Origin of the sequence: Haloarcula rara, assembly GCF_029338235.1 — an archaeon.
GTDB classification, from domain to species: Archaea; Halobacteriota; Halobacteria; order Halobacteriales; family Haloarculaceae; genus Haloarcula; species Haloarcula rara.
Window position 1 is genome coordinate 501,720 of the sequence record NZ_CP119785.1, and the last position, 54,481, is coordinate 556,200.

A 54,481-nucleotide genomic window follows, 5' to 3' on the forward strand; every position below is an offset into this window, starting at 1 on the left:
CCTGGGACACCTGCCGCGGATGCTCCGGTGGAAACTCCGAGAGCTGTAAGCCGCGCCGCTCAGTCGTCGACGAACTCGACACCGGTAATCTCGAAACGGGCGCCCCCATCAGCACTCGTCGCCGCCCGAATCGACCAGCCGTGTGCCTCGGCCACCTGCTTGACGATGTTCAGTCCGAAGCCGGTGCCCTCGCCGCTCGTCGAGTAACCGACCCGGAAGACGCGGTCGCGTTCGGTCACGGGAATGCCCGACCCGTCGTCGGCCACGTAGAAGCCGTCGTCGAGGCGCCCGACGGTTATCGAGACGTCCTGCCCGCCGTGGTTTATCGCGTTTGCAAAGAGGTTCTCAAACAGGTGCCTGAGCCGCGATTCCTCGGCGACGATGGTGGCGTCCGTCCGCACGGAGAGTGCGTCCGACGACACGCCGGTCGTCCTGGCACACGCCCTCGCGAGGGCCGGAAGCCGGACCGGCGCTGGGTCGGATTCCGTCTCGCCGTGTCGCGCGAGGGTCACCAGATTGTCGATGAGACGCTCCATCCGAGCCACAGTGTCGTGACAGCGTTCGAGTGACTCCTCGTCGTCGGTCTCGATCAGGTCCAGTGACGCCGAAAGCGTCCGGAGCGGGTTCCGGAGGTCGTGGCTCACCACCGTCACGAACTCGTCGAGGCGGTCGTTCTGGCGCCTGAGTTCGCGTTCGCGCTCCTTCCGGGTCGAGATATCGCGGAAGTACCCCTGGTTGTAGTACTCCCCGTCGATTTCGACAGTCTGGGCGCTTATCTCTACGGGTATCTGTTCGCCGTCCGCGTCGACGACGGCGAGCTCGACCTGCTCCCCGAGCGTCTCGTCACGGCCCCCGCCGGAACCGACGTGTTCACTGAACAGCTCGGCGTACTCCTTGGCCTTCTCTGGGGGATGGAGCGCCGTCTGGTCGAGCCCGACTATCTCCTCGCGGGACCGGCCGAGCAGCCGTGTCGCCGCCTGGTTGGTCTCGCGGATTTCGCCGGACTCGGCGTCGGCGACGAAGACTGCGTCCGGGGCACCGTCGAGCAGCGTCTGATACCACTCTTTGGTCTGGGCGATATTCTGTTCCCGTTCCTTGCGCTCGGTGATGTCCCGTATCGTCCCACGGACACGCTGGCAGGCACCGTCCTCGAACTGCGGGTCGGCCCGCGTGCGCACCCACTTCTCGGTGCCGTCGGCGGCGGTGATTCGAACCTCGATATCGTACGGCTCGCCGTCCGCTAACGCCCCCGACACGGCGTCACGAACCCTATCTCGGTCGTCCGGGTGATAGAACCGCTCGATATCCCGCTCTGGCCCCGGCTCGTAGTCTGCATCGACGCCGTAGATGTCGTACACCTGGTCGGTGAAGTAGGCCGCTTCTTCCCGTGGATTGTACTCCCAGGCCCCCACGTCGGCGAGGTCCTGGGTCTTCTCTAGTAGCTCGTTTTTCCGTTCCAGTTCCCGCTCCGCGCGAAACTGCGCCACCGCCCGACTGACCCTGTTCGCGAGGAGTTCGTACTGGTCCGTCCCGGTCGCTTTCTGGAGATAATCCGTCGCTCCGAGGGTGAGCGCCTCGCTCGCGACTTCCTCGCTCCCCTTGCCGGTGAAGAGAATAAACGGGAGGTCGGGGTGGTCCTCGCGGACGGCTTCGAGGAACTCGAGGCCGTTCATCTCGGGCATCTCGTAATCGGAGACGATACAGTCGACCGCCGGCGTGAGTCGGTCCAGTCCATCGGCCCCGCTCAGGGCGGTCTCGATGGTGAGGCGGTCGTCGTCGCGCTGGAGAAATTCGGCTGTCAGGTCGGCGAAATCAGGGTCGTCGTCGACATGGAGAATACGAATCGCGTCACCCATACTCTCCATATACACGCACGTTGTATGTCATAGTTCCTCGGGTTCCTGGAGTTCGCTGGCGACCCGCTGTCCGCTGGCTCGGGCCCGACACCGTCACGAGTCGGACAACCCTAGCCTGATTCCCCAGCCCCCCGTTGCCGTCAGTATGCCGACCGTCTACATCACGGCACCACGGGACGTGGCCCCGGAGATTGCCCGCACACTTGTCGAGGAACGACTGGCGGCGTGCGTGAACCGCTTTGGCTGTGACTCCGTCTATCGCTGGGACGACGAGATTCAGACCGACGAAGAGGCGGTCCTCCTGGCGAAGACGACCGACGAGCGATACGCCGCCCTCCGTGACCGGGTCGTCGACCTCCACCCCTACGAGGTCCCGTGTATCGAACGGTTCGACGAGAGCGATATCCTCGAGGCGTTCGGGGACTGGCGCGACGAGAGCGTCGGGGAGAGGTAAGACATCTCGCGCCGAGGGGCGAGCAAGCGGTGGCGGTGCTTACTCCGTGACCTCGTCCGCGAGGGCGTCGCGGTTCACCGTCGACGGGGGCACGCCGCCGTCGTGGACGGTCCTGACGTTCGCGGCGGCCCGCTGGCTCATTCGGGCCAGCGCTTCCTCGGTGACGCCGCCGACGTGGGGGGTCAACACCACGTCGTCGCGGTCGAACAGCGGGTGGTCCTCCGCCGGTGGCTCCTCGGCGAACGTATCCAGCCCCGCGGCGCCCAGGGTGTCGGTCTCAAGCGCCTCCAAGAGCGCATCTTCGTCGACAATCGGCCCCCGGGCGGTGTTGATGAGGACGCCGCGCTCGCCCAGCGCCGCCAGTTCATCGGTCGAGATAGCGTGTCGGGTCTCCTGGGTCAGCGGCGCGTGGACGCTCACCGCGTCCGACCGGGCGAACAGCGCACCGAAATCGGTGACCCGCTCGACCCGTGCCGGGACGTCGTCGTCGGGAACGTACGGGTCGTACATGAGCACCTCCTGACCGATGCCGTGAGCCAGGTCCGAGGTCTCTCTGGCGATGGCACCGAAGCCGAACAGGCCCAGCGTGTTGCCGGTCAGTTCCCGGCCGGTGTAGGCCCCGCGGTCCCAGCCGCCGCCCCGGACGTGCCGGTCGGCGCTCCGGTGATTGCGCCGCAGCGCGAACAGGAGCGAGAGCGCGTGTTCCGCGACCGAGCGTGAGTTCGCACCGGGCGTGTTACAGACGACGATACCCCGCTCCGAGGCCGCCTCGATGTCGACGTTGTCCAGTCCCGCCCCGTGTTTGGCGATACCCTGTAATCGGTCCGCCCTGTCGATGACGGCGGCGTCGAGCTCGGCGACCCTGACGATGACGGCGTCGTAGCTGCCGATATCGTCCAGTGCGGCGTCGACGCTGTCGTACTCGTCCATCCCGGTACAGTCGGCGAAGTCGGCTATCGACTCCGGTCCGGACGGGTCTATCTGCTCCGGAACCAGCACGTCCCAAGTTTCAGCCATATAACAACTCCACACGGGGGAGAAGTAAAAGTACGTGTGCCGCTCCGGCTCCGGGGGACGTGTGCCGCCGTCGCCTCAGAGCGCGGCCTCGATTTCGTCGGCGAGGTAGACGGCGATAGGGACCCGCTCTTCCTCGACGAAGCGGACTATCTCTTCACCGTCGCGTTCGACTACGACTGTCGGGATGTACTCGATGTCGTACTCCTCGACGCCGGGACCGGTCTTCGAGCCGTCCTCGACCTTTTCGGTCGGGTAGTGGTGGATACACGACTCGGGGACCTCCGCTGCCTCCAGCGCGGCGCCGAAGTCGGGTAACTGGGCCCGACAGTCCTTGCACCAGTCGCCGCCCCAGATGTGGTAGTCCAGGTCGTGCCGGTACCGGGAGAGGACATCGACCGTGTCGGCGTAGGCGTCCTGTACCCAGACCGGGTTCGGTTCCATCGTTTCGAGGTGGCCGGTTTCGCTCATGGCCCACTGTTGGCCGGCGACTGGCTTGAACCTCCCGACTGTCAGGCCACCTCAAGCCGGGCCCGGAGCCGGTCCTGGAGGAGTGTCCGGTGACAGCGTTTGCGGTCGCCCTCGAAGCAGACGAGCACGACGTGTTCGCCATCGGCGACACGGGCTGCCAATTCTTCGAGTGCCCGCTGGGCGTCCTCGTCGTCGTCCAGATACGCCAGATACCGGGACTCGAAGTTCGTCTCGTCCCAGGCGGCGTTGTGGGCGCCCTCCTCACAGAGGCCCTGCATCTGGAGGTCCTCGGCGCGCTGTTTCGTCGCCTCGAGCAGGTCTGCCGGCGGGCCCAGCTCGGGGACGTTCTCGTCGACCGCCGCGTGAAACCATCCCGTCGACTCGCGGACCACACCCACGAGCGTCTCCGCGCCGTCGAGGTCGGCAAGGTCGTGCTGTATCGCCGCGACGTACGTCTCGGAGACGGCACCGCGCATAGGTGGCCCTTCGCCTCGCTGCCGGAAAGTACCGCCGGCATTCCTGACTCCCCCTCGGCCTTGCGGTTCCACAGGGGGTTTTAACCGGCGACGGCGTAGGCGGCGCCAATGCACGAGTCACTCAGCGACTCCATCGTCGAGACCATCGGCTCGCCGCTGGTGTCGGTTCGGGCCCCGGAGGGGGCGACAGTGGCCGCGAAGGTCGAGTCGTTCAACCCCGGCGGCTCCGCGAAGGACCGCCCGGCGCGGTTCATGATAGCACGCGCCGAGCGCGAGGGAGTCATCAGTCCCGGCGACACGCTGGTCGAACCGACCAGCGGCAACACCGGCATCGGGATGGCGATGGTCGGCGCCGCGAAGGGGTACGACGTGGTGCTGGTGATGCCGGCCTCGAAGTCGCCCGAACGCCGCCAGATTATGGAAGCCTACGGCGCCGACATCGAACTGGTCGAGGGCGACATCACGGTCGCCAAAGAGCGCGCCGACGAGCTAACCGACCGCGACGGCCACGTCCAGTTGCGCCAGTTCGAGAACCCGGCGAACCCGCAGGCCCACTACGAGACCACGGGCGAGGAGGTCATCGAGCAGGTCGGCGACCGGACCGTCGACGCGCTCGTCGCGGGCGTCGGTACCGGCGGCACGATTACCGGCACCGGCCGCCGGCTACGCGAGGCGTTCCCGGAGCTTGATATCGTCGCGGTCGAGCCGGCCGGCAACGCCGTCCTCTCTGGGATGGAGCCGGGCACCGGCGAGGACAGCTTCCAGGGGATGGGGCCGGGATTCGTCAGCGACAACCTCGACGTGGACCTGCTCGACGACGTCAAAACTGTCGAACTGGACGACGCGGAGGCCGAGTGTCGCCGTCTCGCCCGCGAGGAGGGTATCCTCGTGGGCCAGTCCTCCGGCGCGTCGAACCTCGCGGCCCGCGAAGTGGCCGCGGAGCTACTGGACGACGGCGTCGCTGACCCGCTCGTCGTCACCGTCTACTGGGACAGCGGCGAGCGGTACATGTCGACCGGGATGTTCGACTAGTACACCTGTTCGGCGTCGGCCCGGTACCGCTCGTATTCTGTCCGTGCCCACTCGTTCATCGCCTCGGTGTCGTTGTTGATGAGGCCGACGAGCCCGGTGTCGTCGTGGACGATGAGCCCGCTTATCGTCCCATCGGGGACCTCTGCGGTCCAGACGATGTAGGGTATCGGCCGGTCGGTGACGAACCCGTGTACGTCGGCTGCCGCTTCGACCCGCTTCAGCGCCGACTCGTAGGTCGTCGAGAGCGCCTCGAACGCCGCCTCGGTGTACACGAGTTCGATGTCCGTCCCGCTCTCGATGAGGTTGTCGACCGCTTCGAGATAGCGCGGCGCGACGACGGGCGAGGTCGTCCGTAACGTCTCGGCGCGCTGGACCGGGTCGACGTTGACTTCGATGGGCCCCTCCGGGGCGGCCGGCGTCGACTGGACCACCTGTGCGCCCTCGAGCGCTGCCGGGTCGACGTCGACGTCCGGCGGCAACGCCGACAGCACCGGCTGGGCCTCGGCCAGCGCGTCGAGTCGGTCGAGATACCCCTCGTAGGCTGCGAGCGACTCACGCCCAGCGTAGGTGGTCACGTAGTGGCTCCCGTCGCGTTCGACGAGGCTGGCCTCCTGGAGTTCGTCGATAGCTCTGTCGACAGTCGACCTGGACAGCGAGAGGTGGTCGACGAGCTCCGGTTTCCGCATCCCGGTCTCGAGCGCCGCGAGGACGTCCTGTCGTTTCGCGACGACACCCGCGTGGTTCTTCGCCGGCGGCATATATAACGAATAATTACCAGTGTGGAATGCATGTTCCGGTTCGGTCGCCAGGTTGTGGCCGACTGTTCAGCGGGTGGGAATTCTCCCGGCCAATCGGTATTTCACTCCAGCAATCCACAGCTGAAACGGGTGGCGACGCCGCAACGCTCGCATACACCTGTCCAGTCGTCACGGCAATGCCTCTGACACACTCGTCGTGACGAAGGGGGGCAGCGTGGCACCCGTCTTTCAGGCACCGAACTCCGACTCAGTGACGCGTACGACGAGCGTCTCGTCTACCTCGCGGAGGTCGTACTCGGGAATCGTCTCGCCGGTGCGGGTCAACAGCATGGGCTCGACGAGCGCCGGCGGGCGGTCCTGTGACGCCGCCTCGCTGTCGTCTGAACCGTCGCTATCGGCGTCCGCGACCACGCCGTAGACCATCAGGAACCGCCCGGTCTCGTCGGGTTTGACCTCGTCGTCGCGTATCGCCGTCGCGAGCTCCCGCGAGAGCCACTCGTTCTCGCTGATGGAGGGGACCTTCACGAAGGCGGCGTCGGTAAACCGGACGAGATACCAGTTCAGGTCGTTGAGCAAGGCGACCGCCGCCCCCAGACTCACCGTCTCCACTTGGAGCGTGTTCTCGAAGGGCTCGCGCAGGTCGTAGGTGACCAGTGCGTTCCGTGCGGTCTCCCGGGAGAGCAACTCGTACCGGAGGTTCACGTCGTCGCTCCCGACGAGACACACCTGAGCCATACCACGACTCACTAGCGCCCCGGAGATTTACCTTTCGATGGGGACGACCTCGCGGGCCCCGGCACAGGCCCGTGCTCGCTCGAAGAGGTCGTTCGGCTCGGCGGCCCGGAGCCGTTCGAGGTCGGCGTTCGTCTCGGGCAGCTCCGGGGCGACCCGGTTGCAGCCGGTGTCGACCGTGGCGTCCTCGAAGGTGCCGATGCGTCGGGCGAGGTTCGTGATGTCGGCCTTGTCCATCGCCAGCAGCGGCCGGTGGACCGGCAGCGAGGCCGCGGCGTCCGTCACCGCGACGTTCGCGCTGGTCTGGCTCGACTTCTGGCCGATCGCCTCGCCGGTCACGACACCGACGGCCTGCTCGGACTCGGCGACGGCTTCGGCCGCCACGAGCATGTATCGTCGCAGCGCGAGCATCCGCAGGTCGCCCATCTCGGCTTCCAGGTCGGCCACGACGTCGCCGGCGTCGACGACGTGCATCGCCATCGATTCGCCCGGCGCGTAGCTCGCCAGGGTCTCGACGGTCGCTCGCGCTCGCGCCCGGTGGTCCGGCCCGCCGTAGTCCCCCAGGTCGACATAGAGTGGAATCACGGGACAGCCGCGAGCCATCAGTTTCCAGGCGGCGACCGGCGAGTCGATACCGCCGCTGACAAGCGCGACCACCGGCCGCTGGGTGCCAAGCGGGAGCCCGCCCGGTCCCGCGCGCTTCTCCAGGAAGACGTAGGCTCGGTCTGGCCGACACTCGACGTAGAGGGTGAAATCGGGGTCGTCGAGGTCGACCTCGGGGTCGCCACTCAGCGACTCGATTGTGCCCCAGACGGCCGCGCCGCCCTCGGACTCGATGTCGGTGCTGGCGAAGGGGTGAGCGTCGCTGGGACCGGCGCGGGCGGCGTCGACGGCGAAGCTGCCGCCGTCGTAGTTCGCTTCGGTCGCTGCGACGAGGGCCGTTTCGATGGCGTCGAGCGTCGGTTCGACGGTGCGGGCCGGCGACGCCGAGACCACGCCGAACGTGTCCGCGGCGGCGTCCGCGACGGCGCCTGGCTCGTCGGTGTGGACGAACAGGCGGTTGCGCCGGCGCTCGATGTCGCCCGAGAGCCCGCGAGCGTCGAACATCGCCCGCAGGTTCTCGGCGAGCCGGTCTTCCATCTTCCGGCGGACCTGCTCGCTCTTGACGCCCAGCTCGCCGTGGCGCACGAGCACGACGTCGGCCTCGGGCGGGTGCATACCCGCAGTTGCCCGAAGGGAGATAAAGGGGTGTCGCTCGCGGTTCAGAACGTCGAGAGCTCGCCAGCGATGACCTTGCGGGTGACCTCGGTCACGTCGGCCAGTTCCGCGTCGATCGCGGCCCGTACCTCGTCCTCGATGTCCCCGACGGCGACGCCCTCGTCGGTGACGACCATCGCGTCGGCGACGTGGGGCTGGTCGATGGGCGAGCCGATCTGGGAGAGCAGGCGAATCTGAATCTGGCGGATGCCGTCGACCTCCGCGGCGACCGACTGGGCGATCTCCGTCGAGAGGAGGTTGTATATCTTCCCGATGTGGTTGACGGGGTTCTTCCCGGAGGTAGCTTCCATGCTCATCGGTCGGTTCGGCGTGATGAGTCCGTTGGCGCGGTTACCCCGACCGACGGAGCCGTCGTCGCCCTGTTCGGCGCTGGTCCCGGTCACGGTGAGATAGATGGACTCCTCCTCGTAGTCGTCGGCGGTGTTGACGTGGACGCTCACGTCGCGGTCGGTGTACTCCGTTGCCAGGTCGGCGACGTAGTGCCGGACGTCCTCGACGGCCTGCTTGTACGCCTCCAGGTCGGCGACGTGCTCGTCGACCATCGCGACGGCGACGGTCACGTCGATGTGGTCGCCCTCGCGCTTGCCCATCACCTTCACGTCCTGGCCGACGACGGGGTTCTCGGCGGCGTACTCGCCGGTGAGCTTGCGTTCAGTGTTGGCGACGATCTGCTCGGTCTCCGAGAAGGGCGCGTGGCCGACCCCGTAGCTGGTGTCGTTGGCGTTCGGGACGACCTCCTCCTCGCCGAAGACGGTCTGGAGGTCGCCGGAGCCCTCGCCGAACTCCACGTCGACGACGATGTCGGTTCCCAGGTCGAGATGCGGGAAGTTCTCGCCCAGATACTCGCGGGCGGCACGCAGCGCGATGGTCTCGGCGGGAATGCGCTCGCCGTCGTAGGTCTTGGTCGCGCGACCGACCACGAGCAGGTAGATGGGTTCGAGCACCTCGCCGCCCCCGTAGGCCGGCGCGGCGGTTCCGGCGACGAGCTGGGTCTCGTCCGTGTTGTAGTGCAGCACCTTCCCGAAGCGGTCGATATAGGTCTGTGCGAGCGCCCGCGAGACGCTCTCGGCGACCCCGTCACAGATGGAGTCGGGGTGGCCGATACCCTTTCGCTCGACGATTTCGACGTTCTGTTCCTCGACGGCCAGCCCGCTCTCGGGGGCGACGTGGATGTTCCGCTCGGTCATTGCTCGCCCCTAAACTGTGCCCGCTTCTATAACTTACGGGAACCGCTCGGCACGCAAAGATTACTACGAGGAATCTTCGAGCAACAGCCCGAGATACGACGTCCGTGTCTGCTCGTCGGGGTCCAGTCCCAGTTGGCGCAATACTTCGTAGGCGCCTTCCCGGGCTCGCTCGACGCCGTCCTCGTCGGTTTCGGTCTCGACCTCGACGAACTCGCCGACGCCCTCGACGGCGTCCAGCGTCACCGTGTAACCGTCGTAGCGGTAGAAGCGTCGGTCCTTCTCGACAGTGGCGGCCGGTGAAAAGCCCAGGTTCTCGAAGATGGCGTCGGCGGTCTCGCCGTCGTCGACGGCCGTCTCGTGTTCCTCGCGAGTCTTCGACTCGGCCTCGACCAGCGGGCCCTTGTAGGTGATTCGGGCCTCGGTGTCGCCGGCTTCGGTCTCGCGGCGCACGCGCAACGCCTCGTCCGTCTCGGCGAACTCCCGGTGGGGCGCGTCGTAGTACGTATCGACCTGTACGACGTCACCCGTCTGTGTGGCGCCCAGGTCGTCGAGGCGCTCGGCGACGGCGGCCAGGTCGGCGGCGACTTTCACTTCGACTTCGTACATGACTGCGCTGTCGGGTCGGGCGACAAAAACGGTGGCGTCCCTTGGCGAGACACGACCGGATGGAGACCACGAGTTTTACTGTCTGTGCTCCCGGGGTAGGGGTATGGACGGTCGCTACGAACCGGTCGAGTCACCCGACGACACGACCGTCTTCCCGTATCACGACCTGACGCCGCCGACGACGGCCGACGTGGCTCGGGCGCGGAAGGTCGTCTCGCGGTATCTCCCCGAGACGCCGCTGGTCCGCAGCGAGCACCTCTCGGCTGAACTCGACGCCGACGTCTACCTCAAGCGCGAGGACACGCTGCCGACGGGCGCGTTCAAGGTCCGCGGCGGCGTCAACCTGCTCGCGACACTCGACGACGAGTTCCGCGAGCGGGGCGTTATCGCCGCCAGCTCCGGGAACCACGGCCTCTCTATCGCGTGGGCGGGCCGCGAGTTCGACGTGCCCGTCACCATCGGCGTGCCCGAGGACGCAAACGGGGGGAAGGTCGCGGCCATGGAACAGCTGGGCGCCGAGGTCATCCGGCACGGGCCGGACTACGACGCGGCCCGCGAACACGTGGAGGAGCTGGCCGTCGAGACCGGCAAGCGCTACGTCCACTCGGGCAACGAGCCCAAGCTGCTCGCCGGCGTCGGCACCGCCGGGCTCGAGGTCGTCGAGGAACTGCCGGACGTAGACCGGCTCTACACTCCTATCGGCGGGGGCACGTCCGCCGTCGGCTACTCGCTCACCGTCGGCGCACTGACTGACGCCGACGTCGTGGGCGTCCAGTCCGCCGCGGCCCCGGCGATGCATCGGGCCTACCACGAGGACACGCTGGAGCCACACGACCGGATGGAGACCAGCGCCGAGGGCGTCGCCACCCGCGTCCCCTTCGCGCTCACGATGGATATCCTCCGTGACGGACTCGCGGATTTCACGCTCGTCTCGGAAGCGGCCATCGGCGACGCCGTCGCCCGGCTGTTCACCGAGGAACGAATCGTCATGGAGGGGGCCTGCGGAACGGCCGTCGCCGCCGCGCTCGACGCGGACGATATCGCGGGCGAGACCGTCGTCGTCCCGGTTTCGGGCCGGAATATCGACGCCGCGAAGCTCGACGCAATCCTCGCCGAGTATGGCGACGCCGCGTGAGTGCCAGGCCGAAACGTTGTTCTTAAGAGTGCCACGGCAGTCCTTCGGGGTATGAGCAACGACTCCGAGGCCGAGGAGACAGAGCCAGAAGCGGAAGACGCGGCCGACGAAGAGCCCGAGAGCGGATTCCAGTCCGGCGACGTCGTCAAACTCGCCTACACCGCCCGAACCGTGGACGAAGGCCAGCTCGTCGACACGACCGACGAAGAGGTCGCCGCGGACGAGGGTATCGACACCGACCAGCAAGAGTGGGGCCCGCGCACCATCGTGCTGGGGGAAGGCCACATCTTCCCGGACGTCGAGCAGGACATCTTCGGGAAGGAGGTCGGCGACGCGGGGACCGTCACCGTCGCCGCCGAAGACGCCTTCGGCGAGTACGACGAAGAACAGGTCCGCACCGTCACGAAGGACAAGATCGCCGAGGACGACCGCTACCCCGGTGCCCAGGTTCAGATCGACGGCGAGCAGGGCCGTCTCGAGACCATCATCGGCGGCCGCGCGCGCGTCGACTTCAACCACCCGCTCGCCGGTGAGGCCGTCGAGTACGAGTACGAGGTCGTCGCCGAGGTCACCGACCGCGAGGAGAAGGCCCAGGGCATCCTCTCGCTGATGCTCGACGTTGAGCTCGACGTCTGGTTCGAACAGGAGACCGTCGAGGAAGAGCAGCTCGTCGAGAGCGACGACGACGAAGACGACGAGGAAGGAGAGCCCGAGTACGAGACCGTCGAGGTCGAGAAGGACACGCTCTACATCGAGGCGACGCCGCAGCTTTCGATGAACCAGCAGTGGATGATGGGCAAACAGCAGATCGCCCAGCAGCTGACCCAGCTGCTCGGCGTCGACCGCATCATCGTCCAGGAGGAGATCGGCGGTGGCGGCATGGGTATGCCAGGCATGATGGGTGGCGGTCTGGGCGGCCTCGAAGAGCAGCTCGAGGACGCCGACGTCGACGCAGAGGAGATCGCAGAAGAACTCGAGAACGCCGGCGAATAACGCCCGACACCCAGTTTTCGGCGGTTCAGAACTCCTCGAGAAGGATCTCGTCGACACGCCGAACCTTCTGTGGGTCGTAGGTCCATGTGCCGACCCACTCGTTTGGCCCGGTCTCCAGTGAGAGAAGGGCCGCGTGTCGCGGCTCCGCAGAGGCGGGTCGGAACAGCACACACCACGACTCCCGATAGCCGCGGTGGTCGCCGGTGTGTAGAACGGTGTCGAGATTCGCCGGGAGCTCCCAGTCGTTCACGCCGTAGACGTGGACCGACAGGTCGGTGTCGGCCAGGCGGCGGTACACCTCCCGGGTGTCGTTCTCGGTCCCGAGCCGTGAGAGCTCCTGGAAGGTCGCTCGGAGGACGCCCGAGCCGTGTTCGAGCGCGTGGCCCTCGATGAACCGCGAGATGAGTATCAAGATGAGCTTCTCCATCTCCTTCTCCGCTGCGGGGAACCCCCGTAGTTCGAAGACAGTCTGGTCGAGTTCCGTGATCACCGACGAGGCGCGTGACTGCTCGAGACCGCCCGGTCCCGTCCGGTAGAGGTCGCTGTTGACGAGCAGACAGGCGTCTATCACTGACTGCAGTGACGAGGAGGCGACGACCTCGCCGTCACGGACGAGCAGTACCGTATCGTCCGCCGCGTCGGGGACATCCCCCCTCCGTGATGTCGACCGACTGTCCGTCGAACGTCGTCGCGAGCAACCGCTGAATCGGGTCGACTTCCGTTCGGTTGACGACGACGAGGGACTGCTCTGGGGCGTCTGTCTCCCGGACGAGTGTCCACAGCTGTTCCACCGCCGACGACATAGCTAGCAGGAGTCACTACAGGCAATTAAGATTGATCGGGGGCCAGTTCCGTGTCGTTCCGACCGTGAGGACGCTGCACCGCTCGGGGCGATGGGGGGCGATGGGAATGCGTGCCCGATTAAATTACGCTAGATGAAAATTAATAACTAATTGGGGTAAATTGAACAGTTGTAGGATAAATGTACGACCTCGAGAACTGCTACGACAGGGAGCGGCTACTCGAAGAGGCGGAATCGTTCGTCAGGGAGTGTTACACCGAACTAGACAAGGAAGCGGAAATCGAAGACCGGCTGGCCGAAATCAGAGCCGAAGTGCGGGAGCGGGGCCACTACGACCACACGTACGAGGAGCTCGAACACGGCGCCAAGATGGCCTGGCGCAACAGCAACCGGTGTGTGGGCCGGTTGTTCTGGGACACGCTGGAAGTCATAGACGAGCGGGACCTCGAGACGCCGACCGAGATCCACGAGGCCTGCTGTCGACACATCGAGCACGGCCGCAACGGCGGGGACATCATCCCGACGATTACGGTGTTTAAACCGATGGTGCGGGGGGAACAGCAGGTCCGAATTTGGAACTACGAGCTGCTCCGGTACGCGGGATACGAAACCGAAGACGGGGTCATCGGCGACCCCGCAGAGACTGAGTTCACGGAGTACTGCCTCTCACGGGGATGGGAGCCAGACCGGACCGACTTTGATATTCTGCCCCACGTCATCCAGGTCGGCGAGGACGAGCCCTCCGTATTCGAGGTCCCCGACTCCGTCGTCGAGGAAGTCGAACTGATCCATCCCGACTACGAGTGGTTCGCCGACCTCGGGCTGAAGTGGATCGACGTGCCGATAGTGTCCAATATGTGTCTCGAGATCGGGGGGATACGGTACACGGCGGCTCCGTTCAACGGCTGGTTCCTCTCGACAGAGATCGGTGCACGCAACCTCACTGACACGGACCGCTACGACATGCTCCCCGAGGTCGCACAGCGGCTGGGACTGGACACCAGCGAGGACCGGTCGCTGTGGAAGGACGAAGCGACCCTGGCGATACACCGCGCGGTCATCCACTCCTTCGACGAGGCGGGCGTCCGGATTACCGACCCCCACGAGGTGACAGACCAGTTCGAGCAGTTCGAACGCAACGAAGCCGCCGAGGGACGCGACATCACGGGCGACTGGTCGTGGCTGATTCCGCCGACCAACCCGGCGACGACACAGGTGTTCCACTCCAGTTACGACGAAGAGGTCAACACGCCGAACTTCTTCTACCAGCCGGACCCGGACCGGATATCCGAGTGACCGCTCCCGCAGTATGGGTCCCAGCTCACCGGGGGATAGCGGCGTCTTTCATCACGCCTCCACAGCGCCTGCACTTCAGCGTCCGACTCGGGGCTGTCGTCCGGTACGCGCAGTCAGAACACGTGAACTGTTTCTGTTCTTTGGCAAGCGGGTCTCGGCCACTCATGTGATTTGAATGGCATCTACGGCCGCATAAAACCTTCAGATTTTCAGACACGTTCCACAGAGACGACCGAGAGCGACAATAGCCAGACACCTTTCAGGCGACCGGTCTGGAAGCAGGTACACGGGTGGCAACGAGCAGTGTATGGACGTTGGATAGGACGCTACGCGATGTCCCGGCTCGTGTCGATGCTGACCTGTTCGACCAGGTCGAGCTTGATGATGTCGTTGGGCGCGCGGCCGCCGCGGAACTTGGGGATGGCGAGCTTGTTCTCCACTTCGTCACCCATCGTGCGCGTCTTGAGCTGGAAGACGACGTCGGCGAAATGCTCGGTCGTGTCTCTAAGGGGCGGGACGTCTCGGCCGTCGAGACAGTGCAAAATCGCGAGACTGCCCGTGTTGACAATGTGGTTCTGGAGGTCGTTCATGAACGCCCTGAACCGGGAGTGGGGCTCCTGGGCTTCGAGAACGTCAAGCGGGTCGACGATGAGGTTCGAGGTCTCGGGCAGCGCCGAGACGAGTTTGCCCGCGTTGTCCAGCGGCGCCTCCCCGGAGATGTGACGGACCGTCGGGTCGCCGGTGTTGGCCGGTGTCTGTTCGATACTGGCGACGACCGACTCCGCAGTGCGGTCGAGCGAGAGCCACAGCGTGCCGCGTGTGGCGGTGAGTTCGTAGAGGAACAGCTCCGCCTGGCTCGCCGGCTGTGCCGTCAGCGCGACGATGCTCCCCGCTGGGATGCCACCGTCGAGCTTCCGGTCGAGGACATCGATGCCCGTGCGTAGCCGGTTGACCATGCTATGAAGAACCTACCCAGTCCACCCGATTAAATATTCCGCTTGGTTACCGATTTCGCACACTGCAGGTGTCTCGCGGCGGATTCCTGCGTTTCGAGTGGAGGTGCCGATAGCTCCGGGACGTGGACCACTGTGGAACAGCCCAGTAACTCGCCCGGGTCGAGCCGTCCATCGCTACGTACCAGCACTACGACGACGGGCGGCGCGTCGAGCTCGCGGGCTATCGCCGCCGTCTTGGCCGCGTCACGCAGGCTCCGCTCTTGGGGCGTCGAGACGAGGACGGTCCGGTCGGCTGCCCGCAGCGGGGCCGCCGCGTCGGGACTCGCGCCTGCCGGACAGTCAAGCAAGACGGGGTCGCCGAGACGCCCGCCGTCCGCGAGCCGCTCGAACAGCGCTGCGGCGGTCGCCGTGTCGGCCCCGCCACAGGGTAGTACGTCTATCTCGGGGAACCGACCGCCCGGCTGTGCGACCGCACGCGGGTCCTCGCTGTCGAGGGCCGCGGCGATGCCCGGCTGTCGGTCGACTCCGGTGCGGTGGTGCAAATCCGGCATGTCGAGGTCCGCGTCGACCACCAGCGGCCGCGTCCCCAGCGAGGCCATCCCGCGCGCGAGCCCGACAGCTGTCGTCGTCTTCCCGCACCCTCCTTTCCCCCCGGCGATTGCGAGCATGGCGGGTCTGGGTGCGCCATCTGGTTTGAATGCTTGGCCGGAATGGCGTGACTCGCGAGCTCCGAGATATCGGCGGCCTTCGCGGGTACGGTGTCGAGCAACGATACTGCGAGGACCCAGAATTTATGCGACACCGTCTATCATAGCCGTGTATGGAAGATTTCGACGAGATTGTCTCCTCGCTGACCCCGCGCGAGGACAACGAGGCCATCAAGTCCTACCAGAACACGACGGCCGTCGCTTGCCCGGCCTGTGAGAAACCGTTCGACGACATGGTCGTCTGCAAGGACCCGCCGACGTCGCTGAACCTGGACTTCGAGATGGACCTCTGTACGGCCATCCACGACGACCGCGTGGTCATCTTCACGCACCGGTAGCGTCGCGGAACGGTTGCTTCAGTTCGCGGACGCTCAGCTTGCGGGCTGTTCGCGGAGACTCACGGCTCGCTTCGCTCCACCTTGGTCTTTTCGAGGCGTGAGACCGGATTTGCGATTCGCGAATTGGTCGTCGCAAAATGCGCCGGACCGGATTTGAACCGGAGCAAGAAATGCTCGCTTCGCTGCGCGTTCCTTGCAGGGTTCAAATCCTCGTTTCGCTCGGTTTCCAGGGTTCAAATCCGCTCGGCCGATTGCTGCTGCTCGCGGATTTGCTCGCAGCCGACTCACGGCTCGCTTCGCTCACCGTTCGTCTTTTCGAGGCGCTCACGTCGCTCGCGCCTCGCTATGCGCGGGACCGGATTTGAACCGGCGGACCCCTACGGGATAGCGTCCTAAGCGCTACGCCTTTTCCTGGCTTGGCTACCCGCCATTTCACGCCCCCTCCTCGTCTCTCCGGGGCTGACGAGTCCATATCTGGGTGGGACTTTATTAAAGATGCCACGTCGTTGCGCTACCCGCACCCGACATATTCTCTATCTCCGGAGAGAGGTCATACATAAGTCTCGCGGTTTATCAGTTAACTTACATGTCTGTCACGCTAACTCCTTCCTATGTCCTTGTCATCCAGTGGCAAGTCACTCGGTGAAGCATACGAAGCCGCCGTCGACAACTATCTCTCCGATCGCGACCACGAAACGATGATCATCTACGCGACCGAGGCGATCGACTCACTCGACGAGATTCCCGACGGATGGGATATCCGTGACTGGGAACCGGTCCTCAACCTCGGCGAGATCTACGAGCCGTTCTGTCGCTACGACTTCCAGAAGACGTCGAAGAAGACTGGCGGAACTCACGGTGGCGATTGGATCACAGACCGGATCATGGAGCTGCACGACGGAGCCTACGCTCGTCGGATGGAGAACCCGGACCAGATTGAGATGATCGTTGAGCGGCTGAAGAAGCGGATGCACGGCTCCTGCACCAACGGCCTCGTCGCCCAGGTCTTCCAACAGAAGGATCTGGAACGAGCGACTGTCCCGCGTCCCAACAACAGTAAGAATATCTCCTGTATCACGCAGCTCCACTTCCACCCGAAGAAGGAGCAACTGCACCTCCACCAGTCACTCCGGAGTCAATATCTCGACCTCAAGGGATACGGGAACCTCATTGGCGCAGCGACGATGCTCGCCAAAGTCTGTGCCGAGACAGGCTACGAACCGGGGAATGTCTACGAGCACATCGGGAACGTGACCACGTACAGACGGCGTCACATCCGAGCCATCAACAACCTATGAACGGGAAAGAGTATCGGCGTGGAGAGATCGCACGGATAGCTGACGCACTGGACCTCTCCATAGAGACGGAACGGATAGCAGCATGTCTCCTGGAAATCGGTGACGAGCTCCGGATCACAAATGGTCGACGACAGGAAGACCTCATCTGTGGTGCCATCTTCCTCGCAGCGCAACTCACGGAAGAAGTGGTCTCTCCGGACGATATCACTCGGATCGCGATCACTCGTCGACGGGACATCTTCCGAGCCTACAAAGCACTGAAGGATGGATTGAAGCTCTACCCAGAACCGACTCAACCGGAGAAGTTCGTCGAGGATTTCGTTACGCGACTTAACGAACAGTGCGACTCGAATCTCCCAGACGACGTCGTCGAGCGAGCCGAGGAACTCATCGCTCGAACGGACGTGAGTGGGCGGAGTCCGATGGCGATGGCGGCGAGTGCCATCTACGTCTCCGCAGACATCGAAGGGTGGCGAGTGACACAGGCTGAGGTCGCGAGAGTGGCGAAAGTGACAGAAGAGACGGTTCGAGAGAATGCCAAGCGCTTCGAGTCCCGGTTGCCCGAGTATAACTATTAATCAGCCGAAACTCCTTGTAACTATGAACGAAGGCTACCTACAAGAATACCTGTGGTGGATCACCGAACGACAGGAAATCTACAAACGCCGATTCATGCTAGAGGAAGATCGGCCATGGACAGACAACCAATATCTCGATGCCTACCACTTCTGCCATGCCCAACGAGAGCTGGATACCGGGACGAAATTCGCACTCGATACGATTCTCCGACAGGACAAATCGAACCAGGGGGTACTCCTCAACACGATCTTCTACCGATTCTTCAACAAGCCAGAGACGGTGAAGATGGTCGGTGGGTTCCGTGAGCCGGACGACTTCAACCCCGAAGGGTTAGTGGATGTCCTCGACGCATATGGAGAGAACAATACGCTGTTCTCGTCGGCGTATAGAGTGACGACGCAAGACTGGGCCGGTGCCGACACGAAACACGCGAATATCCTCCTCGGTGTCTTCCGAGATCACCTGTTACCGAATCTCGACGATTACAGTCGACGGATCTTCGGAGCCGGACAGATGCACGACGTCTTCGATATCCTCACGGAGATCCCCGGTGTGGGTGACTTCCTCGCGTATGAGATACTCACCGACCTCAACTATCGACACCTCCGGTTCTCCGAGAACGACTTCGTGAATATCGGTCCTGGCGCCGAAGAGGGACTGGAACGGATATTCGACGACCCGGACGAATCGAGTCTGCGATGGCTACAAGAGAATCAGGAGCAACTCTACACGAAGTACGACATCCAATATCCGTTCCTCAAAGGGAAGCAAGAGCTGACGCTCCGTGACCTGGAACACAGTGCCTGCGAAGTCCGGAAGTATTGGACTCTAGTGGAACCGGGAGCCACGTCACATCGCAAGTTCGAACCACGTGACCACAACCAAGATTCGCTGGAGAACTTCAGTTAGGTCGGTGTGCAGCGTATGGTAGTATATGGTCTACGAGGAACAACTTGAGGAACTTGAGTTTCGAGAGGTCAGAGAAGAAGAGATCCACGACGTGACCCATGTGATAGAGATGGAGGATATGGTCGTCATCGGGAGTGCGAACGACGATACCGAAGTTGTGTTCGATATCGAATACTTGGACCGAGGCTCACCTGCCAATACCATACTCACCGGGGACGCAATCATCTACGAATATCACCGTGCCACAGCCGATGTCGAAGGTAATTCTATAACCGTCAAACCTATGTTTTAAGTCCGTACGCGCCGTTATTTTCTAATACCCCCACCTTGGATAGATGGGCAGGGTAGGTTGGATATTTTCTCCAACCTCATCCGCTAAACCGCTATGCTTTAGTACAACCTCAACATGTCAGAAGAAAGGGTTAAGTCGGTAGCACCGTTAGTATTGGGTAAGTAAGCGAAACTGGTCCCTTTCTATCCAAGGTGGGGACTGGTTTTCCGTCGCATCGTGAATCCCCACATGTGCGAGTGACGGAGTATTGATGCTGGCAAGTCCTGTCCTACGGAAACCTCCGCAAGGAGTAATCGGTACTCGTCTACATGACTGGGGACGAGTTAAACGGGAAGATCCTGTGTTATGGTGTACGGTCAAAACTTGAGGTCGCGAATAGCGAGACGCCACCTAAGCATGGGAAATAACGACATCCGAGGGACCGAGGGAACGACCCGATGAAGTCTTAATTTGCCCTGGGAAACTCAAGCGGTGCAGTTGGGTTTCTTATACTCCTCTGAATCCCCAAAGGCCTGACGTAGAGATGGATGCTTACGATCAATGCTCGTTGATTAGCACTCGAAGAGGTGTGCCAAAATCCAACTGTGAGAATAGTTGGAGAATGTAATTATATTAATAACCCTCGTTGGGTGAGCCTATAATCAGTGTCTCGTCGGGGTCCCCACTCCCCCTCGCCACTAATCCGGCTGGTCTGCGCCAGTAAATGCCACTTTAGCTTCTAACAGACAGAGGGTCTCCGCGAGTGGCCCATATCATCCTGCCTTCAAGATCTCCGGGAGAGACACGATGTTCATCGCGGAGACCGACGTCACATTCATCGCGGAGACGGCTGGAAAATCAGCTCTGTATCGTCAACAGTCTTCGCGAGTTGAGCACGACCCATATTGAAGAACTCGTCAGCAGGCCCTTCGACTTTGGCGACCATCCCACTGTCTCTCGGTTCGACCATCATCGTGTCGTTATCGTGCGTAACGTCGATGTGGTCCAGTCGGCACTGGCTCTCCGTCTGTCGATCCGTGAACTCGCCGTCACTGTTCTCACACCAATCGCGGAATTCGTATTGTGGCTACACGCCGGAGCTCTACGAGATCAAAGTCATCAACACTCGTGGAGACCACAACAAATGTGGGATCTGCTTCCGGTCAGCCTAAGACGTCTGTCGTGTAGGCGACGAGCTCAACGTCATCCCACTCGGGCTCATCGACTAATGTCCCATCGGACCGACGGAAGCTCCCTGTTCCGAGGAGACGCACCCGTGCCGTCTCCGGAGACTCCACATTATAGACGCCGGGTGAGTTCACCACATCGAAGAGACCCTGCCTCCGAAGGTAGGACTCAACGTTCTCCGGGCAGACGGACTCCGCGATGAGTACTGGGTCACCACGGGTCTCTCTCATCCTGGGAATCATATTTCTTCCCGTAAATGTAGGTCAGTCGGGATTATCTCTGAGTCTGATCTTTTCCTCTGATTGTGGCCTGCTTCTCTCCATGATTTTCGTTCGATGTCTTCTGTGTCTATTCCGTTATAATTCTTGGCGAGCTCGGGGATGACAAAATATTCGGCATTTTCGACTATGGCCTCGGTGACCTCTATTGGAAACCAATCCGAGTCTCGTGGAACTAATTGACTCGAAATCGGTCCCGGGTTATCATACAGCTCAACGTTGACGATTTCCATGGGGCAGTCGATGTAGTCGATAATAGCATCTTCACGAATCGGAGCCTCGATCACGACGGGTGGACCATAGAAGGTCGCGTTGACTTCGACTCCGATGATGGGAGAGTATACTACCTCTGCATCTCGGAGTGCTTCCCGAACTGCATCCATATCACCAATCGGATTTCCATGTTGGTCTTGTGCCTTCTCGACGTTTGGTAACACCTCGAAATCTTCCTCGATTAAGGCAGTATTCTCGTTCGGGATGTCCTCGTCAGTGTACCGCCAGAAGAGGTCTAAGTCCTCCTTCTTGAAGTCGATGACGTTCTTTCCGATTTCACGTTGGGCTGGATACGCCTGTTCATCTTCACAGATAACCAGCCCTCCCTTCTTCCAGATCCTCATAGAAGCATCTCCTCCATAGACTCTTCCACTGCCCAAATCGGTTCATCGTAGGTCTTGGTGACGACGTTCTTGTGGTTAGTCGAGAAGCCAGTGGCGTCGTGACCTTCCTCACTTTCTTGGGTCATCGTGTACGCACGTCGCACGTAGAGGTCACCATCGCTGTCTTCGGTGAAGACGTAGGTCTGCGTGTACGTCCCGTCGTAGTTGTATCCGTATCCGAGTAGATCTTCTCCGTAGGCTTCGAGTTCAGGGGTGTTGATGAAGAATCGCAGCCGTTGGATATTGGCGAGGTCTTCATCATACGCCTTCTCTGCGATGCTATGGTACTGTTCCGTTACCTGTGGCAGCTTGTTTCTTGGTAGTTGCATTTTCGTTCTCCACTGCCCCCGTCGGGAGACAGCATCGCAAGGTCGGAAGGACACGTATTTAAAAGAAAATCGGAGGGCTGTGTTCAGGCCCATTCTATAAGCAACTTGTGAATTTAGAATTGTACTACTACAAGTGTATTTATGTCAGCAAAACGATACTATTAAGTCGTACCGTACCGTACCGTATAGTACGCGGTTAACACTGGTGAGTGTCAACAATGGCTATCAACGAAAAGTTACCAAAATCGATCGAAACAGCGCTCGGTCTTGTTGGTAAGATCGATGACGATGCACAGATGCCGATCAAGATGTGGGATGACGATATCCCCACGTTCGACGACCACCTCCTCATCCACCGAACGGACAAGGCAGCGCTGTTCTACACGGTGGTGCGAGAGGGGTTCGAGTTTATCTACGAGAACCGGAACGGATACGAACTCTACTACTCGGCCAACGACGAGTGCGACTTCCGGTCGAATTTCCCTCGGTCGCCGACGGGGAAAGACGATTCCAAAGTCGTCAGAGAATACAAGAAGCTGACCGGTGTAACGGACGACGAACTGCGTCCGATACTCGAACAAGTGCCGGGGATGGAATAATGCAAGACCGACTATCACGATTCGACGGGACCGAGCGAGAGTACTGGGATACGATCTCTAAAGAGCACGGTATCGTAACGGTGCTTAACGAGATGTGCCAACGGTTGAGCGAGAGCAACCACAACGGCACGTTCTCGATGGGTGGTAAGGGGATCAAACAAGTCGTCGTGGGTAATGGCGACTTCTTGAACGAGTTCCCGACGATGGATGTCCTCGCGTTGGGCATCTATACGTGTTCGTCGTACAGGACGTGGCAAGTGGTCGAGGCGATCGGTGGGATCGACGAAGACAACTTCTACTGTATGTTCAACGAGAACTTCACCAAGAGAGACGGAATTCCGATGAGGGAGTTTGCATGAACATAGACGAACCAGAAATCGACCGCGAGATGTACGAACTGATGGAAGCGCCCGAGTGTATCGTGTACGATGTAACGAGGGAAGACCCATACAACGACCAAGAACCATGGAAAACGAAGACCCTCCCTGTGAAGGTTCATGATGACGGGAGTTTGACTATCGAGGACTGGTGCGAGACCGGAGAATACGAGAGACAAGAGATCCGGGAGCGACACGACATCAGAAACGAGATGATAGAATGACTTACAGAGATTTCGAGAGACATTGGGTCCGATGTCCGGAATGTGGATACGGAGAGGAAGAAGGTGAGATGATCTACGTTCCGGCTCCAGATGTGAGGTGTGCTGAATGTCCTCGTTGTGGAGAGGAAGGAGAACTAAGACAATGACACAAATCACAGAAACAGGATTCGTAGTTGGAGAAGTCTACGATATGGAAGGGCTGGTCTGTGTAACCATACAGGCCTACGATGCAGAGACCGGCGAACCGTACCCCGAAACGCAACCTCTGGAGGAGTAAGACAATGTCAGAAGAAACCATCAGTGGCAACGCTGTAAAGCGAGATCTTGAACGAGTCGCCGACGAACTGGGTCGGGCGCCGACAACAACCGAATACAAGGAACTCGGTGAATTCCCCCTCAAAGCAGTGTACAGAATCAAAGAAAATCACTGGAGAGACCTCTGGAAACGGACTCGGTACAGTACCAAGAAACTCAATGATCCGAAAGAGCGTATCGACGGCAAAGAGGACATCAACCCAGAGCTGATCAAGCGAGCGGCAGAGATTACACCAGACCCCGAAAGAGTCGACAATCTCACGAACATAATACTCCACAAGAGATACGATGAGGACCTCTCGGGGAAGACCCAGAACGGAGTCATCGCTGGTGCGATTTTGTATGTCGTAAAAGAACTCGACATGGATGTCTCTGCAAGAGAGGTTGCCGATGTGCTCAGTTTAGGGAGAATAGATGTTTGGAGCAACTGCAAGGACTTGGAAGAAGATTGGAAGATTCCTCCAGTGGAGGAGATCAACTGATGTCGGGAACATACGACCGACCCTTCAGTCCTGGTGGGATCAACCTCAAGAACGACGAGCTGGCGAAGCAGGTCCAGAGTGAAGCCGCTCGAATTGCTGGCCTCTACGACGACGTCCACCCGAAGGATGTCTACGGAATGGCTCTGGAGTTCGTTCTGTCGTCGGAAGACACACCGGAGGACTTCCTCGAATACGTGAAGGCCCAACTCGCCGAGGTTTCGGAGGGCTAACCATGTCAGGAACAACTCATAGTGGCGATACTGACGATTCTAACTGGGAGCCAGCGTTATTCATAGAATACGTGGTACCTATGCAGATTTTGGTGGCGTGTTTTTTTGTTGTTTATTGGACTTTGCTACTGGATTGGCACGGTGTGGTGGATATTGCACTACTGACTTGGCAAGAGTTGGTGGATATTGTAATATTGTCATTTGGTTATAGCGCCATTAATTTCTATTGTTGTCACGTGGCTATGATTTCAATTACAGTGTTAAAACACAAAATCCTCGGTTAAGTCGCTTCGGCGTATAGTATAATATGGTCTCGGACACGTGTTTCCGACCATATTCTCGTGGGTGACTGTCCTAGCAGTCCACCCCAATTTTAGAACACTACGACGGATGCGTCACCAAATCACCGACTGACCCATCCGGAATCGTCTCCGGGTCGAGCTCGTCGTGATACCCGTCTTCTTTGTGAATCCGTTTATGACACCGCCGACAGACACGGACGACTTTCTCCGGCTCATACGAGATGTGGTGGTTCTCCATCCGAGCGATCGGTGACGTCTCCTCACACAGTAGACACAACTCATCCTGTGTATCGACCCCGTTCCCGATCCGGTCGAAGACGATCTCCAGGTGATGGTGTGTCTCACAGTTACTGCACGAGTAATCCGTATTGTGTGTGAACCATCCGAGATTCAGAGTCTCGTCACACCCTTGGCACGGGATTGGAAGGTCTCCCGAGCGATTGATATCCTGGTCCGCTGCCCAGACGGCGTGTTGATTGTAGAGGACGTCGAGGTGTCCGATGACTTCGAATCGGAACTCGGTATTACAGGTCGAACATGACCCGTCGTCTTCCCAGAGAAGCCATGTCGATTTCATCCTCTTGCCACATCCGGGACAGTCGAACCAGATCACGGGTTGATACCCACAGTCACTCTCCAACGTATCAGCCTCGATATCGACGACTCCCATACCTATTCATACGGGCTATATCGACTTGTAATTTCGCTTATAGGTAAGTCGAAATCGACCGTAGGCCTCGGTAATGGTAGATCCGCTGGACTGCAAGACGATGCAAGGCCCCGAAGGAGACGATCGTCTCTTCTGTAAACCCCCGAATGAGGGGTGGGCTGATGCAACAGAGGCCAACGAACTCAATCGAGACAGCTGCAATCGAGGTTGGGAGACAGAATGGGTTCCCTCCACAGTTGCCTGTATGAACTGTGGGAACATCTCGGACGAAAACAAGTGGCGAATCAAACAGAAGTTCAAGGACAAAGACAACTGGCGTCAGGCAGCCAATCAGGACGATAGCATCGACCTCGAACGAGATACTATCAGGAATCTCGAACTTCGAAGGAAGACTGGCTACTGCCGGCAAGGTAGAGATCGCACGAAGACCCAACCATCGAGTTACAACACCAGTTCTTCAGACGACGAAGACGACATCGACGAAGAGCTGCCATGGGCCTAACGAATTTTCGGTACCCAGTATGAGAGATGCTCAGGATTTTCGCTACCGGTCTGAGGACGTCGAATCGAATTTTCGGTAGGGTTCCCCGTGTTCCTGTAGGATTTTCGCTACGCCGGGCACAGGGTTTTCGGTACGGTCTCCGTGAGATATGCGAGATTTTCGGTAGCCGTCCACCGTCAAATTCGGAGGTTTTCGGTAGGAAAACTGGCGAATCTGGGAGATTTTCAGTAATCTATAACATGTAAGAAATAGTATATATGCACATGGCGATCCCCGAGCTATTAGAAGAATTCGAGGAACACGAACCTCACTTCTGTGAGAAGTATGGATTCGAACTGGGAGATCCGGTGCGAATCAAGGCCATGGTCTCTCTGGACGGGAGATCAGTATTTGTCGTCATTCGGGCGACCACGTTCGAAGGAGAAGATTGGTACTTCGGGCAATACGTTCGAGATGATGGTTGGTGTGCCTTCCAAGAAGCGGATATCACCGAGTTACAGATGGGATCGCTCGAACCACAGGAGGAACTCGATGCCTGAGCTGTCTGTTGAGGACGTCGCTGAAATTCTCCGTCATCCGGAGAGACAGGAACTGGTCGTACAGCTCGCGAACAGAGAAGAGATCCCCATCGACGATTGTGGTCCGTCTGCGTATCATAACCACATCCCGAAGCTCGTCGAGTATGGTGTCGCAGAACGGTGTGGAGGGATGATACACTCGACCGAGAAGACCGAGATGGTCTACGAGTGCTATGAAGAACTGAATGTAGTTACGCCCCCGTAACTACTTTGTCTGTCTCTGTTGGCTATCGTTCCATGGATAAGAATGGATATTTCGAGCAGTTCACCGAAGAAGAACAACAGAGAGTCCTCGATTTCGCGGAGAAGTGTGATGACTTGAACTACTTTGTGTTCAAACATCACTTCGAGTACGATGCTCCACCTCTGGATTACTATTTCCCACAGTACCGTCGAATTCTCCAACGAGAATTCCCGGATTTGATCGATGAAGTCGATACTCGGTATGCCGAATCTATATAGACCTATGTAATTTAGAGCATAATCCGCTTCATCTCTCTTTTATCCCAACTCCGGACCTGACCAGTGGCTTGCAATGCCCAACAAACATGTAAGTAAAACGATACTACTAAGTCGTACTGTACCGTACCGTATAGTACGCGCCTTTGGTGCGTGGTACCAATGAACCAAGAGCTACAGGACTCGCGAATTCGAACGATAGCACCGAAATCGGCCTTCAACGAACTCCATGCGTTCACGGAGAAGTATGATCTCGAACGTGCCGACGTCTACGGAGAAGCTATCGAGACACTTGCAGAACAGATTCGAGCAGATGAGGAAGAAGTTCTCCGAGGTGTGAAAGATGAGTAAAGCAGTCCAAGACGACATGGAACTCCGAGAGATAGCGATCGAGGAACTGAACGCTCCCGAGCGGAGCGACAAACTCCACCCGTACGAAGACGAGGACGAAGATGATTGGGAGGAATTCTGTCGGTCCATCGGTACACAACCCAACAAGCCGCTTGAGGTGACACCGAACGGGAGTGGATTCGATATCATCGACGGCGACCGTCGCTTCCGTGCTCTCAACGAGAACGATGCACAGAGCGTCCGGTGTTTCGTCGTCAAGGAGCGAGGGTCTGCGATCCCCGAGTCGGACAAGATCCTCAAGATGATCACCGCGAACGAATTCCGGAAGTCCTCGAACAAGAAACAGCGAGCTCGTCACACGGCGAGTATCTGTGCCCCGTGGCTTCTCCCTCCAGGAGAACGGAGTAATGGACTCAAACGCCAGAAGACTCACAGTGAACTCTCCGAGGAAGTCGGAAAGTCGAAGCCGACCATCGGTCGCTGGCTCACTCCTGTAAAACAGGACAATCCGATTCGGTCCAGTCTGGCAGACAAAGGGACCAGTCGGAAGCCGACGGAAGAGGAGACCGAGATGATAGACGAGATCGTCTCCCTCCTCACCAATGGAGCGACTGCCAAGGTCGTCAGTATGGGGCAGGAGAAATTCGTCTCTGAGGAGTTGTCCGATATGGAGGGTGTCTCCCTCTCGGAGATTCGGACGGCTGCGGAGAAGGGTGTCGACGAGAACTGGAACGAACGGGAGTTCCTCGAATACCTCAACGAGCACTACGCCTACGACGAGATCGTCGAAGAGGAAGGGGACGATATCGAGTTCGAGGATGGCAACGGGGACAGTGTCACGTTCGAGGACGTCGAGCGACAGGAAGACCAGTTCTCCGGGATCAACGAATCCGAACCGGAGACGTCGCCGGAGACGGAGGAAGAAGAGCAAGACTTCTCACTTCCTGATGTCGAAGTCGACTGGAGCGAGCACGTCGACGAAGACGAGCTCGATGTCTCGCTAAACGCGCTGGAAACGAGACAGATGATGCCGGCGTCGATAGAAGATGAGGCATCAGTCGCTATCCATATCGCAGCGGAGAAGTTCGATATGGACAAGCACGACGTGGTGAAGCAAATCGTCGATCCGATGATCGTCGAAGGGATGATAGACGTCTTCGCTGACGAGTAATCCGGTTTTATTCCTATTATAATACCCCGTATAAGTCCAGTTCCGGGGTAGTTTGGGTTGAGTAGCCCAAAATGAACCGAAGTGCAACCCTTGTGTTGCTCATGCTTGTCGTGGTCTCTGGAATAGCCACACCCGTGGCTGCTCAGGAGACTGACTCGACAGTTGTAGTCGCGACGGGCGACTCAACGTCGGCGTTACTCACCGCGAACGCGATCGCGGATGAACACGGCTACTCAGTTGTTCGAGCTCCGTCGTCTGGAGTCGAAGCAAGTACCGTCCAAACGCTGAAAGAACGTGACGTAGATCGAGCGATCGTCGTCGGCACCCAAACCGACACGGTCGCCGATGGTCTCGAAGACCTGGGGCTCAATGTCCAGGAGGTAGACTCAACTGACACTCCGAGTACCTCCTACATTGCGTCCATTCGGTATTGGGACTCGAGTTCTACTGCGTTCGTTGTCGCAAACAATACGACCGACCACCGGAAGGTCGGCGTCGCGCTGAGCGACGAAACAGTGTCTGCGCCGGTGCTTTCTGCCGACCTTGATGACGGAGACATCGAAGCCGTACTCGATTCACTCGGCGTGAACACAGTGTACGTCTCGCCAAACGTGGACACCTCAACACGGGATGCACTCAGTTCGTACACTGTTCAGGAAACAGTCGAAGGCGTTAACCTCAGTAACTCGCTCCAATCCGTCTCCGGTGGCTTTGCAGACGGAACCTCCGACGTTGCAGTGACGACGTCGGATCACGTCCTCGATGCCACCCAGTTCGGAGTTCAGAACGCGACTGTGTTGGTCGCGGAGAACGAGTCGGCACTGGGTTCTCCTGTACGTACGAGCCTCACTGGAACTTCCAATGCGTACGCGTTCGATGTCGACGAGTCATTGATCACTTCGGAGACCACCGCGAACGTGTCCTCGATCGAGAGTCACTATGACCTTCGGTCGAGTCTCTACGCTGCGGCGTACCCCTACCCCGTGATGGTCTCCGACGTGGAGTCGGGTGAGGAGACGAGTGTCACGATAACGAACATCGGCTTCGCTTCTGTTCCAGAGGTCGACGGATCCACTGTCACCGCGACGTGGTCCGGGATGATCATCAGTAGCGATCCTGCCGGAGTGCAGGAGGGCGACGAACACACGGTGACGTTCAACCAGAGCTTCGCTCCAGGGGCGTCGACTGTTGTTACCCTCAACGCCGAGCAGGTCGACAACGGTGGTCATCCGACGTTCGATTACTACGGGACGTCGCCGGATGGTGAGGGACTCCTGGGACTCGGATCCGAGGTTGGATTCAATCCGTTGGGTTCCGGTGCGCCAGTCTGGCAAGTCGCGTTAGTGGCGGGAGCGATCGGAATCGTCGTTATCGGAGTAATAGCATGGGCACGGAATCGGTCCTCCTCGACGACGAGGAGTGGAACGTTCAGAGCAAGTAGTGGGATCCTCCCGGTCGCTCGATCTGACCTCCGAATTGTTGCGGGGTTGATCGCACTCGGGATGATCGTCTATCCAGAGCCAATCTCCAGTCTGAGCGGTGGAGTGGCGCTGGTCACCTTGCTCCTCAGCTACGCATTCAACGATGAATAAGAGAATACTGGCGGCACTCATAGCCGTCATGGTAGTCGGGTCAGCCTTCGGTGGACTTGCTGCTGCTTCGCAGACGCAGGCCATCGACGGGCAGACTACAAGTACCGCTGATCAAGTGAACTATACGGAACTGCAGGAAGGAAGTGAAGTCGAGAATGTCACCATACGGATGACGGAGAGCCAGTCTGTGTCGGCAGATGGCTCCGTCTTCTTCTCGACGAACGTGACTCCGGCCGACGTGACGGTTAATTCATCCAGTGGGTCGGGAACAGCCTCGGTGAACGTCGTCGATGACGGGTACTACGTCAACGAGACGGGTGGCTCGTCTTCGGTGACTATCGATGCCCACGACGTTATGTTCAACGTGAGCGATAACGTCTCCACCACTGGCTCCGTCGCTGACGCGATCAACGTCTCCGATGGTGCCGGAATGGAGAATCGAACCGAGCTGGTCTCCGACGACGATGACTCGGAAGTCCACGACTTCCGAGTCCGAACGGACGACCAGAACGACCACCTCATGACGGACATCTCCGTCGATAACGGTGAGTTCAACGAGACCACTGGCGAGTACGTTCCGAACGAGACCGGGAACGCCACGTTCACCGTTGAGGTTACGCGAGATAACACCACCTACGAGAGTCTCGACTTCGAAGACCACTCGGTCATTGTCTCCTTCGATAAGTCCGGCTTCACGGATATCGACGAAACCACGAACGAGAGTGCCGGTGTCCTCGAACTGTCGAGTGACGGCGTCGGTGACTTCCTCGATGACGGTGACGAAGACAAGGGGTACAAGTACAACCTCGTGGAGGCGAACAACACGACTCGAACTCACACCCTGACCTTCACTACGACCGTCGAGAACGCCAACGAGAACAAGTCGGTCGTCGTCGAGTCCGTCCACGATCCGAAGGGCGGCGTCGAGGCTGACACGAACGTCAGCTACGCACTGAACAACGCCGGAACGGCCAACCAGCTGATCGGGATCCCGCTCTCCGGTGGCCTCCTGGTCACTCTCCTCGGTGGTCTCGTCGCCGTCCTCGCCGTCGGTGCCGTTGTAATCGGTCGCGACGGATCCTCTTCGATGGCTGGCTTCGGTGCCTACAGTGGTATGGGGATGAGTGCTCTCGTCCTCGGTGGCGGTATCGTCGGCCTGACGATGGTGGCCGACTACGTCCTCGAAGGGTTCACCTTCTGGTCGAGTATCGTGGTCGACGGACTGGGTCTCCCCGGATTCACCCCACTCGTCCTCGGAATTGTGCTCTCAATCGGTGGTGCTGCACTCACCTACAAGAAGAGCGACTCAACCGACCTGATGTAAAATGGCACTGAGAAACGCACTCCCGAACCCGCTGGAATGGCCAGGGCAACTCAGCTACGATGGGGAGAACCTTTACCAATGGTTCGCGGCAGCATCAGTGTCGTTGGGGTCGATGGGAGCGACTGCGATGTTCGCCCTCTCGATGCTAACCTTCGCTCAGCTGAGCTTCGCCAACTTCGTCTACGAGTTGACCTTCCCGTCAAGCGTGCCAGTAGTTGGTGGAGTTCTAGTCTTCCCATTCTTGACGCTGATGGGAGGGGTTGTGGCAGTGCCAATCGCCTTCGGGATGATCAACATCGCTACGGAGAAGTCGGGACTCTACGACGACGCCAACGGGATGATGGTGTTTAGCGCGTTAACCCTGATCATCGCTGGAACCCAGACCGCCTTCGACTTCTCGGAGCTCCTACTGAGTGTGCTCCTCTCGGTTGGTGTGGTCTACCTCGGACTCTACGTCGCGAGGGTCGTGAACATCGGTCGTCGAAACATCGGATCGTCCGCTAACTGAACCCCTACCTCTGAGCCGTGTCACAGCGGCCAGAGGCATCGCTACAATGAACCCTAGCCCGCCCCCGAACCAAGACTGGACGCCCGTGAGCCGGTGGTGAGACCCGAATGAAGAAGCTCGTGACCGTCGCCCTCGTACTCGCGATGGTTAGTAGTCTCGCCGTCGCTGCGACAGTGCAACAATCCTACGGTGATGGACCAGCGCACTCGACCGAGTGGTCCCAGTCCTCGTATTCCGGCGACCTCGAACAGGACGACTACAACGGAACGAAATCAGATATCGCCCTCCGGTTCAACGACGAAACGACGAGTGAGGGTGGCTTCGGTGACGTAACCAATGGTGACGGTGACCTCTCGACGGATCAGTCTTCTATTTCACTCAAGCGTGGTCCATCTTCGGGAGACCGAACTGGACTAGGGAGTGAAATCCCCGAATCACGACAGGTACCCGGTTCAGCCTATGCTGACGGGAATATGTGGTATCTGGGAGACGAGTTGTGGAAATACGAGGGCACCGGAGACCCACCAGGTTACTTCGGAAGTTGTGATATCGCGTCCAACATTCCGGGACAACCTCGTGGGCTCGCCAAGAATGATGGATTCAGTGGCGGCGAGGTGATTATCCATGGACGAGACGTCGTTGCCGAGACGAGTAATTTCTACGTATACGATTACAGCAGTTGCAGCCAAGATAACATTGCGACCTTTTCTGGTGCTGGAACTAATCGTGGAATGGCTCCCCATGAGTCCAACACTGACCATGTGTATGTGATTAATGGAAATCAGAATGAAATTGTAGAACTTGACCTTGCTAATGGCGACTACGTTTCACGTTTAGATATTCCTGGTGGCAAACAACGTGGTCTCGATATCAAGCAATGGCCTGACGGAACGGTGTGGTTCATCATCTCCTACGATGGTGGGAATGGTGAAGAAGAGATACAGATAATCGAGAAGTCGTCAAGGGACGTCGTTCGAACCTTCACCTCCGGAAATGGAGAATCATACGCGGCACTGTGGAACGATCACCCGAACGAACAGCGGATATTCACGACGGACAGCAATAATGAACTCACTGGAGTAACGCCAGTTAACCTCTGGGCTGGTGATGGTGAGGGGAAAGCTCGCTACGAACGAACGCTCACGAACGATTCCGAAATCACGAATCACGACCTGAAAGGAATCTCCTGGTCTGGTGAGGCGCCGAGTGCGTTCAAAGGGTCGAGTGGTCGTATCGAACTTCAAGCAGAGAACAAGAACGGCAAGTGGGAGACTCTCGATTCCTACGGCGCTGGCTACGGGTCGTTCTCGAATACGGTGAATCTCGGATCGGATTATGATTTCGTCGAGTCTATCGACTATCGCGTCGTCCTCACCGACAACTACAAAATCCGAGGAGGGAGTGCGAATCCGAAAGTCACCGACGTCTCTTGGGATTACGAGTACTACGACGACTCGGGAACCGTTTCCTCCACGACTGTCAATGCTGGGAGTGTTCAATCGTTCGAGAACTTGACCTTCAACGGGACGCCCGGTGGGGAAGATATCGATGTCACCGTCTTGGATAAGAACGGGAACGTCGAGTATTCCAAGACTGGTGTCAAACCGAACGCTACACTCGATCTCTCGTCGGTGAGTGCCGATTACTCGACCGAGAACGTCGAGGTTCTATTCGACCTCAGCACGGGAGGCTTTAGAACGCCAAAGCTGTCCGGGTATGACCTGAACTACCAGAGCTACGTCGAGCCACCACCGAACATCACTTCATCGTCGGCAACTGTAGCCGACCGAGAGACGACGGAGACCCAGGTCCAGACGGTCATCGGCTCGAAGGACACGTACACGATAGAGAACGTGAACCAAACGGTTGGTGAAGTTCGGTGGTACGTCGACGACACTCTCGTCAAGAACGAGTCCGTCTCCGAGTCTGGTCCCTACTCCTATACCCACACCTTCGAAAAAGCCGGAGACCACACCGTGGTCGGTGTCGTCGAGAACACGACCTCCAACACGGTCGATGACCAGCAGTGGGATGTCACCTCGAATAAGGTCGCAATCCAGGGCAAGGGGTCCTACTCCACGTCGAGCCAGTTCTTCACGACGACTCAGACGTTCAAAGCCGTCTCTGATGATTCGATAGAATACCGATTGGAATACAACGAGTCGATAGTCGAGTTGACCTCCGGGAAGGAATCGGGGACTGTCACGTCAGGTGGCTCGGTCACCTGGGATTTCTCCGTGAAGCAAGAGAACTACACGGGCCAACCGATCACCGTCGTTGCCTCCTATGGTGGCACCGAGGTCAAGAAGCCCATCACCGTCTCCAGCGTTCGGAGTAGTGGCTTCATTCTGGGTAGTGGTGATAGCCTGACCTTCTTCACTAACACGTGGTCCTCGTTCCTTCCCTTCGGTGATGATCCCGGTGTCTATATCCTCATACAGGGAATCCTCGGGACGGGTCTCTTCGCTGCACTGTGGCTACACCACCTGGGAATCGCGTGGCTGCCGGACGTCATATTCGTAAAGCGACTTTACGAATTGCCGTTCTGGACGAAGCTCCTCGTCTCGATAGACGGAGCGCTCCTCATAACCGGACTCGGACTGGTGCCGTGGGGAGTCCTGTTGGTGGGTCTCTCCGGTGTGATCTGGTGGCGATGGCTCCGTGGTGGGTTCTCGTTGACGAGGGTGGTGAGTAGTATATGATCGTCCTCGGTCTGTGTGTCCTCCTCTTCGCGCTGTTCTTCGTGGCGATGGACACACCGTTGGATGATGGCTATCACGTCCAGAAAGTCCGGTCGGCGCTTCGCTACGAAGAACGGTACATCTTCTACGGGTCGGCACTCCTCACCTTCCCGCTCGTGTGGCTCGGGAATAACATCATCGAGCCGTTCTGGGTCTTCGACTCGGTGATATTCGGAAACTTCCGGCTCACCTACGTCGTCGGAATCCTCTTCGCGATATTCCTCGGACCACTGTGGATACGAACCTTACAGAACGCGAGTGGTCGGAAGACCCAGCTCATTCGAAGTGGTGGGATCTTCCTCGCTGCAACACTGGGTATCGGACTCGGTGGTGCAACCCTCATCGGAATTCACCCGAATATGGCCGCCATCGATGAGAACTTTGGTTATTATCTCACGGTCGCGTTCTCCGGTATCCAACAACACCAAGCAGTCCTCGGTCTCTCCATCCCGATCTTGGAATCGCCATTGAGGAATCTTCGTGAGCAACTCGGTCCGGCCATCCGCTACACGTGGGACATCTACGTGAATAATGCTGAGATCACAGTCTTCGGTGGCTCTTTCGCCTTTATCGGTGGACTCGTAGGAGGACTTGGGATTCCGCTTGCGATGATTGGTGGGGTGAAGATTGGGTTGATACTCGCCGCGTATCTCGGATTGTTCCTTCGCTATGTGATTACGACGGGGAACCCGCTATTCGGACCGTTCATCGCCTTCGGAGCAGCGATCTCACTCCATACGATCCCGGAAGTATTGGCGACTGTGTCTGCCCAGACGGGGATGGGTGTAGCTGGGATGGGATCGACGAAAGGATCGGATCGAGCCTGGCTTGGGGCGAAGATTGTCCTTGTGTCAGTGGTGGGCTTCCTCGGATTCGCCTCCTTCATCGAGGTCTTCCTGAGTCCTGTGTTGGCCGAACCGTTGATTGGGTATCTCACCGTCAGCGGAGAGATCGTTCCCTACAATATGGGTCTGGGTCGCTATCTAGTGGCAGCCGGCTCGACGCTCGTCGCCTTTGTAGTGGCTGGTGAAGTCTCTATCAGGAGCGTCCGAACTACCGTAGGACTGTTGGAGGACTACGTATGAACGGTGGAGACGTCGTCTCCGGGATGGATGGGTGTTCGGGATGTGACTACCCCTATACCCCGGCACTGTGGAAGCCACCACCAATGTTCTGATTATAAATCTAGTTACGCCCCCGTAACTACATTCCAGAAATGTCAGCTAAGTAACACAAGAACCTACAATAAACTATGAAACGCACAGTGGCAACGCTGCTCGCAGGCCTGATGGTCCTCTCGGTTTTGGGGCCATTGGCGTCGATGCCTGTCGCGGCAGCAAGCACGGAAGACGCATGGAATAACTCGACTGATTGGGATAGTCTCCAAGACGAATCTGGTGTCGTTCACGAATCTGTTGGAGACCGAAGTGCCAGCAGTGTCCAGATCGGGAATCCGTCAGACGACACGGATCTCGTCTCCTACTACACCATGGACGAGGATTCGGGAACACTCACGGATACCCAAGGACTCGCTTCTGGTTCGACTGCTGGAGTGAGTTACGACGAGAACGGAGTCTACTCTACCTCGGCACTCGGTGTATCGAGTACCGATAAGAGCGAGATTAATATCACGGACGTCAACGAGCATAACTTCGGGAACTCGTCGTTCACCGTCTCTATCTGGATCAAGACGACGAACACGACCGGAAAGACGACCATCATCGAGAAGCGTGACCCCGGTGGAACGTGGAACGGCTGGTCGCTCTGGAAGAACGAAGAAGAGCAAGGTGGTCTCGTCTTCGACGTCGTCGGTACTGATTCGGCAAAATTGACTTGGGACACTGATGCCTACGCAGATGGGAATTATCACCTCCTCACCGCCGTCTACGACGACCCGAATGACGAGACTCGCCTCTACATGGACGGCGAGCTGAAGAACACCACCAGTGCAACGCCCGGTGACTTCGGCGTTAGAGAGAAGACGACTATCGGATATCGAACTGGACCGGATTATCCCAATGAGAAGGCTCAGTACTTCGATGGGAATGTCGATGAGGTCCAGTTCTACAACAAAGTGATGAATCAGCAGGAGATAGAGAACCTGTCCGACACAACTGGGGATATCACGACTCAGCCCAAGTCAACCTCACTTCTCCAGAAAGATCAAGTCGTTCTGGGAGATGTCGACGCCCAGCTCAACGGTGGAACCACGAACGTCGTCGTTGAATCCGATCCTGACAGTGACGGAACCTACGAGGAAACGAGTAATTCGATATCTCTCAACGACTCCGCCACCGAGTACCACGTCTCTGGATTCTCCCAAGCGAGTAATTCCTTCCGAGTGAGCGCCGACATGTCCGGAACGGTTTCCGAAGTCCCAGTCTTGAGTGGTGTTGGGGTGGCAAAGGAGCCGGTCTCCGGGATTCACGTTGGGGTCAAGTATAGGGTCAACAGTAACTCACCGATTGATCGATTCAACGCTATCGGAGAACAGAAAGAGATCAGTGACAACTTCTCTATCGAGACTTCCCAAGAGTCGAATCTAACGGTGCACGCCTTCGAGACGAGTAATCAGACGGTGACGAACTTCACTGTTGACCAACCGTCCGGAACGATGGAGGTGACGATAGGGGGACTGGTTGCTGGCGAAGATTACCAGATCCAACAGGACGGTGAGAACTACACGACTCTCACGGCGAACTCCACTGGTGAGATAGCTGTCACCAAAGACTCCAACTGGTCCGAACACACGTTCAAAGTAACGGCTCTGAGTGGCACGTCTGATGATGACCCAGACACTACACTACTCCCGACTGATGACCCACGATTCGAAATATTCGGTGTGGTACTCAACCCGCTCTTCGTGGTTCTGGGTACGGTGGCCGCTGTAGTTGTTGGTCTAGTCGCGATTCGGATCAGGAGGGAATAGATGAAACGAGCACTGGCACTTACGATGATCTTAGTTGCCGGGGCAATTGGTCCCGTCGGATTCGCAGAGACGGCGACAGCGCAGACGGATCCAACTAATACGACGAAAGAAGTCTTGTTGATTAGTGACCAGCACCACGGGAACGTTGGAGAGGGTGATGGAGCTGCCGATGATATCAAAGATACGACTGAATATATCAATAAACAGGACTACGACTTCATCCTGAATAACGGTGATATGACCTCAGATTCCAGTGCGAGGTCATGGGAGAACACCTTCGAGAACTATTCTAAATGGACATCGAACAACCCCGCCAAACGGGTCTATATGACTCCTGGTGGGTCACACGACGGGTTCGTCGACAAGGAAGACCGAGATAGTTTCACCGGTGGTGAAGATTACGGGTGGAACTACATGGACCAGATGCAGACCCACAACCAGACGTCGCCTCTGTATGAAGTCCAAGAAGGAAATACGGCCTTCATCTTCATGCCCGCGCTGGACGCCCCACACGGTGAGTGGGACACGCACTACGCACAAGGAGATCAGATTCGAGCACCGACAACGACCCAATCGTGGATTGATAACTGGCTCGAACCACGCGTCGAATATCACAAAGAGAACGATAACAACGTCGTTCTGCTTACTCACAACCAGCTCTACAATACCACCCAAAGAACAGAAAGTTGGTGGGGTGCGGACGAACCGAGCTCCCAAGCGATGACCGATAAGTTCCTCGATCTCTCAAAGAATGGAGGAATTGACCTCATCGTTACGAGCCACATCCATAGTGACCCAAGTGATATTCTCGATGATCCGGACAACTCGAACACCCCCACCGGGAAAGTTGTCTACGGAGATAACTTCTCGCACCTCCCCGATGGAACGACTATTATGAACACCGGGGTCGTCGCCTGGGAACACGGAAACGGTGGTGGCTCCGATAGTCTCGCCGATTATCCGGCGATACAAGAGATCTACATGGAGGCGGGTGAGAGCCATCTGAATGTCGACGCGATCGATACGTACAACGAGACCCAGAGAGCGTGGTCCTACGATAATAGCCAGACGCGACGTGCGAATATCACCGTTCCACTTGACGAACCGATTGAGTTCGACGATACGGATAGCGAATTCGATAACTACGAACAGGGATGGCTACCGACCGAGTTCGCGGATACCGGAAAAGACGACTTCCAGTGGTTCAAAGATAACGAGGGCCTCCGAGTAAATCAGACTAACCTCTGGTGGCGGTCTGCGTGGAAGCACCCCAACAAAGAAGTCGTCGTCTCCGATGTGACCACGAACAAGAGCGATATCGACCTGGACCACTCTCTCGAAGTCGGAGGACAGAGCTACGATGGGAATCAACCTGTGAAGAAGTTCTCCGTCAATTCCAGCGTGGCGTCGCTCGGTAGTCAGGTCGAGTACGTCTACGATTACAAGCCGCAATATCGACTCGTCGGTGAAGGAGTCGCGCTCTCGTACGCCAGTGGCGAGTATCAGGTGATCCCCGAGACCACAAGTGCCAGCGTCTCGGTGCGAGAACAGGCGACGTTGGAACGGAACTCTAACGTTTCGTATCGCGTTGCCAGCCAAGCCAACGCGACTGTGGGCGACCTCTCGGTGGCAGCGGATACCAGTGAAGTGACTATGAATCCGAATCCGACAACCGGCAACGAGGTGGAGAACGTCACCGTCAACGCCTCCACTGGGAACGTGGCCTTCGAGGTCTCCGGGTTGGATGACTCGACCCCCTACGAGGTGTATCGAGATGGTGAGCTGGTAGAGAACAAAACCGCGACGAACGGGACCATCGAGTTCTCCAACTCGGCGTGGTCGGAACACACCTTCACTATCGTCTCGGCTGGACAGTCCGATAACGGAGACGAACTACTGATCCCCACAGACAACGGTGGCTTCTATTGGACTTCGCTAATTACTGGAGCCCTGCTTGGGATTATTGTGGTGGGGCTAGTTTTCCTGCGTCAGACCTGAATCAAGTGGACTCTGTTATGGGTGTTCACCGACGTTCCATACACCAGATTCGGTTAAGCAGCTTAACGAATAATCTGAATGTCTGTAAAGGACGTGCAGAAGAGGTCTCCCACGCCCTCACTATCGTCTTAGTTCTCGCACTTGCCGAGGTATAGCCGTAGTGAGGTCTATTTCGCTACACCAACGGTCAGATTATAAATTTGGTTTACCTGCCACCGAAGACGTCGTCGTGGACATCCCGTAGTTGTGGGACGAGGTCACCAAGCTCGTTCTCCTCAGGATAGTATTCTCTTAGTTCACCGTCGAGTGGTTGTGTCTCCTCCTCTAAGATCGCCTCACGTTCACTGTCGATTGGTATCTCCGCGTAGAGTACCGTGATGTCGTCCTCAGAGAGATTGAAATCGACTTCGGCGTCGAAGGTCTCTCCTTGGAACTCCAGCTCGGTCTCGACAAAGAACCACCCGAGGTCGTCACCGACTGAGTCATCAACCCAGATCTCTTGGCCAATCGCTTCCTCGACTGCCGCTTCGAACTCGTCTACTGACACACGCATGGCTTCCGGAGGTTGGCATATCAATGTATATTATCGGTACAATAACAGTCTCGACCGGACTACAAGAGATAATGGGACGATGCCCGGAGTGTGGTGAGGAAGAGACGTACAATAGTGATACCTGTGATAACTGCCAGTACACTTTTCGCTACGAGGACAGAGCAGACTACAATCCCGAAGATATAGTGTTCACAGTCAAGTTCCAGTGCAAGAATTGTGGGCGAGAGTTCAAGCATGGATTCGGGAAGGGAGACGAGGTCTACGCGAAGAATTCTATGCATCCTGGCTTTGAGCTGAAACCAGTGAGTGGGCATCCCTATCTCGGGAAAGTCAACGGTGAGAGATGCAAGTTCCAGTGTCCGACGTGCGAGATAGAACACTCACTCCTCGAAATGGATCGGATTCCCGTCCGGGAAGTCTGATTGAATCCGTATAGAGAGAGTTACTCGTCTTCGAACTCCTTGTCTGCTTCTTCAAGGAACGACCGCATAATCATAGACCACATGAATCGTTCCTGGTCATAGAATCTTCGAACTTGTTCTTGATCGTGTTTGGCGTCCTCAGCTTTAGCCAAGCTGAAGATTAGGAGTTCGAGGTACGTCTGGAGTTCGGGGTCGTCCTCCTCTCGTGCCTTCCGATATATTTTGTCGTAGAAGCTGTGGGACTGATTGATCGTCACATCAATCTGGTTCCCCTTGTGGGTCATCTCATAGAACTGTCCGCTACCCAAAACCTCGATTTTCCGGTTTATTGACTCCCGGTCTAACCGGTCTTTGAGCCGTTCTATCCTACTCTGTTTTTCTTCTTCAGAAAGGTCTTCTCGGTCTTTGACCTCTTCAATTTCTTTTTCAACTTCCTTACGTTGTTCCTCTTTCTCCTCTTCCGTCGGTGTGTGACCGCTGGACTGGAGGCTTGGAAGGGTCCGATTCGCCACCTTTTCTGATGTCGATTCGTCTCCTGCTTTCTTCTTTTCCCGTTCGCTACGGGCTTTGTCCCGCTCTTCTAAGATGTCGTTGCCGAGTTCCGTCAGAACGGTCTTTACTCGATCCTCAATCTCGTCGCGAAGGTCTGGATCCAAGGAGAATCGGCTCTTATTCGTCTGTATTCCGAACTTCTCGTCAAGGGCAGGTGGGAATCGAATTTCACCTCGGAAGTAGTTGTACCTACTGTGCTTGGTGAACATGTGGAGAGAGAGTCCACCGGCGATCTGTCGGTTCTTTCGTACGATATAGAAGCCCTGTGTCTCCTTGCCAATCTCGTACTTATCTTCGAGCTCCTCCTTGACGATCGTCTGGATGGGAAGTTTGCGAATTTCGACCTCGACCTGTGGCGTCTCATCGTCTTCTCCCTCCTCTGGAAACTCAATTGGTTCAATCTCACCGTACTTCTCGGAGAGACCACACTCTTCAACCGCTGCTGATCCCTCGTGCATCATTAGCGGATCAGCAGCCTCCAGCTCTTCACCGTTCACTTCAATCGTCTTTCCGTTCCGGAGGAAAACACGCTGGAATTCTGCCAGGTCCTTCTTGATGTTTCTAGCCAGACCATCGACGGTATTGTACTGTGGGCGAATGAGATCCGCCATAATCACGACGGTTCCGCTGTCCATACCCGAATCGATGTGGAAATCGTACTTGCTCGGAAGGTCCTTACTCCGAGTGTAAGGGAGCTCGCCCCCATTGGTTTTCAGGTTATCAACGTCGATGGTGTTGAACGCGAAATCAGCACGGTCCTCATCAGACGAAATTGAGTAAAGCTCCGTACGAGACGACTGACAGAAGGCTGAGGAGGGAAGACCAAAACCGTACTTGCCGGTGGTCTCCTCGCCTTCGCGACCGGGAAGACGTCCACCAAATGATAGAACTTCCTGCATCTTGTCGAACGGGATGCCTTTCCCATCGTCTTCTACGATGAGATAGTGTCGGCCCTCACTGTCCTTTCCGACGGTGATCCACACATTTTCAGCGTTCGCATCAAAGCTATTGTCAACGAGTTCTTTGACGGCATCGAGAGTGGTTAAGCCGAAGTCTCGCATGCTCTCAATGAAACGTTCTTCTGAGATGATCTGTTGTGGTTGTTCTTCTGCCTGGCCCATAGTTACTTAATTACAGTGAGTGAGTCCCATGGTGAGTATCTGTCGGTGAAGCTCATCATTTCTGGTTTTCCACAAGGGTGAGGAGGAAGTTGACCATGCTGATAGCGTCTTGTGCCTGTTGTTTGTTCATATCGTCCAGAATCCGGTGGCTCGGTGGATTCCGGAGCGACATGTAAGCGCCCATGTAGAGGAGTTTGAATCCCTCCTTCTCGGCAGAAGCGTTACCCATGGCGAGAGGCCCACTGTCTCCATCGAATGCCTTGGACATCAGGTCTTGTCCGTGGTCTTCGTTAGAGAAATTCCCCTTGTCCCGAATTCGGTCCTCCAATACGGTGTACGCGGTCCCCACTGCGTCCTGAAAGAGACCGTATCGGAACTGTGGGGAGATCCGGGTCAGGAGTTGCTCGTCGAAACCATCGTGGAATATCTCGGAAGGGTCGGCCACCTCTCGGGCGCCAGGACGTCGCAGGCTGTCGGCGTCTCCGTCTGCCAAATCCTCTATCGTGATGTCGTCGCGAAAGACAATCCGGTGTTCAGTGTTGGCGGTTGCGAGTTTGTATTCTCCGAGACCAGCAGCATCCAGTGTAAGAAAGTAGGTCCGAACACCAGACTGTAGGTCTGGTTCTTCTACTCCATTCAGTTCGTAGTTCAGCCGGATAACCCTGAGAACCTCAGACTCAGTAATTTCATTTGGATCGGGTCGCTCCTCATCGCCTAGATACTCGGAAAACTCCGCATAGAGGTGGTCCTCCAGTAGCCCATCCAGAAAGAATGGTTCCGTGGAACCAGCAACACCCCGTTCATATGCGAGACTCACCCCCCGTTCGGTCAAGGAGTACTCGCTACTTCCCTGTTGGATGAAACCGAGGAGCTTTCCATACCTGAGGTGCTCGGCGACGAACTCGGAGTCTCCGATAGAGTCCTCTGTGAGTTCTTCCTGTGTGGCTGTTTGCCCCTTTAGATCGCCGCAGATCTTGTGGAGGCCGTCGGGTCGAGCACGGACAGGCATCTCGCTTATGTCCATTAACCGTGCTATATCGGAACGAGAACTTAGTACTTGTTTAGTCTCGGAAGGGTGTGGAGATACACAGAATTACTCGCTCGGGTGAACTGGGTCGCCACAGGATGGACACTCTGCAAAGACTCCGTCCTCGTATTCAATCAGGACCACTCCCGATGGTATCTGGGTCTCGCAGAATGGGCAATCGCCGAGTGAGGTCTCCGTGGGCATAGAGCGTGTGACAAGCTCCAATGCAACTTACGAGCTAAATTGGCAAAAGTCTACGCCGACCGTGGTGAAAGTGGTACCTCAAAGCTTCGGCAACGTCGGGTGTTTGATTACCGTATCTTCTGCGATATCGTACATGCGTTCGAAGTAGCCAGCCTCAACGAGTTCCGCTGCGAGGTGATAGCGATGACAGAATAGTCCCTGATCGTCGCGTGGAACGGGATATTTCCGGGTCCCCATCAACGCTGTCTTGGGTGATTTTCGGAATCCCTGGAATTTCCGCTCGTCTTCGTGGAGAAACATTCGGTATCTGTCACCGAACTCGTCGTGGTCAATCTCCTGTGATTCGTAGGATTCGAGCAGTTCTGCTGGAGCTCCAAGTTCTGGGTTATGTCTGTACTCAATCCCATGGACTCGTTCAAAACGAGATGCTAACTTATCGGGGTCGAAGTGACCATTTGCCGGAGAACGGACATCGACTAGAATATCTACGTTTTTCTCCCGTAACTGAGAGACGAGACCAAGGCGATCCAGCCCTTCACATCCGATAGTCACGACGGTATCCCTCTGAAAATCCTCTATATTCGCTCGGAGGTCATCCCGTGTCCAGTTTTGATCAACCATTTTCTGGGTGAACTCCGGTTGCTCCTCTTTGGGTAGTTGTAGGATGACCAGTCCCTTGCGAGCAGGGAGCTCGCCGTTCTTGAACTTCTCACAGACCGAGTCTTCGAGATCAGTCAGGAGAGAAATCTTATCTCGGACGGATTTGCTCGATAACCCAACGAGATCGCCGACCTCATCGTCGGCAAGACCAAACTCCTGTGAAAGGGTTTCACAATACTCTCCGAGCTCCTGATTACGGATGTCTCTCTTTGTTCGTTGGCTATCGAGGTACTGGGGATTGCCGAAAGATTTGACCGTGGCCTCAATTGTCTCCCATCCAAGTTCTCTGGCTGACTCCAGTTGATGCCGTCCCACTACGACTTCGTAGCCGTCGTCCATCGAACGGACAATAAGCGGTTCACCCTGACCCTGTTGCTCGTAGGTCTCCCGGATCCTATCAAGGATATCTGGGTCGGTCTCCGAACAAAGACAGAAGTCGGAGACGCGGATATCGTCCAGGGGAATCTGCATGTAAGTCCCCATAGCATCCACGGACATTAAATAGACATGTGACAGGCTCCAGTAGCGCTGTACGCCGGTCGAGGGCAACGGTAATACGCCGTGCCATCTAGAATATGGATATGGGTACGACGTTGGCTGGGTCTGTCAAAATAACCCTGCGGGAGAGTTGGGACGATTACCCACTCATTCCAGTCCGAAGACCCGTTCGGAGTTTCTTTCCACCTTATCAGGAACGGTTCACTTTGAGGATTGGCGAGACAGATATTCAGACCTATGTCACGGGACGGAAGACAGATACAGAAATCGTGGAGGGAGACCCAGAAGCGGGGACTCACCTTCGTACTAGAATGGGCGATATAGCCCAATCACACCCGGAGATTTCCTCAGGCGACGAAATTATTATCAAGCAACTCACCACCAGAGAGTACGAGATTATCGACTGGTGACTATCCGTTGATTATGGGTGTCCCTTCCCGTTTGAGGAGACCAGATAGGAACGTGCCCTGAACTTCGCTAAAACCCTGTGGATAGTGCTTGATATCGACTCCACCAGACTCGTTGATTTCGTCAATATCCATTGAGTAGACCGTATCCTCCCAGCCGATTCGAACCTGCCAATCGTACTTCCCCCGGTGTCGCCATGCGTCAGGTTCGAGATTCTTCCCTGCATCACATGCGGCGATGAATGGACCATCGAGTTGTCCTGGCTCGTCCTCACTTCCCCATCGATGGAGATAGAGTGTATCTCCTTCCTTCACATTGAGCGTCTCACCGGTCTTGTCGATGCGTTTCCGTTCATTTCCGAATAACCGACGAGCGTAGCACTCCTTGTCAGTCATCCAGGTTGCGATGAATTTCCAATGAGCCATGGCGCCACTTCGGAACCGTGGGTAATAATCGTCCTTGCTGGCAAGTGTACTGCATGGGCGTTGACATTGGTCGGATGGATGAGGAATACAGCCTATCCGAGCTCGGTGAGATGGGTATCGAGATCGTCAACGTCTCCGCGACCTTCGAGATAGAGGGTGAGTTCGATCGCGCCAGTCTCCATGAGGATCTACCGAACACAGAATACGACCCGGAGAAACATCGGAGCCTAATCTATCGTGGAGATGCGGCGATGGTATTGCTCCCACCGAGTGGTCGTGTGAGTATCGTTCGAGCCACGACACCGGATGAAATCCAGGCTGGTGTAGAGGAGTTTATTTCCGAGCTCCGGGAGCTCGGTATCGAGCGGAATCACTCTAATATTCAAATAGAGAACGTCGTCGGGACGGCAAATCTCAATCAAGAACTTGACCTGAGTACGGTGATGGTTTCCCTCGGATTTGAGAACGCTGAATACGAACCAGAGCAGTTTCCGGGCGTAATTTATCGGATTCCCGATGGAGCAGTGGTTCTCATTTTCTCCTCAGGGAAAATCGTGATTACAAAAGCAGAGACATATGACGACGTGGTTAACGGCTACGAGAACACCAGAGAAGTTCTTCAGACGTCGGAGATACGAGAGTAGTCGATACTGCGAGTAGATAGCCTGATACTGTTGTCATAGGCATTGTAGATCGACTTCTTCACTCGATGTCCATCTGCACCACCGACGATTTCCAGGTCGTGGAACCAGATGTGTTTCTGGACTACTTCGCTGGTTAGATCATCTTCCCCGATGAGCGTTTCATAGAGTACCTCAGCAAATCGGAGCTCGTCGAGATCTCGCATCGGTGGATTTGGATTCGTCGGAGTTGGGAACGACTGTGGGAAGACGACGATATCTGGAATCACGTCGCCGTCGTCTGTTCGAGCACCCGCTGGAGGATCGCGAATAATCATCATCGCTACGTCCTCGTCGTGATTGAATCCCCATCGGACAATTCGGTTGATGACTTCGTTCAGTCGGCTCGGAGGTGATTTCGTATTGGTCGCGTTACGTTCGCTCCAGATAGTGAGGAACTCTGTATTATTCGGTACAAGGAGGTGGCCGATACTCTGACCTTCACCACCCTTGACGTCCATCGCCCATGGTGTGCCGTTGTCGAGTCGTCCTTTGAAATCTATCCGTTCGTCATCTTTCTGGTCAGTGAATTCCAGTAGACCAGCCGAAGCCGCTGGTTCCAAGAAGACGGCCTGTACGAGATCCTCGTTATCGGCGCCATGGCCCTGACGGTAGGCGCCACCGAGTGAGAAGACCGCGTCTCTCAGTTCTCGTTGGTAATCTTGGCTGCTAATGTCGGCATCGTCGAAGATGTCGGGATACTTTTCCGGGAGATTCTGGATGAGTTCTTTGACCTTCTTGACTGTCTCCTCGCGTTCATCGGTCGCTAAGTCAGTAAATCCAAGTTCGTCAGTCCAACGGTCGTCTGTCACACTGTTTCCGAGTTGATGGAGGTTAATAAATCTCTATGACAGTAATGTAAAAAGGACTACATCTATTCGAACGCTACGATTCAAATAGGAGGACGCAAAATCCCGATGTACCGAATGCACGTCGTAGATATTTCGTCGAAGTTGGCCGCTGATTCCGTCGGCGATCTTCTTGGAGAGACAAGTGGCTATTGGGACCGAATTTATGAACACATGGATGCCAGTGAGACACTCTGGGTCTTTGCTCCAAACCACTATGAGGGGACTGAGTCGTGGTCTCCGGGGATGCAACTCGCGGACTATATTCGAGAGGAGACAGCCTTCTCTCTGAAGAATACAGTTGTCCGGCATACTGACCCAGAACCCGGCTCGGGTCTGCAATGCATCTACGAGACAATTCTCCTCTTAGTCAAGGACAAGCGGGAATATCGGTTCAACAAGGATAACATCAGAGTTGCGCACGTCTACAAGGGTAACGAGTGGGGTGACCGAGAGAAGGGGAGCAGCGCCTATCACGATACAGAGGTCCAACGCTACAATCCAGACGGCAAAGATCCGGGCAACGTCTGGTTGGACGAAGAACGAGGCGAAACGGATGACGAGACTGTCGACGACGTACACCCGCTCCCTCGGACAGAGGCTATCAAGCGATGTATTCGCGCCTCGTCAGAAGAGGGCGAGACAGTCAGTGGTCTCTGGCTCAGTGATGAATTTGTAGAGGTCATTGCAGAAGAGGGCCGTGAATACGAAGAGATGGAAGCGAATTCATCGACCACCGAATCTGATTTCCGACCATGGGTTGCCGATACGCCTCCGAAACCAGACGTTGATGATTCTGAAACGCTCAATATCGACGATTTGGACGTCTTCTTCCAGAGTAGCGAGAATATGGATGACGTGGAAGATGGGTCTGTCCAATCCGTCATTACCTCGCCTCCATATTGGAATCTGAAGGACTACGGCCACGAAGAACAGATCGGGACTGCCGACGAGTCATATGAGCACTACCACGAACGGATGAAACGAGTCTGGAAGGAGTGCTACGATGTCCTCGCCGAAGACGGGACCATGTGGGTAGTCGTCGATACGGTGATGAATAGGGGCGATCTCCGTCTCCTGCCACAACACATTGCGAACAACGCCGTGGATATCGGCTTCAACCATTTCGATCATGTCGTCTGGTACAAACCGACAGCGATCGCTGGGATGACTCCTCGAAACGTGGTGAACAAGCACGAGTACATCGTCGCTCTTTCAAAGAATCCCGACTTCCTACTGAACGGAGAACCAGAGACTGACAATGGCGCCGAGGATCCAGCCGTGTTAGAATCTGGGCCACTCGGGAACATATTCCGGCACCCAGTGAAGCGAGGTACAGCTGGACAGAACGTTCTCCACAAGGCCCCGTATCCACTCTCTCTAATCAATAGACTGGTGAGAATATCTACCGACCCAGGCGACATTGTCCTCGATCCGTTCCTCGGAAGTGGGACCACGGCCGAATCTGCAATCGACCTTGGACGTGAGTGCATCGGTTACGAAATCAACCCTGAGTTCCAAGATCTAATCCAAGAGCGGGTCGGTCAGCGTTCCCTCAGCGAATATTGAAAGTAGTTACGGGGGCGTAACTACATTTTCGCGTTAAATCGCCGGGAAGCGTAGTCGATAGTAGATGCTCCGGAGATTACTCACCGAGGCCATAGAGACATATCTCCCGTGGCTGCCGGTTGGGCTCGCGATGCTATTTGGATTCATCGTCCACCAACCATCGGAGACGTTCGAGTCGTACAAAGTCGCACACAATGTATCTCCTGGCCCGATGAGCTGGGTCTTCTGGGTCGCAGCCATTACCCTCTTCGCCGCTGGTGGAGTCGCTTTCTTCTACTTCCTCCTATCGCCGAGTATTCTCGGAGCCATCCCGAATCCCGTCTACTCGATGGTGAATGTGCTCGCGTTCGATTTCGTCGGTGAACTCCAGAAGGGTCGGCCTCGCTTGATGGTCGCCTCCGGATTCTACCTATTGACCACGGGGATCTACGCGATGGTCTCCGGGTCGATACTCGAACTCGAACGTGCCAACTACATCAGGGAGAACTCGGCCTACTTCATCTCGATGTTTGGAGATAGTTCGAAAGTCGGACTGGAAGCGTTCTCCTACGGAATTCTCGGTGATCCACAGATCGAGTTCGCCGTCCAGGTCTTGCTTCTGGTTCTCATCGCGACCTATGTGATGAGGAACTACGTGACTCTGGAAGACTTCACTGTGTTCGCCGGACTGAGTGGTATCGTCGTACTGTCGTACTTCGGTGCCCTGTTCACGGGGACCCAAGTCTTCCCGATCGATGCACGAGTCGCGTTCGTTGTCCAGCTCTTCGTTTCCTTCGGGATGCTCGTCGTCCTCGTGGGGGCTGTCTACCTGAGTACGTGGAGTATCCTCAAAACGACTCTCGGTGGAACGCGGAACTCGATTCCGGAGCGACCGACGAAAGACGAGTATGTTCTCGGTGCCGCGATTTTGATGGTCGCACTCCCGGTGTTCTCCTCTCCATTGGCGTCAGTACTCGCATGGGGATCAGTCGTCCTCTCCTGGTTGGAACCCCGTGAAGTTCTCGAATCGAATCCAGCTCCGGAGACCGACGTCGTCGCAGGTGATTAACCAATGCCAATACTCAGCCAAGCACTCAAGCTCATCGTCCTATCGCTCGCACAGCTCGTCCTGGTGCCGTTGCAGTGGCTCGGGATACGAGAAGCTCGCTACGCAGAATATTGGGTAGACCAATGGCTTCTCGGTTTCGTTCGATGGGAAGCCGGGGTAAATGAGGGATTCCGTGAAGCGACGCAATCGTTGACGGCTCCGTTCGGTGGTGTCCTCCGTCAGATCGGTAACTCACTGTTGGCAACGGAGACGGGGATCAACGGTGTTGCAGACCTCGGGTTGAGAATCGCAGGGACGCTTGATCCGGTGATTCGTGAACTTCGAGACGCGACTGAAATCAATATCTTGGGTGTGGATGTCAGTGTGCTTCCAGAGTCACTTGCTGCGTTCTTCACTATTATCGATATTCCACTCAACCTCTTCTTCGGTGGTGTCTGGCACGGATTGTTCACCATCCCAGCTGCCATCGCAGGCCACCTCTCGAACTTCTTCCACCAACTCTCACAATTCACTCCAATCGAGATGGCCTCGGGATTCCTCGGCGGAATCCTCCTCCTGATCCTCGTGGGAATCGGAGTTCCGACGCTCCTCTACGCCACCGTGAATTTCGCAGTTCAACTCCTCCTCCTCCCGATTCGAGCCTTCACTCGATTCTTCGACGAAGACAAGGCCAAACCGACGATGGGGATGGAGAAACGGATAATTGGGCCCTTCGTCAACCGAGTGATGGGGCTCATCACGATGGTCTCTCTGGTCGTGGTCTTCCTCACCTATCCGTTCTTCAACACCGTGGGCGTCCTCTTATTCGCCACCATCGGCATCGCCTTCGTGGTTCTCGGAGAACTCCAAGATCAGGCGACTCTCTACGCCTTCGGGTTGGTGATGGCTGTTCTGGGGATTCCGGCCTTCCTCCTCGAAGTCCCAAAGTTCGGAATCGTCGCGACCGTCGTGATAGGACTGGTGCTTGTCTTGTTTATTTCCCTCGGAACGGATCGACTTGAGAAGGAAGCTGCGAGTATCGTGACGGAGACAGCATGAGGAGTCGTCGATCTGCCGAGTGGGATATCGGTCTGATCATAACGAGTGCCATAGCGAGTTTCTTCGTTCCCTATATCAACGGGTTCGTCTTCAACGTCCTCACTGCCGGTGGGTTCATCGGTGGCTCGTTCTACGAGAACGCCTTCATCGCCGCGATCACCGAGCCATGGGTGAGTAAACTGTTCGGCCCAGTACTTCTTGTATTCGGTGGGCTCGTTGGTGTGATGGCCGCTCTCGCCTTCTTCATAATCGCCATTGTATTCCTTGGGAGAGGACTGGCCTCGGGGCTGACCATGTTCGCCCTTGCCACCGGGCCACTGATCCCCAGTCTAATCGTACCGACCAAGCGATTCCGCGACGTAGACCTACTCAAGAAGCGCAAGAAGGCAGGGATGATTGTTGGGTTGGTATTCGGACTCTTCGAGCTCTACTTCCGGATGCCGGGATTCACGTTCTTCTTCTGGGAGAATCCCAATTTCCATATCGGTCTCCTCGGCCCGGTGACCTTTCACCTGCTGAGTGGAAGTATCATTGTCACTGCGTTCCTGACCTCAGTCTCTCCTAAATCGAATAAGAGTGGCTGGTACACACTCGGTGCAATCGCCATCGCTTCAGCTCTCCATTGGATATGGAATACGTGGCTCGTCAACCCAGAGACCGGGACATTCTTCTGGCAATTCTTTAGAGATATCGCCCCGAGTGTTGTCTTCCCACTAATCGTCGGTGGGTACGTTGTGATATTCGCAGACATCGGCTATTCGATTGTCAGTTTAGTCGACTAAGGGGGTAGTGTAGTATGTATGAAAGTAGTCATAATGGCAATGCTCGTGGTGTTCTCCGGTGGAATTCCAGGAGCATCAGTCGCAGCGGATGTTGGTGACGGAATCGGGAACTTCGTCAACGGGATTGGTGACGGTGTCGGAAACGTGATTGAATCCAGTGGTATCGGTGGCGTCGTCGAAGGAGTCAATAAAGCCGGCAAAGCACTCGGGAACGCCATCGAGTCAGTCCGTGAATCACCTGGAGATGGACCACTCGTGGCTGGTGATGGCGATTTCACAGAAGAGAAACAACTGAGTAACGAATCGCTCAACAATATCAAGCAGAACCTCAACTCCAACGAGGACCTCTGGGTGGCCGAAGGGAAGTCGGTTCTCCGGGGGAACATCACCGAGAACAAAGTGATCAATATCGTCGTCATCGAGCCTGACGGGGACAAAGGCGTGATGATCGGGGCCAACTACACGGCCCGGATGAACTACGATAATGTCTCGGTCGAGGACGGAGAGGCGACCCTCGAAGGAGACGTGATGACGCTGGAGAACGGAACCAGCGAGAACGCCGATTTGACTGTCTATCCGAAGGTCGAGGACATCGAGTACTTCAATGAATACTACGGTGACATCGCCACCCAGAAGGCCGACGCGACCACCGGCAGCGAGCTCTGGGAACGAGTCTCCAACACGCGGGTCTCGCCCGACGAGAAAGGGAAGGCGCTCAAGCAGACCTACGAGGACGAGCTGATCAATCTGGTCATCGGTGGACTCGCGAGGTAAACGATGGGTCGCGAATACCGACACAGACAACGAGTCAAGCGGTTTAACCAAATTGTCCCACTGCTCACACTCGGTGTTCTCGTCGCCGTCGTTAGCCAACTCAACGTCTTCCAGACGGCTCGTTTCGCACTGGGCTCACTAATCGGACTGGTCCTAGTCGGAAGTGTCTCCTACTACACCTGGCGAGAAGGCGAGGGCGACCTGTTGTGGGATTACCTCCTCGGGTCGATCTCCGTCTACCTCGCAGGACTGGGCGTCGGAGGACTCCACGTATTCGACTTCATCGTAACCTCGATGGAAACGTTCGTGGTGGTCGCTGGCCTCGGTGGCCTCACTCTATTCCTGTACTTCGCTGACCAGTACTTCAAGGATCGAATCGGGATAGCGTTCGCAACGATACTGGGACTGGGAATCGGAGTGTTCGTCTTGTGACGACGGATCTACGAGAGAAGGCGTTGAGTGCGGCGCTCATCCCGATTATCATGACCACGTTCCTCGGAGGTGACCTCGGAGTGAAGATTATCCTCGACGCCATTGGCCTTCCGAATGAGGCATGGGTGAAGACGGTCTATACTATGTGGACACCCAGTGATTTCCCTGCCTATCTGTTCAAGTTCGGTGTCATCGCCTCAACCATAACCTTCCTGGCGGCGTTCGCCAAACTCCTCCTCCCGGATCAACTTATAGAGAACCTCAAACTCACGGAGGGAGTCAAATCACTCAGTCAGGCCGATGGAACCATCATCGTCACGTGGGTCCTCATCTCAATCCCCATCGCCTACATAATCGACTACCCACTCACGTTGGTTGCCGTGGCCCAACTCGTCCTATTTGTCGGAATGCAGGTGTTCTACATCAGTCTCCCAAGTATCCTTCACGATTGGTTCACCGTCCCCGACAAGACCCAGAGTGTCTTCACTTCACTGTGGATTATCGTTCTGGCGTTCACCCTCGCGTTACTGGGCACACACGCCTTCTTGTTCCCGATCCGTGTCCTGCAGTTCTATTTCTGATTTGGTATTTATTTCGACCTAACGGGTAGTGTAAGGTGTAATCGGAGTGTAGGAGGTGACAAAACATGGCTGACAAAACAAAGCGCGACTGCGAGAAGAGCGACGATCACTACTGGGTCGACGGTGAGGAGGTTTCCTCCCACTGTCGCAACAAGGGGAACTGAACGATGGACAAGCAAGAATGTCGACATCGAGGTGGTGAATGGGAACCTGCCCACGAACGACCCGATGGATCACGGAGACCGGGGACTTGTTCCCTTGAGGAATGAGTCGCCTCCGGGATTGCGAAGACAAGTGTGTAATCGAATCGGACTGCCGAAAAGAAGCGGAAGACTGCATGGAAGACTGCATCAACAATGGCTGACATGGACGAACGCGAGTGTAAGAGATCGGACGATCACTACTGGGTTGACAGTGACGAGATAGCCTCACACTGTCGAGAAAAGTAGGATGAACCTCACCAAACCGGTCTCGGCACCGTTCGAACACAGTCGACTGGACTGGGTGATTGGTGTCGGGTTGGTTTGGGTCTACCTGAGTGCAGCGGCCTTCGTGGTTCTGGACTACTCCTTCACGGCGTTGGGATTCGGAACTGCGCTTGCTCACCTCGCTATCCCGACCTTCATCGTGGTCGGTGTCATCCACGAGTTCTTCGGTCACAAAGTCGTCGCCGAGTTTCTCGGTTATGAAGCCGAATTCGTCGCGTTGAGACAGACGCTACGACTATCACTCGCGTCGATCGGCGTAGTGATCGTGATGGTTCTCGTGGATGGATTCACCAGTGTCTCGTTGCCCTCGTGGATACTCCTATTCACGGCGGCGTCTCCGGGAGCGGTGATAGTGGGTGGGAGATATGAGAAGGCATCTCCCACGATCTCATTGGTTGCACCAGTGCTCAACTTCCTCACGGGAGCTGGGCTCTGGTACGTTGGTACCACGTCACCGTCTCCGACGATGGACTTCATGACTGCGGCTCCCGGATGGGTACTCACCCTGAGTCTCCTCTTCGGGTTCATGAACTCCATCCCGCTCTGGAACTTCGACGGTGCGAAGGCCTGGCGAGGGTCGATTCTGCACAAGACGACAGTAGTGATCACACTGATCGGGTCCGGCTGGATCCTGATCTCTTAGGTGAAACAATGACAACAACCTGCAAACTGATGAAAGACGGCGACAAGGTTGCCGAAGCAGATGGCAACGCCGCCAACGGTAGCGCGGCAGTCGAGAAGAATAGTGCGGTGATGCAACTCACCAGCGACATGGATAGTGGAGCCGACTACACAATCAGGTGCGAATAGATGAGTCGACTCGAAGGTGCATCGGTTGACGACTGTGAGCGACTCCGTGATGACGTCGGTGCTATGCGATCGGAGATCCGTGAATCGGAAGACTACGATCACGAGCTTCTGGTCGCGGCGACGAAGTCACACGAATTCCTCATGAGTGCCTGTGGTCTCGGGTACTATCCAACCGAAGATGGAGAGTACACCACAGACAAACCAGAAGAAATCCACTCGACCATCGACGAGATGGAAGATAGCATCGTGGAGACGATCCCCGATGCTCTCGTTCGAGATGACATCTCCTTCAACGAGGAAGCGGCCCTCGAAAACAAGAAGCGGATCGCGGTGAGTCAGGCCGCCGATGCAAAAGAATCACTCAACGAGGTGACTGACGAAGAACTCGACACAACTGAACGGAATCCCAAGGGACCAGAGACCATCGTCTGTAAGTACTCTGACCCCGACAAGAAGCGCGAGTGTATCGAACGCCGAACGAACAACTACGACGACGTCAACTGGACTGGCGTCACCAACTAACACCATGAGCGACTACGATACCACCAAGTGGCAGAACATCAAGTGCAAAGCATCGAAGAAAGACACCGAGGCCTGTATGCAGGAGATG

The 54,481-nt window shown here is 57.1% G+C and carries 68 protein-coding genes and 1 tRNA gene (1 of these 69 running past the window's edge); 43 read left to right on the top strand and 26 right to left on the bottom strand.

Features of this window, described 5'->3' with window-relative positions:
- On the top strand, positions 1–49 hold the 3' end of the coding sequence (locus P1K32_RS02590; protein WP_276251162.1) for an ester cyclase. It extends 392 nt beyond the left edge of the window; the window shows 49 of its 441 coding nt (coding positions 393–441); its start codon lies off the left edge, out of view; its stop codon occupies positions 47–49.
- A gap of 10 nt (positions 50–59) precedes the next feature.
- On the opposite strand, the gene P1K32_RS02595 is transcribed toward P1K32_RS02590, so the two are convergent.
- Positions 60–1,856: a PAS domain S-box protein gene (locus P1K32_RS02595; RefSeq protein WP_276251163.1), complete on the bottom strand. Its 1,797-nt coding sequence runs from the start codon at positions 1,854–1,856 to the stop codon at positions 60–62.
- A 145-nt stretch (positions 1,857–2,001) separates the two neighbouring features.
- Between P1K32_RS02595 and cutA the strand changes: the two genes are divergently transcribed.
- Positions 2,002–2,310 carry a divalent-cation tolerance protein CutA gene (gene cutA, locus P1K32_RS02600; RefSeq protein ID WP_276251164.1) on the top strand — a complete coding sequence of 103 codons (309 nt, stop codon included), beginning with the start codon at positions 2,002–2,004 and terminating at the stop codon, positions 2,308–2,310.
- Positions 2,311–2,349: 39 nt separating this feature from the next.
- On the opposite strand, the gene P1K32_RS02605 is transcribed toward cutA, so the two are convergent.
- The 3 genes from P1K32_RS02605 to P1K32_RS02615 all read right to left on the bottom strand — a co-directional run bounded on the left by P1K32_RS02605 (position 2,350) and on the right by P1K32_RS02615 (position 4,271).
- The gene (locus P1K32_RS02605) at positions 2,350–3,327 is read right to left on the bottom strand and encodes a hydroxyacid dehydrogenase (protein ID WP_276251165.1); all 978 of its coding nucleotides are present in this window, start codon (positions 3,325–3,327) and stop codon (positions 2,350–2,352) included.
- Positions 3,328–3,402: 75 nt separating this feature from the next.
- Entirely contained in the window at positions 3,403–3,795 is a 393-nt protein-coding gene (locus tag P1K32_RS02610) for a thioredoxin domain-containing protein (RefSeq protein ID WP_276251166.1), read from the bottom strand.
- A gap of 41 nt (positions 3,796–3,836) precedes the next feature.
- A complete protein-coding gene (locus tag P1K32_RS02615) occupies positions 3,837–4,271 on the bottom strand; it encodes a DUF488 domain-containing protein (protein ID WP_276251167.1) in 435 nt (144 codons plus the stop codon).
- A gap of 108 nt (positions 4,272–4,379) precedes the next feature.
- Between P1K32_RS02615 and P1K32_RS02620 the strand changes: the two genes are divergently transcribed.
- On the top strand, positions 4,380–5,303 hold the full coding sequence (locus P1K32_RS02620) for a PLP-dependent cysteine synthase family protein (protein ID WP_276251168.1): 924 nt from the start codon (positions 4,380–4,382) through the stop codon (positions 5,301–5,303).
- Here P1K32_RS02620 and P1K32_RS02625 read toward each other — a convergent pair.
- The 5 genes from P1K32_RS02625 to cyaB all read right to left on the bottom strand — a co-directional run bounded on the left by P1K32_RS02625 (position 5,300) and on the right by cyaB (position 9,864).
- The gene (locus P1K32_RS02625) at positions 5,300–6,061 is read right to left on the bottom strand and encodes a helix-turn-helix transcriptional regulator (protein WP_276251169.1); all 762 of its coding nucleotides are present in this window, start codon (positions 6,059–6,061) and stop codon (positions 5,300–5,302) included. The two genes, P1K32_RS02620 and P1K32_RS02625, sit on opposite strands and share 4 nt — an antisense overlap.
- 228 nt (positions 6,062–6,289) lie before the next feature.
- Entirely contained in the window at positions 6,290–6,796 is a 507-nt protein-coding gene (locus P1K32_RS02630; RefSeq protein WP_276251170.1) for a DUF5804 family protein, read from the bottom strand.
- Between the two features lie 27 nt (positions 6,797–6,823).
- Positions 6,824–8,011, bottom strand: coding sequence for a tRNA sulfurtransferase (locus P1K32_RS02635; RefSeq protein WP_276251171.1), 1,188 nt, complete (start codon positions 8,009–8,011; stop codon positions 6,824–6,826).
- A gap of 44 nt (positions 8,012–8,055) precedes the next feature.
- The gene (locus P1K32_RS02640; RefSeq protein ID WP_276251172.1) at positions 8,056–9,258 is read right to left on the bottom strand and encodes a methionine adenosyltransferase; all 1,203 of its coding nucleotides are present in this window, start codon (positions 9,256–9,258) and stop codon (positions 8,056–8,058) included.
- Between the two features lie 63 nt (positions 9,259–9,321).
- A complete protein-coding gene (gene cyaB / locus P1K32_RS02645) occupies positions 9,322–9,864 on the bottom strand; it encodes a class IV adenylate cyclase (RefSeq protein WP_276251173.1) in 543 nt (180 codons plus the stop codon).
- Between the two features lie 103 nt (positions 9,865–9,967).
- Here cyaB and P1K32_RS02650 point away from each other — a divergent pair, with 103 nt between their 5' ends.
- Positions 9,968–10,999, top strand: coding sequence for a threonine ammonia-lyase (locus P1K32_RS02650; protein ID WP_276251174.1), 1,032 nt, complete (start codon positions 9,968–9,970; stop codon positions 10,997–10,999).
- Positions 11,000–11,050: 51 nt separating this feature from the next.
- Positions 11,051–11,992, top strand: coding sequence for an FKBP-type peptidyl-prolyl cis-trans isomerase (locus P1K32_RS02655; protein ID WP_276251175.1), 942 nt, complete (start codon positions 11,051–11,053; stop codon positions 11,990–11,992).
- A gap of 25 nt (positions 11,993–12,017) precedes the next feature.
- On the opposite strand, the gene P1K32_RS02660 is transcribed toward P1K32_RS02655, so the two are convergent.
- Positions 12,018–12,563: a DICT sensory domain-containing protein gene (locus P1K32_RS02660; protein ID WP_276251176.1), complete on the bottom strand. Its 546-nt coding sequence runs from the start codon at positions 12,561–12,563 to the stop codon at positions 12,018–12,020.
- Between the two features lie 34 nt (positions 12,564–12,597).
- Positions 12,598–12,795, bottom strand: coding sequence for a hypothetical protein (locus P1K32_RS02665; protein WP_276251177.1), 198 nt, complete (start codon positions 12,793–12,795; stop codon positions 12,598–12,600).
- 179 nt (positions 12,796–12,974) lie between these two features.
- Between P1K32_RS02665 and P1K32_RS02670 the strand changes: the two genes are divergently transcribed.
- Positions 12,975–14,090, top strand: coding sequence for a nitric oxide synthase oxygenase (locus P1K32_RS02670; protein WP_276251178.1), 1,116 nt, complete (start codon positions 12,975–12,977; stop codon positions 14,088–14,090).
- 25 nt (positions 14,091–14,115) lie between these two features.
- On the opposite strand, the gene P1K32_RS17745 is transcribed toward P1K32_RS02670, so the two are convergent.
- The 3 genes from P1K32_RS17745 to P1K32_RS02680 all read right to left on the bottom strand — a co-directional run bounded on the left by P1K32_RS17745 (position 14,116) and on the right by P1K32_RS02680 (position 15,714).
- Positions 14,116–14,256, bottom strand: a complete 141-nt coding sequence (locus P1K32_RS17745; RefSeq protein WP_379690757.1) for a DUF7129 domain-containing putative zinc-binding protein — start codon at positions 14,254–14,256, stop codon at positions 14,116–14,118.
- 160 nt (positions 14,257–14,416) lie between these two features.
- Positions 14,417–15,046: an RAD55 family ATPase gene (locus P1K32_RS02675; protein WP_220586926.1), complete on the bottom strand. Its 630-nt coding sequence runs from the start codon at positions 15,044–15,046 to the stop codon at positions 14,417–14,419.
- A gap of 29 nt (positions 15,047–15,075) precedes the next feature.
- Positions 15,076–15,714 carry a MinD/ParA family ATP-binding protein gene (locus P1K32_RS02680; protein WP_276251179.1) on the bottom strand — a complete coding sequence of 213 codons (639 nt, stop codon included), beginning with the start codon at positions 15,712–15,714 and terminating at the stop codon, positions 15,076–15,078.
- A 152-nt stretch (positions 15,715–15,866) separates the two neighbouring features.
- On the opposite strand from P1K32_RS02680, the gene P1K32_RS02685 reads away from it, so the two are divergent.
- Positions 15,867–16,091: a DUF7385 family protein gene (locus P1K32_RS02685; protein WP_276251180.1), complete on the top strand. Its 225-nt coding sequence runs from the start codon at positions 15,867–15,869 to the stop codon at positions 16,089–16,091.
- Between the two features lie 346 nt (positions 16,092–16,437).
- Here the strand turns inward: P1K32_RS02685 and P1K32_RS02690 are convergent.
- Positions 16,438–16,519, bottom strand: a tRNA-Leu gene (locus P1K32_RS02690).
- Positions 16,520–16,702: 183 nt separating this feature from the next.
- On the opposite strand from P1K32_RS02690, the gene P1K32_RS02695 reads away from it, so the two are divergent.
- Genes P1K32_RS02695 through P1K32_RS02710 form a run of 4 tightly spaced genes read left to right on the top strand, consistent with a single transcriptional unit; the run spans position 16,703 to position 19,169 of the window.
- Entirely contained in the window at positions 16,703–17,389 is a 687-nt protein-coding gene (locus P1K32_RS02695; protein WP_276251181.1) for a thymidylate synthase, read from the top strand.
- Positions 17,386–17,967 carry a transcription initiation factor IIB family protein gene (locus P1K32_RS02700; RefSeq protein ID WP_276251182.1) on the top strand — a complete coding sequence of 194 codons (582 nt, stop codon included), beginning with the start codon at positions 17,386–17,388 and terminating at the stop codon, positions 17,965–17,967. Before P1K32_RS02695 ends, P1K32_RS02700 begins: the two co-directional genes overlap by 4 nt.
- A 22-nt stretch (positions 17,968–17,989) precedes the next feature.
- On the top strand, positions 17,990–18,877 hold the full coding sequence (locus P1K32_RS02705; protein WP_276251183.1) for a nucleotide kinase domain-containing protein: 888 nt from the start codon (positions 17,990–17,992) through the stop codon (positions 18,875–18,877).
- Positions 18,878–18,902: 25 nt separating this feature from the next.
- Entirely contained in the window at positions 18,903–19,169 is a 267-nt protein-coding gene (locus P1K32_RS02710) for a hypothetical protein (protein WP_276251184.1), read from the top strand.
- A gap of 1,142 nt (positions 19,170–20,311) precedes the next feature.
- Here P1K32_RS02710 and P1K32_RS02715 read toward each other — a convergent pair.
- The 3 genes from P1K32_RS02715 to P1K32_RS02725 are packed head-to-tail and all read right to left on the bottom strand — an operon-like array spanning position 20,312 to position 21,599.
- Positions 20,312–20,566, bottom strand: coding sequence for a hypothetical protein (locus tag P1K32_RS02715; RefSeq protein WP_276251185.1), 255 nt, complete (start codon positions 20,564–20,566; stop codon positions 20,312–20,314).
- An 8-nt stretch (positions 20,567–20,574) separates the two neighbouring features.
- A complete protein-coding gene (locus P1K32_RS02720) occupies positions 20,575–21,231 on the bottom strand; it encodes a hypothetical protein (protein ID WP_276251186.1) in 657 nt (218 codons plus the stop codon).
- Complete coding sequence (locus P1K32_RS02725) at positions 21,228–21,599, bottom strand: hypothetical protein (RefSeq protein ID WP_276251187.1); 372 nt, start codon at positions 21,597–21,599, stop codon at positions 21,228–21,230. The genes P1K32_RS02720 and P1K32_RS02725 overlap by 4 nt, the downstream gene beginning before the upstream one ends.
- Before the next feature lie 218 nt (positions 21,600–21,817).
- Here P1K32_RS02725 and P1K32_RS02730 point away from each other — a divergent pair, with 218 nt between their 5' ends.
- The 7 genes from P1K32_RS02730 (at position 21,818) to P1K32_RS02760 (ending at position 24,110) form a co-directional block, all read left to right on the top strand.
- Positions 21,818–22,198 carry a hypothetical protein gene (locus P1K32_RS02730; protein ID WP_276251188.1) on the top strand — a complete coding sequence of 127 codons (381 nt, stop codon included), beginning with the start codon at positions 21,818–21,820 and terminating at the stop codon, positions 22,196–22,198.
- Positions 22,198–22,557 (top strand): hypothetical protein, encoded by a 360-nt coding sequence (locus tag P1K32_RS02735; protein ID WP_276251189.1) that lies wholly within the window; start codon positions 22,198–22,200, stop codon positions 22,555–22,557. Before P1K32_RS02730 ends, P1K32_RS02735 begins: the two co-directional genes overlap by 1 nt.
- Positions 22,554–22,799 (top strand): hypothetical protein, encoded by a 246-nt coding sequence (locus tag P1K32_RS02740; protein ID WP_276251190.1) that lies wholly within the window; start codon positions 22,554–22,556, stop codon positions 22,797–22,799. Before P1K32_RS02735 ends, P1K32_RS02740 begins: the two co-directional genes overlap by 4 nt.
- 142 nt (positions 22,800–22,941) lie before the next feature.
- On the top strand, positions 22,942–23,076 hold the full coding sequence (locus tag P1K32_RS02745; RefSeq protein ID WP_276251191.1) for a hypothetical protein: 135 nt from the start codon (positions 22,942–22,944) through the stop codon (positions 23,074–23,076).
- 4 nt (positions 23,077–23,080) lie between these two features.
- Positions 23,081–23,596 (top strand): hypothetical protein, encoded by a 516-nt coding sequence (locus P1K32_RS02750; protein ID WP_276251192.1) that lies wholly within the window; start codon positions 23,081–23,083, stop codon positions 23,594–23,596.
- Complete coding sequence (locus P1K32_RS02755; protein WP_276251193.1) at positions 23,596–23,826, top strand: hypothetical protein; 231 nt, start codon at positions 23,596–23,598, stop codon at positions 23,824–23,826. The genes P1K32_RS02750 and P1K32_RS02755 overlap by 1 nt, the downstream gene beginning before the upstream one ends.
- 2 nt (positions 23,827–23,828) lie before the next feature.
- Positions 23,829–24,110, top strand: coding sequence for a hypothetical protein (locus P1K32_RS02760; protein ID WP_276251194.1), 282 nt, complete (start codon positions 23,829–23,831; stop codon positions 24,108–24,110).
- Positions 24,111–24,207: 97 nt separating this feature from the next.
- On the opposite strand, the gene P1K32_RS02765 is transcribed toward P1K32_RS02760, so the two are convergent.
- Positions 24,208–24,798 carry a hypothetical protein gene (locus P1K32_RS02765; protein WP_276251195.1) on the bottom strand — a complete coding sequence of 197 codons (591 nt, stop codon included), beginning with the start codon at positions 24,796–24,798 and terminating at the stop codon, positions 24,208–24,210.
- A 244-nt stretch (positions 24,799–25,042) separates the two neighbouring features.
- Between P1K32_RS02765 and P1K32_RS02770 the strand changes: the two genes are divergently transcribed.
- From P1K32_RS02770 to P1K32_RS02825, 12 genes are all read left to right on the top strand, one after another.
- On the top strand, positions 25,043–25,300 hold the full coding sequence (locus P1K32_RS02770; RefSeq protein ID WP_276251196.1) for a hypothetical protein: 258 nt from the start codon (positions 25,043–25,045) through the stop codon (positions 25,298–25,300).
- 263 nt (positions 25,301–25,563) lie between these two features.
- Positions 25,564–25,839: a hypothetical protein gene (locus P1K32_RS02775; protein ID WP_276251197.1), complete on the top strand. Its 276-nt coding sequence runs from the start codon at positions 25,564–25,566 to the stop codon at positions 25,837–25,839.
- A complete protein-coding gene (locus tag P1K32_RS02780; RefSeq protein WP_276251198.1) occupies positions 25,832–26,083 on the top strand; it encodes a hypothetical protein in 252 nt (83 codons plus the stop codon). Before P1K32_RS02775 ends, P1K32_RS02780 begins: the two co-directional genes overlap by 8 nt.
- Positions 26,084–26,499: 416 nt before the next feature.
- Positions 26,500–26,688, top strand: a complete 189-nt coding sequence (locus P1K32_RS02785; RefSeq protein WP_276251199.1) for a hypothetical protein — start codon at positions 26,500–26,502, stop codon at positions 26,686–26,688.
- The gene (locus tag P1K32_RS02790; protein ID WP_276251200.1) at positions 26,681–27,859 is read left to right on the top strand and encodes a ParB N-terminal domain-containing protein; all 1,179 of its coding nucleotides are present in this window, start codon (positions 26,681–26,683) and stop codon (positions 27,857–27,859) included. The genes P1K32_RS02785 and P1K32_RS02790 overlap by 8 nt, the downstream gene beginning before the upstream one ends.
- A 71-nt stretch (positions 27,860–27,930) precedes the next feature.
- On the top strand, positions 27,931–29,451 hold the full coding sequence (locus P1K32_RS02795; protein ID WP_276251201.1) for a hypothetical protein: 1,521 nt from the start codon (positions 27,931–27,933) through the stop codon (positions 29,449–29,451).
- Positions 29,452–29,638: 187 nt separating this feature from the next.
- Positions 29,639–30,775 (top strand): hypothetical protein, encoded by a 1,137-nt coding sequence (locus tag P1K32_RS02800; RefSeq protein WP_276251202.1) that lies wholly within the window; start codon positions 29,639–29,641, stop codon positions 30,773–30,775.
- Position 30,776: 1 nt separating this feature from the next.
- A complete protein-coding gene (locus P1K32_RS02805) occupies positions 30,777–31,283 on the top strand; it encodes a hypothetical protein (RefSeq protein WP_276251203.1) in 507 nt (168 codons plus the stop codon).
- 107 nt (positions 31,284–31,390) lie between these two features.
- On the top strand, positions 31,391–33,985 hold the full coding sequence (locus P1K32_RS02810) for a YncE family protein (RefSeq protein WP_276251204.1): 2,595 nt from the start codon (positions 31,391–31,393) through the stop codon (positions 33,983–33,985).
- Positions 33,982–35,109: a hypothetical protein gene (locus P1K32_RS02815; RefSeq protein ID WP_276251205.1), complete on the top strand. Its 1,128-nt coding sequence runs from the start codon at positions 33,982–33,984 to the stop codon at positions 35,107–35,109. Before P1K32_RS02810 ends, P1K32_RS02815 begins: the two co-directional genes overlap by 4 nt.
- Positions 35,110–35,276: 167 nt before the next feature.
- Complete coding sequence (locus tag P1K32_RS02820) at positions 35,277–36,953, top strand: LamG domain-containing protein (RefSeq protein ID WP_276251206.1); 1,677 nt, start codon at positions 35,277–35,279, stop codon at positions 36,951–36,953.
- Entirely contained in the window at positions 36,954–38,951 is a 1,998-nt protein-coding gene (locus tag P1K32_RS02825; protein ID WP_276251207.1) for a metallophosphoesterase family protein, read from the top strand.
- Between the two features lie 205 nt (positions 38,952–39,156).
- On the opposite strand, the gene P1K32_RS02830 is transcribed toward P1K32_RS02825, so the two are convergent.
- Complete coding sequence (locus P1K32_RS02830) at positions 39,157–39,498, bottom strand: hypothetical protein (protein WP_276251208.1); 342 nt, start codon at positions 39,496–39,498, stop codon at positions 39,157–39,159.
- Positions 39,499–39,527: 29 nt separating this feature from the next.
- On the opposite strand from P1K32_RS02830, the gene P1K32_RS02835 reads away from it, so the two are divergent.
- Positions 39,528–39,926 carry a hypothetical protein gene (locus P1K32_RS02835; protein ID WP_276251209.1) on the top strand — a complete coding sequence of 133 codons (399 nt, stop codon included), beginning with the start codon at positions 39,528–39,530 and terminating at the stop codon, positions 39,924–39,926.
- Positions 39,927–39,946: 20 nt separating this feature from the next.
- Here P1K32_RS02835 and P1K32_RS02840 read toward each other — a convergent pair whose 3' ends face one another.
- The 4 genes from P1K32_RS02840 to P1K32_RS02850 form a co-directional block, all read right to left on the bottom strand.
- Positions 39,947–41,599 carry an ATP-binding protein gene (locus P1K32_RS02840; protein WP_276251210.1) on the bottom strand — a complete coding sequence of 551 codons (1,653 nt, stop codon included), beginning with the start codon at positions 41,597–41,599 and terminating at the stop codon, positions 39,947–39,949.
- A gap of 55 nt (positions 41,600–41,654) precedes the next feature.
- On the bottom strand, positions 41,655–42,623 hold the full coding sequence (locus tag P1K32_RS02845) for a TIGR02391 family protein (protein WP_276251211.1): 969 nt from the start codon (positions 42,621–42,623) through the stop codon (positions 41,655–41,657).
- Positions 42,624–42,692: 69 nt separating this feature from the next.
- Positions 42,693–42,830: a DUF7837 family putative zinc-binding protein gene (locus P1K32_RS17860; protein WP_473092378.1), complete on the bottom strand. Its 138-nt coding sequence runs from the start codon at positions 42,828–42,830 to the stop codon at positions 42,693–42,695.
- A gap of 78 nt (positions 42,831–42,908) precedes the next feature.
- Positions 42,909–43,961 carry a ParB N-terminal domain-containing protein gene (locus P1K32_RS02850; protein WP_276251212.1) on the bottom strand — a complete coding sequence of 351 codons (1,053 nt, stop codon included), beginning with the start codon at positions 43,959–43,961 and terminating at the stop codon, positions 42,909–42,911.
- A 110-nt stretch (positions 43,962–44,071) separates the two neighbouring features.
- On the opposite strand from P1K32_RS02850, the gene P1K32_RS02855 reads away from it, so the two are divergent.
- Positions 44,072–44,398 (top strand): hypothetical protein, encoded by a 327-nt coding sequence (locus P1K32_RS02855; RefSeq protein ID WP_276251213.1) that lies wholly within the window; start codon positions 44,072–44,074, stop codon positions 44,396–44,398.
- On the opposite strand, the gene P1K32_RS02860 is transcribed toward P1K32_RS02855, so the two are convergent.
- Positions 44,399–44,821 (bottom strand): hypothetical protein, encoded by a 423-nt coding sequence (locus tag P1K32_RS02860; protein WP_276251214.1) that lies wholly within the window; start codon positions 44,819–44,821, stop codon positions 44,399–44,401.
- A gap of 53 nt (positions 44,822–44,874) precedes the next feature.
- Between P1K32_RS02860 and P1K32_RS02865 the strand changes: the two genes are divergently transcribed.
- Positions 44,875–45,465: a hypothetical protein gene (locus tag P1K32_RS02865; RefSeq protein ID WP_276251215.1), complete on the top strand. Its 591-nt coding sequence runs from the start codon at positions 44,875–44,877 to the stop codon at positions 45,463–45,465.
- Here P1K32_RS02865 and P1K32_RS02870 read toward each other — a convergent pair.
- Entirely contained in the window at positions 45,441–46,313 is an 873-nt protein-coding gene (locus P1K32_RS02870; RefSeq protein WP_276251216.1) for a hypothetical protein, read from the bottom strand. The two genes, P1K32_RS02865 and P1K32_RS02870, sit on opposite strands and share 25 nt — an antisense overlap.
- Before the next feature lie 114 nt (positions 46,314–46,427).
- Between P1K32_RS02870 and P1K32_RS02875 the strand changes: the two genes are divergently transcribed.
- From P1K32_RS02875 to P1K32_RS02920, 10 genes are all read left to right on the top strand, one after another.
- Positions 46,428–47,918, top strand: a complete 1,491-nt coding sequence (locus P1K32_RS02875; protein ID WP_276251217.1) for a site-specific DNA-methyltransferase — start codon at positions 46,428–46,430, stop codon at positions 47,916–47,918.
- Between the two features lie 64 nt (positions 47,919–47,982).
- Entirely contained in the window at positions 47,983–48,966 is a 984-nt protein-coding gene (locus P1K32_RS02880) for a hypothetical protein (RefSeq protein ID WP_276251218.1), read from the top strand.
- Positions 48,967–48,969: 3 nt separating this feature from the next.
- Positions 48,970–50,004, top strand: coding sequence for a hypothetical protein (locus P1K32_RS02885; protein ID WP_276251219.1), 1,035 nt, complete (start codon positions 48,970–48,972; stop codon positions 50,002–50,004).
- On the top strand, positions 50,001–50,786 hold the full coding sequence (locus tag P1K32_RS02890; protein WP_276251220.1) for a hypothetical protein: 786 nt from the start codon (positions 50,001–50,003) through the stop codon (positions 50,784–50,786). Before P1K32_RS02885 ends, P1K32_RS02890 begins: the two co-directional genes overlap by 4 nt.
- Before the next feature lie 18 nt (positions 50,787–50,804).
- Entirely contained in the window at positions 50,805–51,560 is a 756-nt protein-coding gene (locus P1K32_RS02895) for a hypothetical protein (RefSeq protein ID WP_276251221.1), read from the top strand.
- Between the two features lie 3 nt (positions 51,561–51,563).
- On the top strand, positions 51,564–51,992 hold the full coding sequence (locus P1K32_RS02900; protein WP_276251222.1) for a hypothetical protein: 429 nt from the start codon (positions 51,564–51,566) through the stop codon (positions 51,990–51,992).
- Positions 51,989–52,573 carry a hypothetical protein gene (locus P1K32_RS02905; protein WP_276251223.1) on the top strand — a complete coding sequence of 195 codons (585 nt, stop codon included), beginning with the start codon at positions 51,989–51,991 and terminating at the stop codon, positions 52,571–52,573. The genes P1K32_RS02900 and P1K32_RS02905 overlap by 4 nt, the downstream gene beginning before the upstream one ends.
- A gap of 450 nt (positions 52,574–53,023) precedes the next feature.
- Positions 53,024–53,704 (top strand): hypothetical protein, encoded by a 681-nt coding sequence (locus tag P1K32_RS02910; protein WP_276251224.1) that lies wholly within the window; start codon positions 53,024–53,026, stop codon positions 53,702–53,704.
- Between the two features lie 29 nt (positions 53,705–53,733).
- A complete protein-coding gene (locus P1K32_RS02915; protein ID WP_276251225.1) occupies positions 53,734–53,871 on the top strand; it encodes a hypothetical protein in 138 nt (45 codons plus the stop codon).
- Positions 53,872–54,393: a hypothetical protein gene (locus tag P1K32_RS02920; protein WP_276251226.1), complete on the top strand. Its 522-nt coding sequence runs from the start codon at positions 53,872–53,874 to the stop codon at positions 54,391–54,393. It abuts the gene before it with no gap.
- Positions 54,394–54,481: the final 88 nt, after the last annotated feature.

Coding starts and splice junctions, on each gene's coding strand:
- P1K32_RS02595 (WP_276251163.1), bottom strand. CDS start 1,856: ATGGGTGACGCGATTCGTATTCTCCATGTCGACGACGACCCTGATTTC.
- cutA (WP_276251164.1), top strand. CDS start 2,002: ATGCCGACCGTCTACATCACGGCACCACGGGACGTGGCCCCGGAGATT.
- P1K32_RS02605 (WP_276251165.1), bottom strand. CDS start 3,327: ATGGCTGAAACTTGGGACGTGCTGGTTCCGGAGCAGATAGACCCGTCC.
- P1K32_RS02610 (WP_276251166.1), bottom strand. CDS start 3,795: ATGAGCGAAACCGGCCACCTCGAAACGATGGAACCGAACCCGGTCTGG.
- P1K32_RS02615 (WP_276251167.1), bottom strand. CDS start 4,271: ATGCGCGGTGCCGTCTCCGAGACGTACGTCGCGGCGATACAGCACGAC.
- P1K32_RS02620 (WP_276251168.1), top strand. CDS start 4,380: ATGCACGAGTCACTCAGCGACTCCATCGTCGAGACCATCGGCTCGCCG.
- P1K32_RS02625 (WP_276251169.1), bottom strand. CDS start 6,061: ATGCCGCCGGCGAAGAACCACGCGGGTGTCGTCGCGAAACGACAGGAC.
- P1K32_RS02630 (WP_276251170.1), bottom strand. CDS start 6,796: ATGGCTCAGGTGTGTCTCGTCGGGAGCGACGACGTGAACCTCCGGTAC.
- P1K32_RS02635 (WP_276251171.1), bottom strand. CDS start 8,011: ATGCACCCGCCCGAGGCCGACGTCGTGCTCGTGCGCCACGGCGAGCTG.
- P1K32_RS02640 (WP_276251172.1), bottom strand. CDS start 9,258: ATGACCGAGCGGAACATCCACGTCGCCCCCGAGAGCGGGCTGGCCGTC.
- cyaB (WP_276251173.1), bottom strand. CDS start 9,864: ATGTACGAAGTCGAAGTGAAAGTCGCCGCCGACCTGGCCGCCGTCGCC.
- P1K32_RS02650 (WP_276251174.1), top strand. CDS start 9,968: ATGGACGGTCGCTACGAACCGGTCGAGTCACCCGACGACACGACCGTC.
- P1K32_RS02655 (WP_276251175.1), top strand. CDS start 11,051: ATGAGCAACGACTCCGAGGCCGAGGAGACAGAGCCAGAAGCGGAAGAC.
- P1K32_RS02665 (WP_276251177.1), bottom strand. CDS start 12,795: ATGTCGTCGGCGGTGGAACAGCTGTGGACACTCGTCCGGGAGACAGAC.
- P1K32_RS02670 (WP_276251178.1), top strand. CDS start 12,975: ATGTACGACCTCGAGAACTGCTACGACAGGGAGCGGCTACTCGAAGAG.
- P1K32_RS17745 (WP_379690757.1), bottom strand. CDS start 14,256: ATGAGTGGCCGAGACCCGCTTGCCAAAGAACAGAAACAGTTCACGTGT.
- P1K32_RS02675 (WP_220586926.1), bottom strand. CDS start 15,046: ATGGTCAACCGGCTACGCACGGGCATCGATGTCCTCGACCGGAAGCTC.
- P1K32_RS02680 (WP_276251179.1), bottom strand. CDS start 15,714: ATGCTCGCAATCGCCGGGGGGAAAGGAGGGTGCGGGAAGACGACGACA.
- P1K32_RS02685 (WP_276251180.1), top strand. CDS start 15,867: ATGGAAGATTTCGACGAGATTGTCTCCTCGCTGACCCCGCGCGAGGAC.
- P1K32_RS02695 (WP_276251181.1), top strand. CDS start 16,703: ATGTCCTTGTCATCCAGTGGCAAGTCACTCGGTGAAGCATACGAAGCC.
- P1K32_RS02700 (WP_276251182.1), top strand. CDS start 17,386: ATGAACGGGAAAGAGTATCGGCGTGGAGAGATCGCACGGATAGCTGAC.
- P1K32_RS02705 (WP_276251183.1), top strand. CDS start 17,990: ATGAACGAAGGCTACCTACAAGAATACCTGTGGTGGATCACCGAACGA.
- P1K32_RS02710 (WP_276251184.1), top strand. CDS start 18,903: ATGGTCTACGAGGAACAACTTGAGGAACTTGAGTTTCGAGAGGTCAGA.
- P1K32_RS02715 (WP_276251185.1), bottom strand. CDS start 20,566: ATGAGAGAGACCCGTGGTGACCCAGTACTCATCGCGGAGTCCGTCTGC.
- P1K32_RS02720 (WP_276251186.1), bottom strand. CDS start 21,231: ATGAGGATCTGGAAGAAGGGAGGGCTGGTTATCTGTGAAGATGAACAG.
- P1K32_RS02725 (WP_276251187.1), bottom strand. CDS start 21,599: ATGCAACTACCAAGAAACAAGCTGCCACAGGTAACGGAACAGTACCAT.
- P1K32_RS02730 (WP_276251188.1), top strand. CDS start 21,818: ATGGCTATCAACGAAAAGTTACCAAAATCGATCGAAACAGCGCTCGGT.
- P1K32_RS02735 (WP_276251189.1), top strand. CDS start 22,198: ATGCAAGACCGACTATCACGATTCGACGGGACCGAGCGAGAGTACTGG.
- P1K32_RS02740 (WP_276251190.1), top strand. CDS start 22,554: ATGAACATAGACGAACCAGAAATCGACCGCGAGATGTACGAACTGATG.
- P1K32_RS02745 (WP_276251191.1), top strand. CDS start 22,942: ATGACACAAATCACAGAAACAGGATTCGTAGTTGGAGAAGTCTACGAT.
- P1K32_RS02750 (WP_276251192.1), top strand. CDS start 23,081: ATGTCAGAAGAAACCATCAGTGGCAACGCTGTAAAGCGAGATCTTGAA.
- P1K32_RS02755 (WP_276251193.1), top strand. CDS start 23,596: ATGTCGGGAACATACGACCGACCCTTCAGTCCTGGTGGGATCAACCTC.
- P1K32_RS02760 (WP_276251194.1), top strand. CDS start 23,829: ATGTCAGGAACAACTCATAGTGGCGATACTGACGATTCTAACTGGGAG.
- P1K32_RS02765 (WP_276251195.1), bottom strand. CDS start 24,798: ATGGGAGTCGTCGATATCGAGGCTGATACGTTGGAGAGTGACTGTGGG.
- P1K32_RS02770 (WP_276251196.1), top strand. CDS start 25,043: ATGAACTGTGGGAACATCTCGGACGAAAACAAGTGGCGAATCAAACAG.
- P1K32_RS02775 (WP_276251197.1), top strand. CDS start 25,564: ATGGCGATCCCCGAGCTATTAGAAGAATTCGAGGAACACGAACCTCAC.
- P1K32_RS02780 (WP_276251198.1), top strand. CDS start 25,832: ATGCCTGAGCTGTCTGTTGAGGACGTCGCTGAAATTCTCCGTCATCCG.
- P1K32_RS02785 (WP_276251199.1), top strand. CDS start 26,500: ATGAACCAAGAGCTACAGGACTCGCGAATTCGAACGATAGCACCGAAA.
- P1K32_RS02790 (WP_276251200.1), top strand. CDS start 26,681: ATGAGTAAAGCAGTCCAAGACGACATGGAACTCCGAGAGATAGCGATC.
- P1K32_RS02795 (WP_276251201.1), top strand. CDS start 27,931: ATGAACCGAAGTGCAACCCTTGTGTTGCTCATGCTTGTCGTGGTCTCT.
- P1K32_RS02805 (WP_276251203.1), top strand. CDS start 30,777: ATGGCACTGAGAAACGCACTCCCGAACCCGCTGGAATGGCCAGGGCAA.
- P1K32_RS02810 (WP_276251204.1), top strand. CDS start 31,391: ATGAAGAAGCTCGTGACCGTCGCCCTCGTACTCGCGATGGTTAGTAGT.
- P1K32_RS02815 (WP_276251205.1), top strand. CDS start 33,982: ATGATCGTCCTCGGTCTGTGTGTCCTCCTCTTCGCGCTGTTCTTCGTG.
- P1K32_RS02820 (WP_276251206.1), top strand. CDS start 35,277: ATGAAACGCACAGTGGCAACGCTGCTCGCAGGCCTGATGGTCCTCTCG.
- P1K32_RS02825 (WP_276251207.1), top strand. CDS start 36,954: ATGAAACGAGCACTGGCACTTACGATGATCTTAGTTGCCGGGGCAATT.
- P1K32_RS02835 (WP_276251209.1), top strand. CDS start 39,528: ATGTATATTATCGGTACAATAACAGTCTCGACCGGACTACAAGAGATA.
- P1K32_RS02840 (WP_276251210.1), bottom strand. CDS start 41,599: ATGGGCCAGGCAGAAGAACAACCACAACAGATCATCTCAGAAGAACGT.
- P1K32_RS02845 (WP_276251211.1), bottom strand. CDS start 42,623: ATGGACATAAGCGAGATGCCTGTCCGTGCTCGACCCGACGGCCTCCAC.
- P1K32_RS17860 (WP_473092378.1), bottom strand. CDS start 42,830: ATGCCCACGGAGACCTCACTCGGCGATTGCCCATTCTGCGAGACCCAG.
- P1K32_RS02850 (WP_276251212.1), bottom strand. CDS start 43,961: ATGCAGATTCCCCTGGACGATATCCGCGTCTCCGACTTCTGTCTTTGT.
- P1K32_RS02855 (WP_276251213.1), top strand. CDS start 44,072: ATGGGTACGACGTTGGCTGGGTCTGTCAAAATAACCCTGCGGGAGAGT.
- P1K32_RS02860 (WP_276251214.1), bottom strand. CDS start 44,821: ATGGCTCATTGGAAATTCATCGCAACCTGGATGACTGACAAGGAGTGC.
- P1K32_RS02865 (WP_276251215.1), top strand. CDS start 44,875: ATGGGCGTTGACATTGGTCGGATGGATGAGGAATACAGCCTATCCGAG.
- P1K32_RS02875 (WP_276251217.1), top strand. CDS start 46,428: ATGCACGTCGTAGATATTTCGTCGAAGTTGGCCGCTGATTCCGTCGGC.
- P1K32_RS02880 (WP_276251218.1), top strand. CDS start 47,983: ATGCTCCGGAGATTACTCACCGAGGCCATAGAGACATATCTCCCGTGG.
- P1K32_RS02885 (WP_276251219.1), top strand. CDS start 48,970: ATGCCAATACTCAGCCAAGCACTCAAGCTCATCGTCCTATCGCTCGCA.
- P1K32_RS02890 (WP_276251220.1), top strand. CDS start 50,001: ATGAGGAGTCGTCGATCTGCCGAGTGGGATATCGGTCTGATCATAACG.
- P1K32_RS02895 (WP_276251221.1), top strand. CDS start 50,805: ATGAAAGTAGTCATAATGGCAATGCTCGTGGTGTTCTCCGGTGGAATT.
- P1K32_RS02900 (WP_276251222.1), top strand. CDS start 51,564: ATGGGTCGCGAATACCGACACAGACAACGAGTCAAGCGGTTTAACCAA.
- P1K32_RS02910 (WP_276251224.1), top strand. CDS start 53,024: ATGAACCTCACCAAACCGGTCTCGGCACCGTTCGAACACAGTCGACTG.
- P1K32_RS02915 (WP_276251225.1), top strand. CDS start 53,734: ATGAAAGACGGCGACAAGGTTGCCGAAGCAGATGGCAACGCCGCCAAC.
- P1K32_RS02920 (WP_276251226.1), top strand. CDS start 53,872: ATGAGTCGACTCGAAGGTGCATCGGTTGACGACTGTGAGCGACTCCGT.